The 54,013-nt window shown below is 65.0% G+C and carries 60 protein-coding genes, 1 tRNA gene and 1 riboswitch (2 of these 62 cut by a window edge); of the genes, 30 read left to right on the top strand and 31 right to left on the bottom strand.

The window, feature by feature from the left end:
- The 7 genes from sdhC to BMI91_RS03595 form a co-directional block, all read left to right on the top strand.
- On the top strand, positions 1–387 hold the 3' portion of the coding sequence (sdhC, locus tag BMI91_RS03620) for a succinate dehydrogenase, cytochrome b556 subunit (protein ID WP_075776227.1). Its footprint begins 3 nt before the window's first position; the window shows 387 of its 390 coding nt (coding positions 4–390); its start codon lies beyond the left edge, outside the window; it ends in the stop codon at positions 385–387.
- A gap of 11 nt (positions 388–398) precedes the next feature.
- Positions 399–791, top strand: coding sequence for a succinate dehydrogenase, hydrophobic membrane anchor protein (locus tag BMI91_RS03615; protein ID WP_075776184.1), 393 nt, complete (start codon positions 399–401; stop codon positions 789–791).
- Between the two features lie 13 nt (positions 792–804).
- Positions 805–2,610 (top strand): succinate dehydrogenase flavoprotein subunit, encoded by a 1,806-nt coding sequence (gene sdhA, locus BMI91_RS03610; protein WP_078603979.1) that lies wholly within the window; start codon positions 805–807, stop codon positions 2,608–2,610.
- Entirely contained in the window at positions 2,610–2,897 is a 288-nt protein-coding gene (locus tag BMI91_RS03605) for a hypothetical protein (RefSeq protein WP_078603978.1), read from the top strand. The genes sdhA and BMI91_RS03605 overlap by 1 nt, the downstream gene beginning before the upstream one ends.
- Positions 2,898–2,914: 17 nt before the next feature.
- Positions 2,915–3,691, top strand: coding sequence for a succinate dehydrogenase iron-sulfur subunit (locus BMI91_RS03600; RefSeq protein ID WP_078539771.1), 777 nt, complete (start codon positions 2,915–2,917; stop codon positions 3,689–3,691).
- A gap of 190 nt (positions 3,692–3,881) precedes the next feature.
- Complete coding sequence (locus tag BMI91_RS19995) at positions 3,882–4,058, top strand: hypothetical protein (protein ID WP_158522076.1); 177 nt, start codon at positions 3,882–3,884, stop codon at positions 4,056–4,058.
- A 117-nt stretch (positions 4,059–4,175) separates the two neighbouring features.
- Positions 4,176–5,033, top strand: coding sequence for an urea carboxylase-associated family protein (locus tag BMI91_RS03595; protein ID WP_078603977.1), 858 nt, complete (start codon positions 4,176–4,178; stop codon positions 5,031–5,033).
- Here BMI91_RS03595 and BMI91_RS03590 read toward each other — a convergent pair.
- Complete coding sequence (locus BMI91_RS03590) at positions 5,030–5,962, bottom strand: ABC transporter ATP-binding protein (protein WP_244176544.1); 933 nt, start codon at positions 5,960–5,962, stop codon at positions 5,030–5,032. The two genes, BMI91_RS03595 and BMI91_RS03590, sit on opposite strands and share 4 nt — an antisense overlap.
- Before the next feature lie 80 nt (positions 5,963–6,042).
- Here BMI91_RS03590 and BMI91_RS03585 point away from each other — a divergent pair, with 80 nt between their 5' ends.
- Together BMI91_RS03585 and BMI91_RS03580 are read left to right on the top strand one after the other, a co-directional pair.
- Positions 6,043–6,249, top strand: a complete 207-nt coding sequence (locus tag BMI91_RS03585) for a zinc-finger domain-containing protein (RefSeq protein WP_078519710.1) — start codon at positions 6,043–6,045, stop codon at positions 6,247–6,249.
- Positions 6,236–6,679 carry a globin domain-containing protein gene (locus BMI91_RS03580; RefSeq protein WP_078603975.1) on the top strand — a complete coding sequence of 148 codons (444 nt, stop codon included), beginning with the start codon at positions 6,236–6,238 and terminating at the stop codon, positions 6,677–6,679. Before BMI91_RS03585 ends, BMI91_RS03580 begins: the two co-directional genes overlap by 14 nt.
- A 22-nt stretch (positions 6,680–6,701) precedes the next feature.
- On the opposite strand, the gene BMI91_RS20125 is transcribed toward BMI91_RS03580, so the two are convergent.
- Entirely contained in the window at positions 6,702–6,860 is a 159-nt protein-coding gene (locus BMI91_RS20125; RefSeq protein ID WP_165757027.1) for a hypothetical protein, read from the bottom strand.
- Between the two features lie 217 nt (positions 6,861–7,077).
- On the opposite strand from BMI91_RS20125, the gene polA reads away from it, so the two are divergent.
- Positions 7,078–9,903 (top strand): DNA polymerase I, encoded by a 2,826-nt coding sequence (gene polA / locus BMI91_RS03575; protein WP_078603974.1) that lies wholly within the window; start codon positions 7,078–7,080, stop codon positions 9,901–9,903.
- On the opposite strand, the gene BMI91_RS03570 is transcribed toward polA, so the two are convergent.
- Entirely contained in the window at positions 9,897–10,133 is a 237-nt protein-coding gene (locus BMI91_RS03570) for a DUF2798 domain-containing protein (protein WP_078519707.1), read from the bottom strand. The two genes, polA and BMI91_RS03570, sit on opposite strands and share 7 nt — an antisense overlap.
- Positions 10,134–10,398: 265 nt before the next feature.
- Here BMI91_RS03570 and BMI91_RS03565 point away from each other — a divergent pair, with 265 nt between their 5' ends.
- Positions 10,399–11,370, top strand: a complete 972-nt coding sequence (locus tag BMI91_RS03565; RefSeq protein WP_078603973.1) for a cation diffusion facilitator family transporter — start codon at positions 10,399–10,401, stop codon at positions 11,368–11,370.
- A 1-nt stretch (position 11,371) separates the two neighbouring features.
- On the opposite strand, the gene BMI91_RS03560 is transcribed toward BMI91_RS03565, so the two are convergent.
- Positions 11,372–12,124, bottom strand: coding sequence for a hydroxypyruvate isomerase family protein (locus tag BMI91_RS03560; protein WP_078603972.1), 753 nt, complete (start codon positions 12,122–12,124; stop codon positions 11,372–11,374).
- 1 nt (position 12,125) lies between these two features.
- Entirely contained in the window at positions 12,126–12,719 is a 594-nt protein-coding gene (locus BMI91_RS03555; protein ID WP_078604458.1) for a DUF1285 domain-containing protein, read from the bottom strand.
- Positions 12,720–12,792: 73 nt separating this feature from the next.
- Between BMI91_RS03555 and BMI91_RS03550 the strand changes: the two genes are divergently transcribed.
- The 7 genes from BMI91_RS03550 (at position 12,793) to BMI91_RS03520 (ending at position 21,681) form a co-directional block, all read left to right on the top strand.
- Entirely contained in the window at positions 12,793–13,809 is a 1,017-nt protein-coding gene (locus tag BMI91_RS03550) for an AAA family ATPase (protein WP_078603971.1), read from the top strand.
- Complete coding sequence (locus tag BMI91_RS03545) at positions 13,806–14,726, top strand: DUF58 domain-containing protein (protein ID WP_244176543.1); 921 nt, start codon at positions 13,806–13,808, stop codon at positions 14,724–14,726. The genes BMI91_RS03550 and BMI91_RS03545 overlap by 4 nt, the downstream gene beginning before the upstream one ends.
- Complete coding sequence (locus BMI91_RS03540) at positions 14,726–17,467, top strand: DUF4159 domain-containing protein (protein WP_078603970.1); 2,742 nt, start codon at positions 14,726–14,728, stop codon at positions 17,465–17,467. The genes BMI91_RS03545 and BMI91_RS03540 overlap by 1 nt, the downstream gene beginning before the upstream one ends.
- Positions 17,464–19,605: a hypothetical protein gene (locus BMI91_RS03535; protein ID WP_078603969.1), complete on the top strand. Its 2,142-nt coding sequence runs from the start codon at positions 17,464–17,466 to the stop codon at positions 19,603–19,605. The genes BMI91_RS03540 and BMI91_RS03535 overlap by 4 nt, the downstream gene beginning before the upstream one ends.
- Before the next feature lie 73 nt (positions 19,606–19,678).
- Positions 19,679–20,602, top strand: a complete 924-nt coding sequence (locus BMI91_RS03530) for a carbohydrate kinase family protein (protein WP_078603968.1) — start codon at positions 19,679–19,681, stop codon at positions 20,600–20,602.
- Positions 20,599–21,048 (top strand): D-aminoacyl-tRNA deacylase, encoded by a 450-nt coding sequence (dtd, locus tag BMI91_RS03525; RefSeq protein ID WP_078603967.1) that lies wholly within the window; start codon positions 20,599–20,601, stop codon positions 21,046–21,048. Before BMI91_RS03530 ends, dtd begins: the two co-directional genes overlap by 4 nt.
- Before the next feature lie 51 nt (positions 21,049–21,099).
- Positions 21,100–21,681, top strand: coding sequence for a thymidine kinase (locus BMI91_RS03520; RefSeq protein WP_078603966.1), 582 nt, complete (start codon positions 21,100–21,102; stop codon positions 21,679–21,681).
- Between the two features lie 3 nt (positions 21,682–21,684).
- Here the strand turns inward: BMI91_RS03520 and BMI91_RS03515 are convergent, their stop codons facing one another.
- The 8 genes from BMI91_RS03515 to BMI91_RS03480 form a co-directional block, all read right to left on the bottom strand.
- Positions 21,685–22,803 carry a beta-ketoacyl-ACP synthase III gene (locus BMI91_RS03515; RefSeq protein WP_078603965.1) on the bottom strand — a complete coding sequence of 373 codons (1,119 nt, stop codon included), beginning with the start codon at positions 22,801–22,803 and terminating at the stop codon, positions 21,685–21,687.
- A gap of 42 nt (positions 22,804–22,845) precedes the next feature.
- Positions 22,846–23,793, bottom strand: coding sequence for a 2-hydroxyacid dehydrogenase (locus BMI91_RS03510; RefSeq protein ID WP_078603964.1), 948 nt, complete (start codon positions 23,791–23,793; stop codon positions 22,846–22,848).
- On the bottom strand, positions 23,793–24,128 hold the full coding sequence (locus BMI91_RS03505; protein WP_078546182.1) for a tRNA-binding protein: 336 nt from the start codon (positions 24,126–24,128) through the stop codon (positions 23,793–23,795). Before BMI91_RS03505 ends, BMI91_RS03510 begins: the two co-directional genes overlap by 1 nt.
- The gene (gene proC / locus BMI91_RS03500; protein ID WP_078546184.1) at positions 24,125–24,937 is read right to left on the bottom strand and encodes a pyrroline-5-carboxylate reductase; all 813 of its coding nucleotides are present in this window, start codon (positions 24,935–24,937) and stop codon (positions 24,125–24,127) included. Before proC ends, BMI91_RS03505 begins: the two co-directional genes overlap by 4 nt.
- Positions 24,938–24,964: 27 nt before the next feature.
- Positions 24,965–25,468 (bottom strand): type III secretion system chaperone family protein, encoded by a 504-nt coding sequence (locus tag BMI91_RS03495; RefSeq protein ID WP_078519694.1) that lies wholly within the window; start codon positions 25,466–25,468, stop codon positions 24,965–24,967.
- A 318-nt stretch (positions 25,469–25,786) separates the two neighbouring features.
- Positions 25,787–26,764, bottom strand: a complete 978-nt coding sequence (locus BMI91_RS03490) for an MrcB family domain-containing protein (protein ID WP_078603963.1) — start codon at positions 26,762–26,764, stop codon at positions 25,787–25,789.
- Between the two features lie 191 nt (positions 26,765–26,955).
- Positions 26,956–27,031 (bottom strand) — tRNA-Ala (locus BMI91_RS03485).
- Positions 27,032–27,117: 86 nt separating this feature from the next.
- Complete coding sequence (locus tag BMI91_RS03480; protein ID WP_078539752.1) at positions 27,118–27,570, bottom strand: thioredoxin domain-containing protein; 453 nt, start codon at positions 27,568–27,570, stop codon at positions 27,118–27,120.
- 68 nt (positions 27,571–27,638) lie between these two features.
- Between BMI91_RS03480 and BMI91_RS19990 the strand changes: the two genes are divergently transcribed.
- Complete coding sequence (locus tag BMI91_RS19990) at positions 27,639–27,815, top strand: hypothetical protein (protein ID WP_158522074.1); 177 nt, start codon at positions 27,639–27,641, stop codon at positions 27,813–27,815.
- Positions 27,816–27,820: 5 nt separating this feature from the next.
- Here BMI91_RS19990 and BMI91_RS03475 read toward each other — a convergent pair whose 3' ends face one another.
- From BMI91_RS03475 to BMI91_RS03450, 6 genes are all read right to left on the bottom strand, one after another.
- Positions 27,821–28,954, bottom strand: coding sequence for a TFIIB-type zinc ribbon-containing protein (locus BMI91_RS03475; RefSeq protein ID WP_244176542.1), 1,134 nt, complete (start codon positions 28,952–28,954; stop codon positions 27,821–27,823).
- Between the two features lie 4 nt (positions 28,955–28,958).
- A complete protein-coding gene (locus BMI91_RS03470) occupies positions 28,959–30,095 on the bottom strand; it encodes an SPFH domain-containing protein (protein WP_078603962.1) in 1,137 nt (378 codons plus the stop codon).
- Between the two features lie 22 nt (positions 30,096–30,117).
- Positions 30,118–31,077, bottom strand: a complete 960-nt coding sequence (locus BMI91_RS03465; protein ID WP_093476864.1) for a DUF2927 domain-containing protein — start codon at positions 31,075–31,077, stop codon at positions 30,118–30,120.
- A 5-nt stretch (positions 31,078–31,082) separates the two neighbouring features.
- A complete protein-coding gene (locus tag BMI91_RS03460) occupies positions 31,083–32,261 on the bottom strand; it encodes a toxic anion resistance protein (RefSeq protein ID WP_078519690.1) in 1,179 nt (392 codons plus the stop codon).
- A gap of 61 nt (positions 32,262–32,322) precedes the next feature.
- On the bottom strand, positions 32,323–33,234 hold the full coding sequence (locus tag BMI91_RS03455; protein WP_078603960.1) for a 5-bromo-4-chloroindolyl phosphate hydrolysis family protein: 912 nt from the start codon (positions 33,232–33,234) through the stop codon (positions 32,323–32,325).
- A 253-nt stretch (positions 33,235–33,487) separates the two neighbouring features.
- Positions 33,488–35,155 carry a pseudouridine synthase gene (locus tag BMI91_RS03450; RefSeq protein ID WP_078603959.1) on the bottom strand — a complete coding sequence of 556 codons (1,668 nt, stop codon included), beginning with the start codon at positions 35,153–35,155 and terminating at the stop codon, positions 33,488–33,490.
- A gap of 123 nt (positions 35,156–35,278) precedes the next feature.
- On the opposite strand from BMI91_RS03450, the gene BMI91_RS03445 reads away from it, so the two are divergent.
- The 5 genes from BMI91_RS03445 to BMI91_RS03425 all read left to right on the top strand — a co-directional run bounded on the left by BMI91_RS03445 (position 35,279) and on the right by BMI91_RS03425 (position 38,453).
- Positions 35,279–35,728, top strand: coding sequence for a nucleoside deaminase (locus BMI91_RS03445; protein WP_078603958.1), 450 nt, complete (start codon positions 35,279–35,281; stop codon positions 35,726–35,728).
- 104 nt (positions 35,729–35,832) lie between these two features.
- Positions 35,833–36,108 carry a peptidase gene (locus tag BMI91_RS03440; protein ID WP_078599481.1) on the top strand — a complete coding sequence of 92 codons (276 nt, stop codon included), beginning with the start codon at positions 35,833–35,835 and terminating at the stop codon, positions 36,106–36,108.
- Positions 36,109–36,173: 65 nt separating this feature from the next.
- Positions 36,174–36,632: a PaaI family thioesterase gene (locus BMI91_RS03435; RefSeq protein ID WP_078599480.1), complete on the top strand. Its 459-nt coding sequence runs from the start codon at positions 36,174–36,176 to the stop codon at positions 36,630–36,632.
- Positions 36,629–37,153: a PaaI family thioesterase gene (locus tag BMI91_RS03430; RefSeq protein WP_075776152.1), complete on the top strand. Its 525-nt coding sequence runs from the start codon at positions 36,629–36,631 to the stop codon at positions 37,151–37,153. Before BMI91_RS03435 ends, BMI91_RS03430 begins: the two co-directional genes overlap by 4 nt.
- Entirely contained in the window at positions 37,146–38,453 is a 1,308-nt protein-coding gene (locus tag BMI91_RS03425; protein ID WP_078603957.1) for an MATE family efflux transporter, read from the top strand. Before BMI91_RS03430 ends, BMI91_RS03425 begins: the two co-directional genes overlap by 8 nt.
- 90 nt (positions 38,454–38,543) lie before the next feature.
- Here BMI91_RS03425 and BMI91_RS03420 read toward each other — a convergent pair whose 3' ends face one another.
- The 10 genes from BMI91_RS03420 to BMI91_RS03375 form a co-directional block, all read right to left on the bottom strand.
- On the bottom strand, positions 38,544–39,875 hold the full coding sequence (locus tag BMI91_RS03420) for a glutamine synthetase family protein (RefSeq protein ID WP_078603956.1): 1,332 nt from the start codon (positions 39,873–39,875) through the stop codon (positions 38,544–38,546).
- Between the two features lie 3 nt (positions 39,876–39,878).
- Positions 39,879–40,706, bottom strand: coding sequence for an ABC transporter permease (locus BMI91_RS03415; protein ID WP_078603955.1), 828 nt, complete (start codon positions 40,704–40,706; stop codon positions 39,879–39,881).
- Positions 40,703–41,581 carry an ABC transporter permease gene (locus BMI91_RS03410; protein ID WP_078519681.1) on the bottom strand — a complete coding sequence of 293 codons (879 nt, stop codon included), beginning with the start codon at positions 41,579–41,581 and terminating at the stop codon, positions 40,703–40,705. Before BMI91_RS03410 ends, BMI91_RS03415 begins: the two co-directional genes overlap by 4 nt.
- 55 nt (positions 41,582–41,636) lie before the next feature.
- The gene (locus tag BMI91_RS03405; RefSeq protein WP_078569472.1) at positions 41,637–42,359 is read right to left on the bottom strand and encodes a transporter substrate-binding domain-containing protein; all 723 of its coding nucleotides are present in this window, start codon (positions 42,357–42,359) and stop codon (positions 41,637–41,639) included.
- 32 nt (positions 42,360–42,391) lie between these two features.
- Positions 42,392–43,186: an ABC transporter ATP-binding protein gene (locus BMI91_RS03400; RefSeq protein WP_078519679.1), complete on the bottom strand. Its 795-nt coding sequence runs from the start codon at positions 43,184–43,186 to the stop codon at positions 42,392–42,394.
- 163 nt (positions 43,187–43,349) lie between these two features.
- Positions 43,350–43,793 carry a tellurite resistance TerB family protein gene (locus tag BMI91_RS03395; protein ID WP_078599477.1) on the bottom strand — a complete coding sequence of 148 codons (444 nt, stop codon included), beginning with the start codon at positions 43,791–43,793 and terminating at the stop codon, positions 43,350–43,352.
- A 72-nt stretch (positions 43,794–43,865) separates the two neighbouring features.
- Entirely contained in the window at positions 43,866–44,897 is a 1,032-nt protein-coding gene (locus BMI91_RS03390) for an NADP-dependent oxidoreductase (RefSeq protein WP_078603954.1), read from the bottom strand.
- A 182-nt stretch (positions 44,898–45,079) separates the two neighbouring features.
- Complete coding sequence (locus tag BMI91_RS03385) at positions 45,080–45,391, bottom strand: phosphoribosyl-ATP diphosphatase (RefSeq protein ID WP_078546211.1); 312 nt, start codon at positions 45,389–45,391, stop codon at positions 45,080–45,082.
- Positions 45,388–46,149, bottom strand: a complete 762-nt coding sequence (hisF, locus tag BMI91_RS03380) for an imidazole glycerol phosphate synthase subunit HisF (RefSeq protein WP_078603953.1) — start codon at positions 46,147–46,149, stop codon at positions 45,388–45,390. Before hisF ends, BMI91_RS03385 begins: the two co-directional genes overlap by 4 nt.
- 62 nt (positions 46,150–46,211) lie before the next feature.
- Positions 46,212–47,159, bottom strand: a complete 948-nt coding sequence (locus BMI91_RS03375) for a 1-phosphofructokinase family hexose kinase (protein ID WP_078603952.1) — start codon at positions 47,157–47,159, stop codon at positions 46,212–46,214.
- A gap of 116 nt (positions 47,160–47,275) precedes the next feature.
- On the opposite strand from BMI91_RS03375, the gene BMI91_RS03370 reads away from it, so the two are divergent.
- Both BMI91_RS03370 and BMI91_RS03365 read left to right on the top strand, forming a co-directional pair.
- Positions 47,276–47,485, top strand: coding sequence for a hypothetical protein (locus tag BMI91_RS03370; RefSeq protein ID WP_078599473.1), 210 nt, complete (start codon positions 47,276–47,278; stop codon positions 47,483–47,485).
- 19 nt (positions 47,486–47,504) lie between these two features.
- Complete coding sequence (locus BMI91_RS03365; RefSeq protein WP_078603951.1) at positions 47,505–48,503, top strand: DUF6976 family protein; 999 nt, start codon at positions 47,505–47,507, stop codon at positions 48,501–48,503.
- Positions 48,504–48,636: 133 nt separating this feature from the next.
- Here BMI91_RS03365 and BMI91_RS03360 read toward each other — a convergent pair whose 3' ends face one another.
- Together BMI91_RS03360 and BMI91_RS03355 are read right to left on the bottom strand one after the other, a co-directional pair.
- Positions 48,637–49,569 carry an MBL fold metallo-hydrolase gene (locus BMI91_RS03360; protein WP_078603950.1) on the bottom strand — a complete coding sequence of 311 codons (933 nt, stop codon included), beginning with the start codon at positions 49,567–49,569 and terminating at the stop codon, positions 48,637–48,639.
- A 97-nt stretch (positions 49,570–49,666) separates the two neighbouring features.
- The gene (locus BMI91_RS03355) at positions 49,667–50,083 is read right to left on the bottom strand and encodes a metallopeptidase family protein (RefSeq protein ID WP_078604455.1); all 417 of its coding nucleotides are present in this window, start codon (positions 50,081–50,083) and stop codon (positions 49,667–49,669) included.
- Positions 50,084–50,180: 97 nt separating this feature from the next.
- Here BMI91_RS03355 and gltX point away from each other — a divergent pair, with 97 nt between their 5' ends.
- The 4 genes from gltX to gcvP all read left to right on the top strand — a co-directional run.
- Positions 50,181–51,509: a glutamate--tRNA ligase gene (gltX, locus tag BMI91_RS03350; RefSeq protein WP_078603949.1), complete on the top strand. Its 1,329-nt coding sequence runs from the start codon at positions 50,181–50,183 to the stop codon at positions 51,507–51,509.
- Between the two features lie 166 nt (positions 51,510–51,675).
- A riboswitch (glycine riboswitch) is annotated at positions 51,676–51,766 on the top strand.
- A gap of 156 nt (positions 51,767–51,922) precedes the next feature.
- Positions 51,923–53,026 (top strand): glycine cleavage system aminomethyltransferase GcvT, encoded by a 1,104-nt coding sequence (gene gcvT / locus BMI91_RS03345; protein WP_078604454.1) that lies wholly within the window; start codon positions 51,923–51,925, stop codon positions 53,024–53,026.
- Between the two features lie 22 nt (positions 53,027–53,048).
- Positions 53,049–53,408: a glycine cleavage system protein GcvH gene (gene gcvH, locus BMI91_RS03340; RefSeq protein WP_078546225.1), complete on the top strand. Its 360-nt coding sequence runs from the start codon at positions 53,049–53,051 to the stop codon at positions 53,406–53,408.
- A gap of 5 nt (positions 53,409–53,413) precedes the next feature.
- On the top strand, positions 53,414–54,013 hold the 5' end (the start) of the coding sequence (gene gcvP / locus BMI91_RS03335) for an aminomethyl-transferring glycine dehydrogenase (RefSeq protein ID WP_078603948.1). The gene runs 2,241 nt beyond the window's last position; the window shows 600 of its 2,841 coding nt (coding positions 1–600); it begins with the start codon at positions 53,414–53,416; its stop codon lies off the right edge, out of view.

The raw sequence follows: 54,013 nt of genomic DNA, 5'->3' as shown, positions 1-54,013 counted from the left end.
GCTGAAGCGAAACAGGTTGAGCGTCCGCTTTCCCCGCACCTTCAAATTTACCGCCCGCAGATGACGTCTTTCTCGTCGATCATGACGCGGATCACCGGCAACGGCATCATCGTCGGCGTGCTGCTGCTCGTCTGGTGGCTTCTCGCCGCCGCGACCAGCCCCGACTACTTCAACTTCGTGAACGCGATCGCGACCTCGTGGTTCGGCGATCTCGTCTTCACTCTGTCGCTGCTGGGCGTCTGGTATCACTACCTCGCCGGCATCCGGCACCTCATCTTCGATGCGGGTAAATACATGGACATCAAATCCGCCGAGATGCTCGGCTGGATCTGCACCATCGGTTCGGTCGTGCTGACCGTGCTGACCCTCATCATCATCCAATTCTGACGGAGGCCCTCATGCGTTACCTCACCGACCGCAAGCGCGCCGTGGGCAAGGGCGCCTCGGGCACCGGCCCCGAGCATCACTGGTGGATGTCGGCCTCGGCCGTGGCTCTCGCCTTCATGATCCCGACCTGGCTCTACATCGTCGGCACCACGCTCGGCGCCGATCAGCAGACCGTGATCACGACCTTCTCGAAGCCCTTCCCGGCCATCCTGACCGCGCTGGTCGTGATCGTCGGCATGCGCCACTTCGCGAAGGGCACCGAGATCTGGATCGAGGACTACATCCACGGCACCGCCGCAAAGGCGACCAAGATCGCGATGCATTCGCTGGCTTACGTGATCATGGCGACCGCACTCTATGCACTCGGCAAGATGGTCTTCATCGGCCTTCTGCTGGGCAACTGAACGGGACGAGATAATGGCTGCTTACGAATACGAAACGCATAATTACGACGTGGTCGTGGTCGGCGCCGGTGGCTCGGGTCTGCGCGCCACGCTCGGCATGGCCGAACAAGGCCTGCGCACCGCCTGCGTGACCAAGGTCTTCCCGACCCGCTCGCACACGGTCGCCGCACAGGGCGGTATCGCCGCCAGCTTGGGCAACATGGGCCCGGACAGCTGGCAGTGGCACATGTACGACACGATCAAGGGCTCGGACTGGCTCGGCGACAACGACGCGATGGAATACCTCGCGCGTCACGCCCCCAAGGCCGTCTACGAGCTCGAGCATTACGGCGTGCCGTTCTCGCGCACCGAAGAGGGCAAGATCTACCAGCGTCCCTTCGGCGGCCACACTACCGAATACGGTGAAGGCCCGCCCGTGCAGCGCACCTGTGCCGCCGCGGACCGCACCGGTCACGCGATCCTGCACACGCTCTACGGTCAGTCGCTGAAGAACAACGCAGAGTTCTACATCGAGTATTTCGCGATCGACCTGATCATGTCCGATGACGGGCAGTGTCAGGGCGTCGTCTGCTGGAAGCTCGACGACGGCACGATGCACGTCTTCAACGCGAAGATGGTTGTGCTGGCGACCGGCGGTTACGGTCGCGCCTACTTCTCGGCCACCTCGGCCCATACCTGCACCGGCGACGGTGGTGGCATGGTCGCGCGGGCCGGTCTCGCACTGCAGGACATGGAATTCGTGCAATTCCACCCGACCGGCATCTACGGCTCGGGCTGCCTGATCACCGAAGGCGCACGCGGCGAAGGTGGTTACCTGACCAACTCCGAAGGCGAGCGCTTCATGGAGCGTTATGCGCCGACCTATAAGGATCTGGCGTCGCGCGACGTGGTCTCGCGCTGCATGACCATGGAGATCCGCGAAGGCCGCGGCGTGGGCGAGCACAAGGACCACATCTTCCTCAACCTCAGCCACCTTCCGCCGGAAGCCCTGGCCGAGCGTCTGCCGGGGATCTCGGAATCGGCGAAGATCTTCGCCGGCGTCGACGTCACCAAAGAGCCGATCCCGGTTCTGCCGACCGTGCACTACAACATGGGTGGCATTCCGACGAACTACCACGGCGAGGTCATCAACCCGAAAGAGGGCGACCCCGATGCGATCGTGCCCGGCCTGATGGCCGTGGGCGAGGCGGGCTCGGCGTCTGTGCACGGTGCGAACCGTCTGGGCTCCAACTCGCTGATCGACCTCGTGGTCTTCGGCCGTGCCGCTGCGATCCGCGCTGGCAAGGTCGTCGACGCGGATGCGTCCAACCCGGTGATCCCGAAAGCCAAGATCGATGCGATCTTCGAGCGCTTCGACAAGGTGCGCTACGCCGATGGCGGCACGCCGACTGCCGAGCTGCGCGACGAGATGCAGCGCACGATGCAGGCGGATGCGGCGGTGTTCCGCACCGACAAGACGCTGGCCGAGGGTGTCGAGAAGATGAAGGCGGTCGCCGCCAAGCTCGACGATCTCAAGGTCACCGACCGCTCGCTGATCTGGAACTCGGACCTGATGGAAACGCTGGAACTCGAGAACCTGATGCCGAACGCGCTGGCGACCATCGTCGGGGCCGAGGCGCGCAAGGAAAGCCGCGGGGCGCACGCCCACGAGGACTATCCCGATCGCGACGACACCGAATGGCGCAAGCACTCGATCATGCATGTGGAAGGCGCGAATGTCGATCTGACCTTCCGCCCGGTCCACATGGACCCGCTGACCCCCGAGGATCAGGGCGGGATCGAGATCAAGAAGATCGCGCCGAAGAAGCGGGTCTACTGATGCGTCACGCACCGGCATATGGGCTTCTCGCGGCAGGGCTTAGCCTTGCCGCTTGCGGCCCTATTCCGGTCGAGCAGGCCGAGCGCCAGTGCTACGCCCAGTTTGCGCCCAAACCGCCCATCTCGGGCGAGGCGGGCATGGGGGTGACCAATGACGGCTTCCGCTCGAACATGAAGGTCGAGCTCAATGTCGGGGCCTATGTGCAGGGCGATCCCTCTGCGGCCTACGACTCCTGCGTTTTCAGAAAATCCGGCCGAATGCCCACGCGGCCGCTCTATTCGTACTGACGGAAAGGGGACCAACCATGGTTCAGTTCACGCTTCCGAAGAATTCCAAGATCCGCGTCGGCAAGACCTGGCCGAAGCCGGATGGCAAGAATATCCGCAAGTTCCAGATCTATCGCTGGGACCCGGATACCGGGGAGAACCCGCGTCTCGACACTTATTTCATCGACATGGATAAGTGCGGGCCGATGGTTCTCGACGCGCTCTTGAAGATCAAGAACGAGATCGACCCGACGCTGACCTTCCGCCGCTCCTGCCGCGAAGGCATCTGTGGCTCCTGCGCGATGAACATCGACGGGATCAACACGCTGGCCTGTATCTACGGCCTCGACGAGGTCAAGGGCGACGTGAAGATCTACCCGCTGCCGCACATGCCGGTGGTGAAAGACCTGATCCCCGACCTGACCATGTTCTACGCCCAGCACGCGTCGATCATGCCGTGGCTCGAGACCAAGACGAACCGTCCCGAGAAGGAATGGCGCCAGTCGATCGAGGACCGCAAGAAGCTCGACGGTCTGTATGAGTGCGTCATGTGCGCCTCGTGCTCGACCTCGTGCCCGAGCTACTGGTGGAACGGTGACAAATATCTCGGCCCGGCAGCGCTGCTGCACGCCTATCGTTGGATCATCGACAGCCGCGACGAAGCGACGGCAGAGCGTCTCGATCAGCTCGAAGACCCCTTCAAGCTCTATCGTTGCCACACGATCATGAACTGCACCAAGACCTGCCCGAAAGGTCTGAACCCGGCGAAAGCGATCGCCGAGATCAAGCGGATGCAGGTCAACCGGGTCGTCTGATCCGATGCATATTTTGGGGTGAGTCTATGGTTCACCCTCAACGATTTGTGGAAGGGGCGGCGCGAGCCGCCCTTTTTGCTGCGTTGCGGCAAATGCATATCGCGCATGCAGCATTTTGGGTTTGAATCCGCGGAAAAATCCCTAAATCGGGTGTCAGGGAGGAACTCGAAACGTGACTGGAGAGAGTTCCATGGTCGACATCGTCAAATTCCCCAAAGGGGCGCAACCGATCCAGGTGGCCGAAGAGCATCTGGCTTACTACACCCCTGAGAAGTCCACGCCCGTATTCATCCCGACCGCGAAGACCGAAAATACCGACGGTCTCGAAGCGGTCGAGCTGATGTACGAGTATTACACCGCGGCTTGAGCGGTGACCTCCCGAATAGTTCTGTCGTGACTGCCCCGGCTTCGGTCGGGGTTTTTCTTTGCGCCTTTCGCTCTTGGTCGGGGCAGGGCAGAGTGGCCGCGACAAGGAGGGAGCCCCATGCATCCGACGCCCGAGCACGCCGCACCTGAAGACGCCGAAGCCCGCCGCGATATCGCGCCGGTGATCTGTTACCCGACCGACGCGCTGCCCGCGCCGGATCTGTCCGCCTATCGCGCCGCGCGTGAGAGCTGGGAGAAGATCGCCGATCTGCGCGTGCCCCCGCGCGAGGCGCTGGCTTTCGACGTGCCCGCCGGCCATTTCTTCCGCATCACTTCGGTCGAGGGGCCGCAGGTGGGCGATCTGAACCTGTTCTCGGCGGATCTGTCAGAGCGGTTCTATTCGGGCAAGACGCGCGCGCTGCATGGCACGCATCTGAGCCGCGGCGACCGGATGTGGTCGGGCTTTCCGACGATGCGTCCGCTGGCGACGATCACCGAGGACACGCTCGACTGGTATGGCATCGACGCCTTCGGCGGCTCGGTCCATGACGTGATCGGGACACGCTGCGATCCCTACACGCATTGCCTGCTGTCCGATGGCGGGCAGTATCACCATTGCTGCCATTCGAATCTGACCCGCGCGCTGGCCGAGGCCCGCGATCTGCCGCTGCGCGAGACGGAGGCGCTGGTCCATGACGTGCTCAACGTCTTCATGTGCACCGGCTTCACGCGCGACACCGGGCAGTATTTCATGAAGGCGAGCCCGGTGCGCCCCGGCGATTACCTCGAATTCTTCGCGGAGTCCGATCTGCTGGGCGTGCTCTCGGCCTGTCCGGGCGGGGATTGCTCGTCCGAGCACAGCTCGGATACGGCGGCCTGCTACCCGCTGGGCGTCGAAATCTACCGCCCGAAATCAGCGCCCGAAGGCTGGGCGCCGCCTGCGCCCAACGCCTACGACCGCAGCCACGGGCTTTAACGGTTCGAGGTCAGCGAGACGAAGACTTCCTCCAGCCCCGGCTGTTCGCTCGCGATGTCGCGAATCTCGACATCGGCTGCGCGCAGCGCATCGAGGATATCCTCCGCCGAGGTGTCGGTGCGCGAATAGGAAAACGCCATCTGGCCGCCCGCGCGGGTCTCCATGGTGACGCCTTCGGGCAGGCGAATCTCTTGGCTAACCTCATTGCGCGGCTCGACCACCAGCGCCTTGCGGTCCATCCGCTTGAGAAGGTTCGGTGTGGTGTCGCGCACGATCAGCTCGCCATTGTTGATGATCGCGATCTCGTCGCACATCTCCTCGGCTTCCTCGAGGTAGTGGGTCGTGAGGATGATCGTCATGCCCTGCTCGTTGAGCTTGCGGACATTGCGCCAGAGCATCGCGCGCAGCTCGATATCGACGCCTGCCGTGGGTTCGTCCAGCACGAGGATCTGCGGCCGATGCACCAGCGCCTTGGCCAGCAATAGCCGCCGCTTCATCCCGCCCGAGAGGTTGCGCGCATAGGCCTCGGCCTTGTCCGACAGCCCCACCAGTTCGAGAATTTCATCGGTCCAGCGCTCGGATTTCGGCACGCCGTAAAGCCCCGCTTGCATCTCCAGCGCCGCGCGCGGCGTGAAGAACGGGTCCATGTTCAATTCCTGCGGCATCACCCCGATCGCGGCGCGCGACTGGCGCGGGTTCACGTCCTGATCGAATCCCCAGATCACGACGCGCCCGTCGGTTTTCTTCACCAGACCCGCAAGAATATTGATCAGCGTCGACTTGCCCGCCCCGTTCGGCCCCAGCAGCCCGAAGATCGAGCCTTCCGGGATCGATAGGTCGAGCCCCTTCAACGCTTCCTTCGGTGCCTGCTTCTTGCCGCCTGCATAGGTCTTGCGCAGCCCGGTAACTTCGATTGCCTGCTGTTCCAACTTGCCCCGCCTTTCGCGATTGCTAGAATGAAGCCCAAATTCAGGGCGCGGTTTTCGTGCCTTATATAGACGGAGCATCCATGACTGCCACCCATTCGCCTAATGCCCCCGAGGCACCCGAGACCGAGGTCGTCACCACCTGGAAGGTCGCCTGCGATGGCGGCGAGGGGGCGTTGGGTCATCCGCGCGTCTGGCTGTCGATTCCGCGTGACACCGGTTTCGTCGAATGCGGCTATTGCGACAAGAAATATGTGATCGATCGCGATCACGCGCATGACGATCACTGAACCACTTTTGCCAGCAGAGCGTGCGGCGCGGGTGAAAGCCAGCGCGGCGCGGCTCGACTTCGAAGACCCGTCGCTGTTTCGCGACGCCTTCGCGCGGCTTTTCGCGGTCCATCCCGAGCTTGATCAGGTGCTGCCCAACAGCGAAGGCGGGCAGCAGCTGAAATATGCCGCGATGATGGAGGTGATCCTCTCCACGCTCGATCCGCCCGAGGAGCAGGAGCTGGAACTGCCCGGCCTCGGCCAGATGCATGTGCTGTTCGGCGCCGAGCCGGACTATTACACGTGGCTGTCAGAGGCGGTGATCGCGGGCCTCGCGGCCAAGCTGGGCGATCACTGGACGCCCGAGCTGGCCGCCGACTGGGCCGAGTTGTTCAGCAAGGTCTCGGCTCAGATGATGACCGGGGCCGCGGCGCTGGAAGATCAATTCTAGGCACCGGTCTGCCTGCCGCGCCTCACTTATCCTTCTTCGCCGCCGCCTTCATCCGTTCGAGCAGTGCCGCCTTTGGGTCTTTCTTCCCGTAAGGCGTCTTGTCACTGCCATAGGCGTTGTGCTCGGCATGTTTGGGCGTGTTCTTCGGCGGCCTTGCGCCACCCATTTTGGAATAATCCATCGGTTCGATCCTTTGCGGTTGCCGCTTGAGATGGGGGATTTCAGGGGTTCTGACAAGAGGGCGCTTCGCTATGAGGGACGCGCCCGAGCCTCGGGTGCGCGCTTTGATCCCTTGGAAGGTCGGGCGCGGCCATCCGCTTCCAGCATCCCCGATCCTCTTCCCCTCCGCACCCCCCTGTGGCACAACCGGGGCCAACGCGCGAAGGAGGGCTCTCGCAATGGCATTCGGCAAAGGCTGTCACCTGCATCTTATCGACGGTTCGGCCTTCATTTTCCGCGCCTATCACGCGCTGCCGCCGCTCACGCGCAAGTCCGACGGGCTGCCGATCGGGGCGGTCGCGGGCTTTTGCAACATGCTGTGGAAATACATCGAAGACGCCAAGGGCTCGGACGCGCCGACCCATGCGGCGGTGATCTTCGACAAGGGCAGCCACACCTTCCGCAACGATCTCTACGATCAATACAAGGCCAATCGCGACGAGATGCCCGAGGAACTGCGCCCGCAGATCCCGCTGACCCGCGACGCGACCAAAGCCTTCAACATCGCCTGTGAGGAACTGGCCGGCTATGAGGCCGACGACATCATCGCGACGCTTGCCCGTCAGGGCCGCGAGGCGGGCGGCCGCGTGACGATCATCTCGTCGGATAAGGACCTGATGCAGCTCGTCGGCGGCGGCGTCGAGATGTTCGACGCGATGAAGAACCGCGCCATAGGCGTCGAGGAGGTCGAGGCCAAGTTCGGCGTCGGCCCCGAGCGCGTGATCGACGTGCAGGCGCTGGCGGGCGACTCAGTCGACAATATCCCCGGCGCGCCCGGGATCGGCGTGAAGACGGCGGCGCTGCTGATCAACGAATATGGCGATCTGGACACGCTGCTGGAGCGCGCCTCCGAGATCAAGCAACCCAAGCGCCGCGAGACGCTGATCGAGAAGGCCGACCAGATTCGCCTCTCGAAGCAGCTCGTGACGCTCGACGATCAGACGCCCATCGAGTTCACGCTCGACGATCTGGAAATCCGCGAGCCGGATGTCGACACGCTGATGGGCTTCCTCAACGAGATGGAATTCCGCACGCTGACCCGCCGCGTGGCGGAGAAATTCGGCGCCGAGCCGCCGGCCGCGCCGGAAGTCTCTGACGTGCCCGCCAGCCATGACAACGCTACGCCCGAGGTCGAGCAGCCGCCCTTCGATCCTGACAGCTATGTCTGCATCCGCGATGCCGAGACGCTGACGCAATGGCTCGATGAGGCCCGCGCGAAGGGCTGGGTTGCGGTCGATACCGAGACCACCTCGCTCAACGAGATGCAGGCCGAACTGGTCGGTGTGTCGCTTGCCATCGAGGCGGGGAAGGCTGCTTATCTGCCGCTCGGCCATAGCAAAGGCGAAGGCGATCTGTTCGGCGGAGCCGAGCGCGCCGAGGGTCAGATGAACCTCAAAGAGGCGCTTGCGCTGCTCAAACCCGTGCTCGAGGATCCTGCGATCCTCAAGATCGGGCAGAACATGAAGTATGACTTCAAGATCTTCGCCCGCCACGGCATCCGCGTCGCGCCCATCGACGACACGATGCTGATGTCCTACGCGATGTTCTCGGGGCTCCACGGCCACGGGATGGATGCGCTGTCGGATCGCTATCTCAACCACCAGCCGATCCCGATCAAGGAACTGATCGGCTCCGGCAAGAGCCAGATCACCTTCGACAAGGTCGAGATCGACAAGGCCACCCGCTACGCCGCCGAAGATGCCGATATCACGCTGCGCCTCTGGCAGCAGTTCAAGCCGCGCCTCCATTGCGAGCGCGTCACCACCGTCTACGAGACGCTGGAGCGCCCGATGGTCCCGGTGCTGGCCGATATGGAAATGGCCGGCGTGAAGGTCGACGCCTCGGTGCTGTCGCGCATGTCCAACGCTTTCGCGCAGAAGATGGCGCAGCTCGAAGACGAGATCGCCGAGATCGCGGGCCAGCCCTTCAATGTCGGCTCGCCGAAACAGCTGGGCGAGATCCTGTTCGACACGATGGGCGTTGAGGGCGGCAAGAAGGGCAAGACCGGGGCTTACGGCACCGGGGCGGACGTGCTCGAAGACGTGACCACGATGGAAGACACAAACCCGCAGGCTGCGAAGCTGGCGGCACGGGTGCTGGATTGGCGGCAAATTTCGAAGCTGAAATCGACCTATACGGATGCGCTGCAAACGCATGTGAACCCGGATACGGGCCGCGTTCACACCTCCTATTCGATCGCGGGCGCGAATACCGGGCGTCTGGCCTCGACCGATCCGAACTTGCAGAACATCCCCGTGCGCTCCGAGGAAGGCCGCCGCATCCGCGAGGCGTTTGTCGCGCGCGACGGCTGCAAGATCGTCTCGCTCGACTATTCCCAGATCGAACTGCGCATCCTCGCCCATGTCGCGGACCTTCCCGAGATGCGCGAAGCCTTCAAGGACGGCCTGGACATTCACGCGGCCACCGCGTCGGAGATGTTCGACGTGCCGCTGGATCAGATGACGCCCGAAATCCGCCGTCAGGCGAAGGCGATCAATTTCGGGGTGATCTACGGGATTTCCGGCTTCGGTCTCGCGCGCAACCTGCGCATCCCGCGCGCCGAGGCGCAGGGCTTTATCGACCGCTATTTCGAGCGCTTCCCCGGCATCCGCAAATACATGGACGACACCGTGGCCTTCGCGAAAGAGCACAAATTCGTCCAGACCCTGTTCGGGCGCAAGATCCACACGCCGGATATCGGCGCGAAGGGTCCGTCGGCGGGCTTCGCCAAGCGCGCGGCGATCAACGCGCCGATCCAGGGGGCGGCCGCCGATATCATCCGCCGCGCCATGGTGCGGATGCCCGAGGCGATCGACGGTCTCCCCGCGCGGATGCTGCTACAGGTGCATGACGAATTGATCTTCGAGGTCGAGGAGGCCGCGATCGACGATCTGATCAAGACCGCCCGTGCCACGATGGAAGGCGCGGCGGAGCCTGTGATGAAGCTCACCGTACCGCTGGTGGTCGATGCGGGGCAGGGCGATAGCTGGGCCGCCGCTCACTGAGCCGCGGGCTGACGCACCAACAGATTGGTCACGCGCCGTGCAAACGGCGCGACGATCAACACCGACGGGTAGGAGAGCATCCAGCTGGACACCCAGCTTGCCACCCACAGCGCCGTGAAGTCTTCCACCATCCCCGTCGCGCGGTAGGTCGCGATGCCCGAGACCAGAAACGACATGATCCCCGACAGGATCAGGCTAAAAATGAAATGCGCGTAGCGGGCGGGGATCATCGGGTCTCCTCCTTGGGCCGGAAAGTCAGTCGCTCGCATTTTGGTGATTGGACGTGAGGAGGCAACGCACAAACCTGTGTGTTCATCCGCGCAGAGACACCGTCCCGCATTGACCCTGCCGCCCGGCAATGTTGAGACTGCGCAAGCCTCCGGCGGGGATATTTGCGCCAAGCCGAATTGCACGCTTGGTCTTCGGCTTGGTCCAAATATCCCCCGCGGAGCGTCCCAACCGCGCCTCAGGCGCCGAGAACCGAGAAGAGCGCCCATGCCCCACGATCATCACCACCACCACAATCTAGACGATGCCAGTGACAACCGTGTGCTCTGGGCGGTGGTCGTCAATGTCGTGCTTACATTTGCGCAGGTCTTCGGCGGGGCGATCGCGGGCTCGATGGCGCTGATCGCGGACGGGGTGCACAACTTCTCCGACGCGGCGGCGCTGGTGCTGGCCTTCGGGGCGCGCAAACTGGCCAAGCGCGGGGCGGATGCGGCGATGAGCTTCGGCTGGTCGCGCGCCGAGGTCATCGCGGCCTTCGTCAATTACATCGCGCTGATCCTGATTTCGGTCTGGCTGGTCGTCGAGGCCGTGGGGCGGATGATCCATCCGCCGCAGGTCGATGGCTGGATCGTGGTCTGGCTGGCGACGCTGGCGCTGATCATCGATCTGGCGACGGCGGCGCTGACCTATGCGCTCTCCAAGCACAGCCTGAACATCCGCGCGGCCTTCCTGCACAACCTCGCCGATGCCGGGGCCTCGGTCGCGGTGATCGTCGGCGGTATCGTGATCCTGCTTTACGATTGGCGGCTGGTCGATCCGATCCTGACCATTGGCATCTCGGTGTTCATCCTGTGGCATGTCGCGACCGATCTGAAACCGGTGCTGCGCATCCTGATGCTGGGCGCGCCGCCCGAAAAGGATTGTACGGAGGTGCGGGGCGCGCTGGGCGAGGTCGAAGGCGTCGCGAGCGTGCACCACGTCCACCTGTGGCAGATCGACGAGAAGCGCGTCTCCGTCGAGGCGCATCTGGTGCTGGACGAGGGGCGGGATTACGCCACGGTCATCGCGCGGGCCAAGGATATGCTGGCGCATCAGTTCGGCATCCACCACGCGACGCTGGAGCCGGAAAGCGCGAGCCTGGGCTGTGCCGATCACGCGGACCATGACGACCACGAAGATCATGGGCACGCAGATCACGGGCACTCAGATCATGCCCACGCGGGCCACCCGGCGCATTGAGCTAGCGCGGAAGCCAGCCCAGCGTTTCGCGCGTCTCCGCCTGCGGGGTGTATTCCGCTGACGCGTAGCCGTCGTAGCCATCGGCATCGAGCGTCGCGAAGAAACCTTCCAGATCGATCTTGCCCGAACCGGGGCCGCCGCGCCCCGGGGCATCGGCAAATTGCACATGGGCCGCACGGTGACCATGCTTCGCCCAAGCTCCCGCCACATCGCCGGTCAACATCTGCGCGTGATAGGCGTCGAATTGCAGATGCAGGTTCGGGGCGGCGACCGCATCGAGGATATCCGCCGCCTGATCGAAATCGTTCAGGAAATAGCCCGGCATGTCGATCGGGTTGATCGGCTCGATCGTCAGGCGCCGTTTCGGTGCGTGCGCCGTCGCCCAGTTCAGGTTCTCGATATAGGTCTCGCGGGCCTCCGCGCCCTCGGCCTTGCCCGCCATGATATGGATGACGCGCGGCTTCAGGATGTCGGCGAAGCGCATCGCGCGGTCGAAATCGCGACGGAAGCGGTCTTCCAGCCCCGGCACGGCGGCGAAGCCCCGATCGCCGCCCGTATAGTTCGGCGGTGGCACGTTCATCAGCGCGAAGCTCAGGTCGTGACGGATCAACTCGTGGCGCATCTCCTGCGCGGAGGCGTCGTAGGGAGACAGCACCTCAACCGCATCGAAGCCGGCCTGTTTCGCCGCTTTGAACCGTTCCATGAAGGGCAGTTCGGTGAAGAGGAAGGTCAGGTTCGCGGCGAATTTCGGCACGTTACAGCTCCGCCGCGCGCAGGATCGGGAAGAAGCTGCCCGCGGACATCACGCCGGTCCAGTCTTCGCCCTCATGCTCGCGCGTCACGGCCAGATCGACGAGCCGGTAGAAGCTCTTGCGATCGATCAAAGCCTCCAGCCCGCGGCGCACATGCAGGTAAGGGCGGGGCTCGCCATCCTCGCTATGTTCCACCCGGATCGCGTGCTCCGCATCGGCCAGAACCACGTCGCCCACATTGGTCGTGAATCGAATCGACTGATCGTCGCCTTCGCCCTCTGTTGTGAAATCGACGGCGATGAAAGGAGCGTCCTCGACCCGGATACCGACCTTCTCGACCGGGGTGACGAGAAAGTATTTCCCGTCCTCCAGTTTCAGAATCGATGAAAACAGTCGCACCAGCGCCTCGCGCCCAATCGGCGTGCCAAGATAGAACCAGGTCCCGTCCCGGCGGATCTCCATATCGAGATCGCCACAGAAGGGCGGATCCCACAGATGCACGGGCGGCGGGCCCTTTTTGCTGGCTTTCTTGGCGGCATCGGCGAGCCCGTCTGCCGTCGGGGAAGGGGTCGAAACTGTCTGTTTGTGATCCGTCATGTAAATTTGGCCGTTGGTCGGAGCGAGGATATCTGCTTTGCTGGGAAAGATAGGCATCAACGGGGAGAATGTCATGGCCGAGCCCGAAAAGCTGATGGAAGATATCGAACGACTTGGCGGCAAGCTCGCACAGGCGCGCGCCTCGATCGACCGGCGATTCATCGGGCAGGACCAGGTGGTGGAGCTGGTTCTGGCCGCGATGCTCTCCGGGGGGCATGCGCTTCTGGTGGGTCTGCCGGGCCTCGGCAAGACACTTTTGGTCGAGACGCTGTCCACCGTGATGGGGCTCGGGTCGAACCGCATCCAGTTCACCCCCGACCTGATGCCCGCCGATATTCTGGGCTCCGAGGTTCTGGAAACCGCGCCCGATGGCAGCCGCGCGTTCCGCTTCCTCGAAGGCCCGGTCTTCTGCCAGCTGCTGATGGCCGACGAGATCAACCGCGCCTCGCCCCGGACCCAATCGGCGCTCTTGCAGGCGATGCAGGAGCGTGAGGTCACCATCGCGGGCGAGCATCGCCCGCTTGGCCCGCCCTTCCACGTTCTCGCCACGCAGAACCCGATCGAGCAGGAGGGCACCTATCCGCTGCCCGAAGCCCAGCTCGACCGTTTCCTCGTGCAGGTCGACGTCGATTATCCGGATCGCGAGACCGAGCGCTCGATCCTGCTGGCGACCACCGGCGTCGCGGCGGAGGGCGCGCATACCGTCTTCACCCCGGCCGAGCTGATCGAGGCGCAGGGGATCGTGCGGCAAATGCCCGTGGGCGAGAAGGTCGTCGATGCGATCCTCGATCTGGTGCGGCTGTGCCGTCCGCGCGAGGCCGAGGCGCCCGACTTCATCCGCGATGCGCTGGCCTGGGGCCCGGGGCCGCGCGCCGCGCAGGCGCTGATGCTGACCGTGCGGGCGCGTGCTCTGATCAACGGCCGCCTCGCGCCGACGCTGGAAGACGTGCAGGCGATGGCCCGCCCGGTGCTGATCCACCGCATGGCGCTGAGCTTCGCGGCCCGCGCTCGTGGCGAGACGCTGGGCGATCTGATCGACCGCGCCGTGGCAGAGGTCACCGGGCCGCGCGCCGCCGGTGCTGCCGCTTGAGCGTAACCTCCGATACCGCAGCGCCGGGGCAATCCCCCGCGCTGAGCCTGCGCCGCGAGGCGGAAGGGGCGGCCTCTGCGCTGCCCCCGCTGCTGGTCGCGGCGGAGCATCTGGCGGCGACCGTCCAGATGGGCGCGCATGGCCGCAGGCGCGCGGGATCGGGCGAGGAATTCTGGCAATACCGTCCCGCCCATGCGGGCGACGAGTTGCGCTTCGTCGATTGGCGGCGCTCGGCGCGCTCGGATAGCCAATATGTTCGCCAGCGGGAATGGCAGCTGGCGCAATCGGTCCATCTCTGGGTCGATGACGCGGCCTCGATGCGCTTCACGGGCGCCGAGAGCGGGCGAAAGGCGCGCGTCACCAAATCAGAGCGCGCCCGGGTGTTGGGCCTCGCGCTTGCGGTGCTGATGGTGCGCGGCGGCGAACGCGTCGGGCTGACCGGCCCGCTCGCGCCGCCACGTCCGGGCCGCGCGCAGCTGATGGAGCTTGCAGGCCTTCTGTCGCGCGAGGCGGGCGTGCAGGATTATGGCGCACCCGAAATCGCAGGCGTCACGCCGCAGTCGCGGGTTGTGCTGCTGTCGGATTTCTTCGGCGATCTCGGCCCGATCGAGGCGGCGCTGGGGCGTCTGGCCGATCGTGGTGTGTCGGGCGTGATGATGCAGGTGCTCGACCCCGACGAAGAGGCCTTCCCCTATGACGGACGCACGATCTTCCAGTCGATGGCGGGCGGGCTGATCCATGAGACCCGCAAGGCGGGTGATCTGCGGGCGCGCTATCTCGACCGGCTGGCCGCGCGGCGCGATCAGCTCGCCCGGCTCGCGCGCAGCGCGGGTTGGCAATTCTCGACCCATCACACGGGCGATCCGGCGCAGGCGGCGCTGCTGTGGCTTTACTCCGCGCTCGAGAGGGGTCGCTGATGTGGATGCTCGGCCCCATCGGCTTCACCGCGCCCTGGCTTCTGCTGGGGCTGGCTGCGTTGCCGATCATCTGGCTGATCCTTCGCGCGGTGCCGCCCGCGCCGATCCGCAGGCGCTTTCCGGGGGTCGCACTCCTGCTGGGCCTCAAGGACGAGGAGGTGCAGGCCGCGCGCACGCCGTGGTGGCTGCTGGCGCTGCGCCTTCTGGCGCTGGCCGCCGCGATCATCGGCTTTGCCGGGCCGGTCCTGAACCCGCAGCGGGCCGTGCCCGGCACCGGGCCGCTCCTGATCGTGGCCGACGGTAGCTGGGCCTCCGCGCGCGACTGGCCGCGCCGGGTGGAGCGGATGACATCGGCGCTGAAGGATGCGCAACAGGCGGGACGTCCTGCGGCAGTGATATCGCTGGCCGATCCGCCGCCCGCACAGGTGAGTTTCACGGATGCGGGCGCGCTGATCCAGTCGCTGCCCGGCATCCAGCCGCAGCCCTGGGCCCCGCAGAGCTTCGACGCCGCAAACCTGCCCGAGGGGAATTTCGAGACGCTCTGGCTGTCGGACGGCTTGGCCCGCGACAGCCGCGCCGGTGTTCTGAATGCGCTGGAGGCGCGCGGTCCGGTCAAGGTCTGGCAGCCGCAATTGCCGGTCTTGGCGCTGGGCGCTGCCCGGATCGAGGATGGCGCGCTCGTAGTGCCGGCGCTCGCCTCAACCATCCCACCCAGCCCGCGCGATGTTGCCGCCGTGGGGCGCGACCCGGCGGGGATCGAGCGAGAACTGGCCAGCCAACCGCTGCAATTCACCGACTCGCGCGAGACCGAGCTGCGCTTCGATCTGCCGCCCGAGCTGCGCAACCGCATCACCCGGATCGAGATCACGGGCATGCGCTCGGCAGGCGCAGTCAGCCTGACCGACGACGCGGTGAAGCGCCGCAAGGTCGCGATCCTGTCGGGTGCGCGCGACCGCGAAGGCTTGGAACTGCTCTCGCCGACCCATTACCTGCATCAGGCGCTCGCCCCCACGGCAGACCTGATCGAGGGCACGCTCGCCGATGTGCTGACCGCCGATCCGGACGTGATCATCCTCGCCGATATGGCCGATCTGCCGGAGCAATCGAAACTGCACGACTGGGTCGAAAAGGGCGGGCTGCTGATCCGTTTCGCAGGGCCCCGCATGGCCAATGCCGATCTCGATGCCGATACGCTTTTGCCGGTGCAGCTGCGCGCCGGCGGCCGCTCTCTGGGCGGCACGATGAGCTGGGGCGATCCGCGCGCGCTGGCGCCCTTCCCGGAGAACTCGCCCTTCGCCGGGCTGCAAGTGCCCGACGATGTGACAGTGAAGGCGCAGGTCATGGCCGAGCCCACGCCGGACCTCTCAGAACACACCATCGCCGCGCTGACCGATGGCACGCCGCTGGTGACCCGCGCCAAGATGGGGCAGGGGGCGGTCGTGCTGTTCCATGTCACCGCGAATGCCGAATGGTCGACCCTGCCGCTGTCGCTTCTGTTCCCGCAGATGCTGGAACGGCTTGCGGTCTCGGCCCGGCCTGCCGCTCCGGAAGAGGCTGATCTTGCGGGCCAGACCTGGGTGCCGCAGAAACTGCTCGACGGGTTCGGGCGGCTGCAGGACGCAGGGGCTGCCGCGGGCGTGCCGGGCGAGGAGCTTGCCAAGGCCGAGCCCGGGCCGAAGCTGCGCCCGGGCATCTACACCGCCGAGGACCGCTCGGTCGCGCTGAATGCTCTGCCACGCGGCGCGACGTTGTCCCCGGCAAGCTGGCCCGCCAATGTCCCCGTCGAAGGCGCTTTCGAGCAGCGCGAGATGCCGCTAAAAGGCTGGCTGCTAGGCGCGGCGCTGGCGGCGCTGCTGATCGACATTCTCGCGACGCTGGCGCTGTCGGGCAAGCTTTGGGGGCCGCGCGCGATGAAGGCAGCCGGCTTCGGGGCCGCCCTGATCCTCGCCAGCTTCGCGCCGCCGCAAGCCCATGCCGAGGATATGGATCCGGCCCGCGCGATCGAGGCTGCGTCCAATGTGGTTCTGGCCGCGATGCCCACCGGCGATGCCGAGGTGGACCGGGTGTCCATGGCGGGGCTGAAGGGACTGTCGCAGGTCCTCAATCGCCGCACCACGGTCGAGCCCTCCGCGCCGATGATGGTCGACCTCAAGAACGACGATCTGGCCGTCTTCACCTTCATCTACTGGCCGATCACTGCAGATCAGCCTGCGCCGAGCCCGATGGAATATGCCAAGCTGAACCGCTACCTGCGCGGCGGCGGCATGATCCTGTTCGACACGCGCGACGCCGATATCGCGGGCTTCGGCGAGGCGACGCCTGCGGGTAAGCGCTTGCAGGCGCTGGCCGCGCCCTTGGACATTCCGCCGCTCGCACCGATCCCCGACGATCACGTGCTGACCCGCACTTTCTACCTGCTGCAGGATTTCCCCGGCCGCTATGACGGCACGATCTGGGTCGAGGCCCCGCCCGCCGATGCCGAACGCGCCGAGGGGATGCCGTTTCGCAACCTCAATGACGGGGTGACGCCGGTGGTGATCGGCGGCAACGACTGGGCCTCGGCTTGGGCCGTCGACGATCGCGGGATGCCGATGTTCCCCGTGGGCCGTGGCCGCACCGGCGAGCGTCAGCGCGAGATTGCGGATCGCTTCGGGGTGAACCTGATCATGCATGTGCTGACCGGCAACTATAAATCCGATCAGGTCCATGTGCCTGCGCTTCTCGAAAGGCTGGGGCAATGAACGGGATGTCGATCATCTTCGCACCGCTTCTGCCGTGGCCTGTGATCGCGGGCGCAGGCGTGGTGGCGGTCGTGCTGCTGGCGCTTGCGCTGTGGCGCGGGCTGAAAGGCTGGGCGCTGCGGGCGCTGGCGGCGCTGGTGCTGCTGGCGGCGATCGCGCAGCCTTCGTTGCAGCGCGAACAGACCGCGCCGCTGTCCAATATCGTGCTGCTGATCGACGACCGCTCCTCGTCGCAGAAACTCTCGGATCGTGTCGCGCAGACCGATACCGCCCTGACTCGTCTGCAGGCGCAGCTCGACGCGATGCCCAATGTCGAGACGCGCCGGATCACCGTTCCGGACGGAGCCGACAATGCGGGCACCGAACTGGGCTCGACCCTGGCCGAGGCGCTGGCTGCCGAGCCGCGCGCTCGCGTCGCAGGCGCGCTAATGGTCACCGACGGGCAGGCGCATGACGCGCAGCTTGCCCCCGATCTGCCCGCGCCGCTGCAGGTGCTGCTGACCGGCAAGCGCAGCGACTGGGATCGGCGTATCCTGATCGAGACCGCGCCGTCCTTCGGGATCATCGGCGAGGAGACCGATATCCGCCTCAAGGTCGAGGATATGGGCAACGTGCCCGCAAGCGCGGGTGGCACTGCCGATCTGACCATCTCGATCGATGGCAAGGATCCGAAAAGCTACACGGTGCGCACCGACCGCGATCTGGAACTGCCGCTGACGCTGACCCATGGGGGGCAGAACGTGGTGCAGTTCACGCTCTCGCCGACCGATGGCGAGCTGACCGATCGCAACAACGTCGCCACCGTGCAGATCAACGGCGTGCGCGACCGGCTGCGGGTGCTCTTGGTCTCCGGCCAGCCCCATGCGGGCGAGCGGACATGGCGCAACCTTTTGAAATCGGACGCAGGCGTGGACCTCGTGCATTTCACAATCCTGCGCCCGCCCGAAAAGCAAGACGGTGTGCCGGTGACGGAACTGTCGCTCATCGCCTTCCCGACGCAGGAACTGTTCGTCGACAAGATCGACGAGTTCGACCTGATCATTTTCGACCGCTACGGCGCGCGGGGCATTCTGCCGTCCGCGTATTTCGACAATATCAAGGATTACGTCGAGCGCGGGGGCGCGATCCTCGTGGCCGCCGGTCCGGAATTCGCGACCGTCGAGAGCCTCTATCAGACCAGCCTTGGCGACATCATGCCCGCGCGCCCCACGGGTCGTGTGATGTCGGAAAGCTTCCTGCCGCGTCCGACCGATCTGGGCCTGCGCCATCCGGTGACAGCCGGGCTGGAAGGGGCGCCCGCGCCCGAGGGCGAGCAGGATACGACCGCCGAGAAAGACGGCCCGCATTGGGGCCACTGGCTGCGCCAGATCGAACTGACGAACCCCACCGGCGAGGTCGTGATGTCCGGCGCCGAGGGCAAGCCGCTTCTGGTGCTCTCGCGCGAAGGCGAGGGGCGCGTGGCGCTGCTGGCCTCGGATCAGGCATGGCTCTGGGATCGCGGCTATGACGGCGGCGGGCCGCAACTCGAATTGCTGCGCCGGATCGCGCATTGGGAGATGAAAGAGCCCGAGCTGGAAGAAGAGGCGCTCTATGCCGAGATCGATCCCGGCGCGCTCTCGATGCGGATCATCCGCCGTACGATGGAAGACACCGCGCCGCCGGTGACCGTGACGCTACCCGATGGCTCGACCCAAGAGGTGCCGTTGACCGAGACCGCGCCGGGCCGCTTCACCGCGCGCTGGACCGCGCCCGAGGCGGGGCTCTACCGCCTCAAGGACGGCGATCTCGAACGTGTCGTGGCGATGGGACCGGCAAGCCCGCGCGAGTTCGAGCAGACGATCGCCAGCGGCGATCCTCTCTCTGCCGTGGTCGAGGCGTCGAATGGCGGCGTGACAAGGCTCGAGGACGGGGTGCCCACCATCCGCGAAGTGCGCGCGGGCCGCCCGACATCGGGGCGCGGCTGGATCGGCATCACGCCGCGCGGCGCGACCGCCACCACCGACATCCGGGTGCAGCCGCTGCTGCCTGCCTGGGCCTGGCTAATCCTGGCGGCCCTGCTGACCGTGGGCGCGTGGCTCATCGAAGGGCGCAACCGGCGCGGCAGTGGCGGCGATAAGGGCGGGCCGACCGCAGCGTGATCCCTGCGGGGATTGCCCGGACACCGCTTCGCGTGTAGCAGGTGTTAGCGGTATCGGAATGAGGAGGCCCCCGATGATCCTGAGTTGTGGCGAAGCCCTGATCGACATGCTCCCGCGCGAAAGCGCGCAAGGCGAGGCGGCCTTTGCGCCCTATCCGGGCGGCGCGGTGTTCAACACTGCGATTGCGCTGGGGCGGCTCGGTGCGAGTTCGGGGTTCCTGTCGGGCCTGTCCGAAGACCTGTTCGGCAAGATGCTGATCCACTCGCTGTCCGATAGCGGGGTGGATGCGGGACTCTCCGTGCGCTCGGACCGGCCGACGACGCTCGCCTTCGTGACGCTGACCGATGGCCATGCGAGCTACGCTTTCTACGACGAGAATACGGCTGGCCGGATGCTGAAGATCGAGGACATGCCCGCGATCCCGGCAGAGGTGAAGGCCATGTTCTTCGGCGGCATCTCCCTGCCGGTCGAGCCCTGCGGCGCGGCCTATGAGGCGCTGATGCTGCGCGAGGCCGAGAGCCGCGTGACTATGATCGACCCGAATATCCGCCCCGGGTTCATCGGCGACGAGGCGGCCTATCGCGCGCGGCTGGAACGGATGTTCACTGTCGCCGATATCGTGAAGGTCTCGGACGAGGATCTGCGCTGGATCGAAGGGCCGGGCACCATCGCCGATCTGGCGCGCGGGCTGCTGGCGAAAGGGCCGAAGCTGGTCTTCGTCACCGAAGGCGCAACCGGCGCGCATGGCTTCTCGAAGCACTGCGAGGTCTTCGTGCCCGCGCGCAAGGTCGAGGTCATCGACACGGTCGGCGCAGGCGATACGTTCAACGCGGGCGTTCTGGCCGCGCTGGACCGCGCCGAGGCGCTCGACAAAGGCGCGCTCGCTCGCGCCGAGGAAGGGCTTATCTCGGACTGCCTGAAACTGGGCGTGGCCGCCGCTGCGGTGGTCGTCAGCCGGGCAGGGGCCAACCCGCCCTGGGCGGACGAACTGGCATGAGGGCGCTGATCCAGCGGGTCTCCGAGGCCTCGGTCACCGCCGACGGCACGCGCATCTCCGAGATCGGATCGGGCCTCCTGATCCTTTGCTGCGCGATGCAGGGCGATGACGAAAAGGTCGCCGAGAAGCTGGCCGAGCGCGTTTCGAAACTGCGCATCTTCAAGGATGAGGCGGGCAAGATGAACCGCGCGGTGGGTGACATTGGCGGCGCCTGTCTGGTGGTCAGCCAGTTCACGCTGGCCGCCGACACCTCGCGCGGCAACCGCCCCGGTTTCTCTGCAGCCGCCCCGCCCGAAGAGGGCGACCGGCTGTATCAGCATTTCGCCCGTCACCTCGAATCTCTGGGCCTGCCGGTTCAGACCGGCGCGTTCGGTGCGGATATGAAAGTGGCGCTTCTGAATGACGGACCGGTCACGATCTGGATGGACAGCGCCGACCGTCCCTGAGCGTCGCGTGGGCAGTCTTGCTCCCCTGAAAGCCGCGGGCTATTGCAGGCCATGGCCAAGCTCTACTTCCATTATTCCACGATGAACGCGGGCAAGAGCACGATCCTCTTGCAAGCCTCCCACAACTATATCGAACGCGGGATGGAGACCTTCCTCGTGACCGCGCGGCTCGACAATCGTGCGGGCGACGGGCGCATCGCGAGCCGGATCGGCATCGGTGCTGAGGCGGCCTGTTTCTCCGAAGAGACGGACATGTTCGCGCTTATCGAGAAGCGCTTGGCGGACGGCCCCTGCGCCTGCATCTTCGTGGACGAGGCGCAGTTCCTGACCGAGACGCAGGTCTGGCAGATCGCCCGCGCGGTGGATGATCTGCGCGTGCCGGTGATGTGCTACGGGCTGCGGGTGGATTTTCAGGGCAAGCTGTTCCCCGGCTCGGCGGCACTGCTGGCGCTGGCCGACGAGATGCGCGAAGTCCGCACGATCTGCCATTGCGGCAAGAAGGCCACCATGGTGGTGCGGATGGGCCCCCACGGCCAAGCGCTGCGCGATGGCGATCAGGTGCAGATCGGCGGCAATGAGACCTATGTCAGCCTGTGCCGCCGCCATTGGCGCGAAGCGATGGGCGAAGCGTAAGCCTTAGATCTTCTCGAGAACGACCGAGCCCACCGAATAGCCCGCCCCGAAGGAACAGATCAGCCCGATCTCGCCCGGTTTGAAATCGTCGGAATATTTCGAAAACGCGATGATCGACCCGGCAGACGACGTGTTGGCGTAATCCTGCAGGATGTTGGGCTGCTCGCCCGGCTCGGGATCGCGACCGAGCACCTTCTTGCCGACGAAATCGTTCATCGTCTTGTTGGCCTGATGCAGCCAGAGACGGTGCAGTTCCTCGGGTTTCACCTCCGCATCGGCGAGATGGCCGAGGATGTGCTGCGCCACCATCGGCATCACTTCCTTGAAGACCTTCCGCCCCTCCTGCATGAACTGCATGTCGCGGCGGTCGGCCACGCCATCGGGTCGGGTGCGGCGCAGGAAGCCATTGTTATTGCGGATGTTGTTGGAAAACTCCGTCGCGCAGCGGGTGGAGCGGATCAGGAAGCCATGCGGCGCATCCTCGCGCCGTTCGATCAGGGTCGCGGTGGCCACATCGCCGAAGATGAAATGGCAGTCGCGGTCGCGCCATTCGAGGTGGCCCGAGGTGATCTCGGGGTTCACGACCAGCGCGCGCCGCACGGAGCCCGTGCGGATCATGTCGGCGGCGGCCTGAATGCCGAAAGTGGCCGAGGAACAGGCGACGTTCATATCGAAAGCGAACCCGCCCGCGCCGAGAAGCTTCTGGATTTCGATCGCGACGGCCGGGTAGGCGCGCTCCATATTCGAGGCCGCGCAGATCACGAGGTCTATGTCCTCGCCTTTACGCCCGGCCTGCGCCAGCGCCTTGTTGCAGGCATCGAGCGCGATTTCCGCCATGATGCCCGGCTCTTCGTCCGAGCGCTGGCGCAGGCGCGGATACATGCGCGTGGGGTCCAGCACGCCTTCCTTGTCCATCACATAGCGCTGCTCGATCCCGGAGGCTTTAAGTATGAACTCGACCGAGCTATGCGGCTTGGCCTCGATCTCGCCCGCGGCGATGGCCTCGGCGTTCTCGGTATTGAACAGATCGGCATAGGCGTTGAATGCTTCGACCAGTTCGGCATTCGTGATGACGTGTTCCGGCGTATAGACCCCGGTCCCGGTAATGACGGCTTGATGCATCGGATCCTCCTTGGCAGAGCCTCCCGCCAAGGAGGTGAAAGGTCAAGACGACACGCGATTGGGCGGCGTGTTGCCGTCACGAAAGGCGATGAGATTGTCGACCGCCATGTGGCCCATGTCGTCACGCACCTCAAGAGCGGCGGTGCCCAGATGCGGAAGCAACGTGACGTTATCCAGCGCGCGCAGGGCTTCCGGCACATAAGGCTCGCGCTCATAGACGTCGAGGCCCGCGCCCGCGATCGCATTGCCCTGCATCGCCGCCACCAGCGCCGCCTCGTCGACGATATCGCCGCGCGCGATGTTGATCAGATGCGCATGCGGCTGCATCTTCGCGATCTCCGCCGCGCCGATCAGATGATGCGTGGCGGGGCTGGCGGGTACCGCGATCACGACGAAATCGGAACTGGCGAGCAGCTCGTCCTGGCTAAGATGCGTGGCCGGGAAGCCCGGATCGACGGGGGTGCGCTTGGTGTAAGCCACCTCCATACCGAAGCCGAAATGGCAGCGTTTCGCAATCGCCGTGCCGATGCGGCCCAGACCGATGATGCCGACTTTCTTGCCCGAGACATGCTGGCCAAGGAATTGCGTCGGCGTCCAGCCGGTCCACTCGCCGCGCCGCACGAAGCGCTCGCCCGCCGAGGCACGTCGTGCGCTCATCAGGATCAGCATCATGGCGATGTCGGCGGTGGCATCGGTCACGGCGCCCGGCGTGTTGGTCACCGTGATGCCTTTCGCCTCGGCGGCGCCCACGTCGATATGGTTATAACCCACCCCGAAGTTGGCAACGATCTTCGCGCGCGGGCTGCCCTCGAAGGCCGCCGCCGTCACTTTGTCGCCAAGCGTGACCAGAAGCGCGTCATACTCGGCCAGCGCCGCGCGCGTCTCATCTTCGGTCATCGGCGCGGCCCCGTTGCGGAAGGTCACGTCGAATTCTTTCGCCACGCGGGCCTCGACCTCGTCGGTCAGCTTGCGGGTCACGAGGAGCTTCATCAGAACATCCTCCCGCCGATCGGCACGTCCTTGTCGGGCGTCAGCAGCACGACCTCGCCAGCCGCGTCCGGCACGCCCAGCACGAGCGCCTCGGACATGAATGGCCCGATCTGGCGCGGCGGGAAGTTGACCACGCCGAAGACCAGCTTGCCGACCAGCTCCTCGGGAGCGTAATGCACCGTGATCTGGGCGGAACTTTTCTTCACGCCGATCTCCGGGCCGTAATCGACCCAGAGCTTGATCGCGGGCTTGCGCGCCTCGGGGAAGGGCTCGGCCTGCGTGATCCGCCCACAGCGAATGTCGACCTTCATGAAGTCGTCGAAGGAGATGGTCATTTCCCAAGCTCCCGGTTGCGCGCGATATTCGCGGCGACCGCTTTGCGCATCAGGGGTGGCATGCCGGTCTCGGGGTCCATCAGAACCTCCAGCGCCGCCGCCGTCGTCCCGCCGGGAGAGGTCACGTTCTCGCGCAGCTTTGAGGGCGTCTCGTCGCTATCCTCGGCCAGTTGCCCCGCGCCACCCACGGTCGCCTTGGCGAGCCGCAGCGCCAGATCGGGGTCGAGCCCCTCGGCCTCGCCCGCGGCCGCCATCACCTCGATCAGGTGGAAGACGTAAGCCGGGCCCGAGCCGGAGACGCCGATCACGGCGTTCATCTGTTCCTCATCGTCGAGCCGCACGACCTGCCCCACGCCGGTCATCAGCGCATCCGCGGTGTCCAGATCGTCGCCGGTCGCGTTCGGATTGCCGACGATCGCGGTCACGCCACGGCCGATCGCCGCAGGCGTGTTGGGCATCGCGCGCACCAGTCGCGCCTGCTTGCCCAGCATCTTCTCGTAGCCCTCGATGGTGATCCCGGCGGCTACGGTCACAAACAGCGTATCGCCCTCGGCCATGGCCGAGAGTTGCGGCAGCGCATCGGCCATCATCTGCGGCTTCACCGCGACCAGAACGACAGCCGGATTCTCGGGCAGATCGGCGTTGAGATTCACGCCGGACTCTTTCAGCCAATCGGATGGATTCGGATCGACCACCCAGACCGAGGCTGCGGGCAGGCCGCCCTTCAACAGCCCCTGAAGGATCGCGCCGCCCATGCGTCCGCAGCCCAGAATGACGAGGCCGCGGTCGGAAATCTTGTCAAAGCTCATACTTCCCCCTTTTGGTTCGGGGGGAGATTAGGCGCGCCCGTAGGCCTCCGCAATGGCCACCTGCATCGCGTCTTCGGGATCGCGCTCGCCCCAGGTCGCCAGCTGGAAGGCCGGGTAGAACCGCTCGGAGGACACGACAGCCGCGCCGATCAGCCGGTCGATCTGCTCCGGCCCGGGCAGCTGCCCGCCCGAGAGCACCAGCCCATGCCGCCAGACCATCAGCCGCTGATCGGGCCAGAAGGTGAAGGCGCCGGTCCAGACCCGGTCGTTGATGCGGTTGAGAAGCTCGTAAAGCGCGCCCTCGCGGGCCGGCGGCGGGTCCATCTCGAAGGTGCAGATCAGCCGCAGGGTTTCGTCCATCGGCGACCAGGCGAGGGTGATCGAGTAGGTCCGCCACTGACCCTCGACTGCCATTGCGATCTGGTCATCGGTGACCCGGTCGAATTCCCATTCATGGGCTTCGGCCAGCGTCTCGACGATGTCGATCGGGTGGAGTTCTTCGGCGTACAGATAGTCTTCGCTCAGTGCCATGCTCGTATCCCCCTGCCTTTTTAGATGCCCGGGGTGCAGCTCCCCTAGGGCTTGTCGGCTTTACAAGGAACGGCGGTAGCAGCCGCCTGTCCCTACAAGATATCGTGTAGGCAGGTTGCTATTGTGTAAAGCAATTTCTGGTGGATAAGCCGGGTGGCCCCCACGAAATCTGGGGATAGTTCATCCACAACGCGGGGCGAAATCGACGGCGATTTTTTGTAACATTCTGAAAGAAATGAACAAAAGTTAGTCGAGCCGTTGAGGTGCTGGAAAAGAGTATCGCCCCAAGCGGGCGGATGTCGGCAGAACAGAGCGCTGTCAATTCACCGGAAAGTCTAATCGCCGCGCAATCTTGAAACGCAGGCGCTTACGCAGCGCGTCTAGATCATGGGGTGTATCCAGTTTGTGAATCATTCGATGACAGGTCGGGCACAACACAAGGAAATCGTCAGGGATAGTGTAGCGACGCGTCTCTCCTTCTGCGAGCCCGTGAAGCGGTGCGGCATGGTGTACATCGAGCGGCGTCGCGTGAGCAGGGCCGACAAAACCATAGTCCCGTTTCGGTTCAATGCCGCAGCACTCACAGATTGGTGGTTTCGCCTTTAGGACTTCTTTTCGAACCTTTGGAGAACGTTCAATTCGTTTGGACAAGATATAACGACGAGTTTCTTCGATATCTTTACCGCTCACCTCTTCTTGCATCACCTCGCTCGGAGTTGTTCCTCCACGATTGACTAGGGTTTCGTACGCGAGGAGCATTTGGTGCAAGTCGCTTGAAAGCTGGCTCTCGTCGAGGTCATCCGCAGCATAGACTTTTCCAAAAGAATGCCCGGATTCATATCCAGAAGGGAGCCCCGCATCTGAACCCAAGTCAATAGGGGCTTCTGAAAAGTGTCTCGCAAACTCAGGGACCCGGTCGGCCATGTCTCGCGCTCTTCGTTTTAAAACTTCCTTGCCGCGCGCTCGACCAAATTCGTCGAAAATCGAAGTGGTTCCTTGGTTCAGCGAAAGCGCAACAGTTTGTCTATCCGGGTTGATCAGATAGACAACATAGAAGCCCTGCGTTGCGGTCTCAGTGATCAGCGGGTCAAAGAAAGCAATCCATGGAATTGCTGCCCAATTCCCCTGGCCCACACTGCTTCGAACTTTCAAATCGAAGGGCCAGAAGGTGAGAAGCTTTTTAGCCTCCACCGAAATGTCATGCCGAACAAAGTCTGCGAAAGCTGAACCCGTAAATGGCTTCGCTCTTTCAAACGAATACTCTGTCGCAAGTCGAAAAATTTTTTCAGAGAGCATAATGCGCCTTTTAGCTATGCTCTAAGCTTAACCCTGCCCTCTCCTTATTCAAGAGGCGCGATTGCGAGGGTTTCGGTGCCTGATAAGAATAATGGCTGCTTGCTTAGTAGAAGCGTAACTACGAGGCGCGCTTATGAGATTGTTTGGAAACGCAAAAAGCGCCCGAAGATCGGGCGCTTTTTGAAGCGGTTTGGTGGAGCCTAGGGGGATCGAACCCCTGACCTCGTCATTGCGAACGACGCGCTCTCCCAGCTGAGCTAAGGCCCCGAACCGTGGCGTGGTATTTCGCGCAAGGCGCGGGCGTTGTCAAGCGGCCCGCCCGCGCCGCGCGCGAAAAATTCTGCCGATCCGCGTTATGCGGGCACCGAGATTTTCGACTTCACGAAATTGACCAGATCGCCTGCCGGGCGGGCCCCTGCGGCGCGGGCGACCTCGCGGCCCTTGGCGAACAGGATGAAGGCGGGAATGCCCTGAATCCGGTAGCGCTGGGTCGCGGTGGGGTTCACCTGCGTGTTGATCTTCGCCAGCCGCACATGTGGGGTCAGCTTCTCGGCGGCCATGTTGAACTGCGGCGCCATCGCCTTGCACGGGCCGCACCACGGCGCCCAGAAATCGACCAGCAGCGGCAGATCGTCCTTCTCGGCCTTGGCGAGCGTCTTGAAGTCGACTTCGGTCACCTTGTGCGAGACGAGCCAGCCGCCGCAGGTGCCGCATTTCGGGTTCGCGCCCAGCTTCTCGGCGGGGACGCGGTTTGCCTGCCCGCAATCGAGGCAGGTTACACGGTAGCTTTGAGAGGATTGGGTCATGTCACCCCTCCTTTACATTGGGTTGCAAGATATATCGGGAACCCACTTCGGCTTTGCAAGGAGACGACATGACGCGCTGGAAAGAGCTGAGCCCCGAACGCCAGATGGACCTTCGCGCCGCCTATGACATCGAGATGGCGCGGCAAACCAATACCTGTTCGCTCGACGAGAAGATCGCGCGCTTCGCAGAATGGCTCGCCCCGCAGGGCATCGCCTTCGGGATGGACGATCTCGCGAAAGGCTGACCCGCTCAGCGGCTCTTCAGGTAGAAGAGCGTCCCCCCGACGATCACCGCAGCGAGCACCGCCAGCGCGATCTTCCATGCCGACCACGGACGATCCCCGCGCACGCGGCCCGTTTGGGCGTTCACGACGAAGCGGTAGGAGCGGCCACGGAACTTGTAGGCGGCGGTCCAGATCGGCAGCAGGATATGCTTGAAGGTCTCGGCCGAGAACTGCGGGTCCATCGCGCCGATCCGCTGCTCGTCGCCGCCGATATCGCGGCGAATGTCGGTCTGGATGACGCGGATCATCTCGGCCTGCGCGGCGTGATGGCCTTCCTGCAGTTGCACGGTGTAGCCCTCGGCGGTGAAGCCCGCGAGGTAATCGCGCCGATAGGGCTCCAGCGCCGTCAGGTCCCACGGGCGCAGCGCCTGCACGTAATCGGGCGGGAGTGAGCGCGCGGCGTAGATCACCACATCGTCGAAATCGCGCGCCACCTGACCCGAGACCGGCGTCCAGCGGATGCGCCGGACCTGTTCGGTGCGCGGGCCTTTGTCGGTCTGTACCGTCCGCGTGACGTAATAGGCGTCGCCGCGCTGGCCGGAATAGCGTGTGCGGGTCGCGGCGTCGAAGGTCCAGAAGGGCGCGTAGATGCCGGTCATCCGCCGGCCCTTGCGGGCATATTGCGACAGCCCGTTGGGCGCGAACCACAGCGAGCCGAGCCATTTCGAGAGCGCCGCGCGCGCCTGATCCTCAGTCAGCTGGAAGGGCAGCACCCCTTGCGGCTTGATCAGCCGCGTCGTGCCGGTATCGACCACCACGGGCGTCGCGCAGAATGGGCATTCGGTCGCGTGCTCGCCGTTTTGCAACTCGATCGAGGCGCCGCAATTGGGGCAGGAGACGGTGCGGTGCTCCTCCATCTCCTGCGCGGGCAATTCACGGGTCAGCGCATCGTCGAGCGGCAATTCCCGCAAGCGCGCCTCTCCGCGCCCGGTGGCGGAGGGAATGTCCTGCACATGGCCGCAATGGTCGCAGACGAGCCGCGTCTGGCCCGGCGCAAACCGAAGATCGGCGCCGCAGCTTTCGCAGTGATAGTGGCTCTCGCCGCGTGGGTCGGCAGGGGCGGCAGCAGCGCTCCGCCCCACTTTCGGGAAACCCAGCATTGGATCAGCTCGCAGGTGGCGCGGCAGGCGGGGGCGGCGGCGGCGCGATGGTGAAGAGCTGCGCCAGTTCGGTCACGTCCTCGGCGCGCATCCAGCCGTTCTGACCCGGCGTCCAGACGAGGCTGTCGCGGGTGAGCGAGCCTTCCGAGACCATACGCCCCAGATGCCCGCGCCCGAAGGGCCCCTGCGTCTGGCCGTTGACCGCGAGATGCCAGACCTTCTCCACCGGCGGCGGGGGAGGGGGCGGCGGTGCGGCGGCAGCGGGTTGCTGACCCATCTGCCCCCAAGGCCCCATCTGCTGGCCCATCGCCATGCCCATGCCGGCACCCATGCCCGCGCCCATCGCGGCGCCCATCCCGGCGGAGGCGCCCGAGCCCGGCTGGCCCATCGACTCGGCGGCATTGTATTGCATGTATTTGTTCAGATCGCCCACGATCCCCATCGAGGTGCGCTTGTCGAGAACCGCCTCCACCGCCTCGGGCAGCGAGACGTTCTCGATGTAGAACTCGGGCAGCTCCAGCCCGTAATTCGCGATGGTGGGCGCGATCGCCTTGGTGATCAGCTTGCCCATGTCGGCGGTGTTCGCGGCCATGTCCAGGATCGGGATGCCCGAGCTGGCAATGGCGCGCGAGAACTCCTGCACGATCACGTTGCGCAGCTGGTAGCTGATCTCGTCCGAGGTGAACTCGCCATCGGTGCCGACGATCTCGGTCAGGAACTTGCCCGGATCGGTGACGCGCATCGAATAGGTGCCGAAGGCGCGGATGCGCACCGGGCCGAATTCCGGGTCGCGCGCCATGACCGGGTTCTTCGTGCCCCATTTGAGGTCGTTGAACCGGGTGGTGTTGACGAAATAGATCTCGGACTGGAAGGGCGATTTGAACCCGTGATCCCAGTGCTGAAGCGTCGTCAGGATCGGAAGGTTGTTGGTCTCGAGCATATAGAGCCCGGGCCCGAAGATATCGGCCAGCTGCCCCTCATGGACGAAGATCGCGGCCTGCCCCTCGCGCACGGTCAGCTTCGCGCCGTATTTGATCGCGTGACCCTCGCGCTCGAACCGCCAGACCATCGTGTCGCGGGTGTCGTCGGTCCAGCCGATGACGTCGATGAATTCGCCGGAGAGGAAATCGAGAATGCCCATGGATGCGGTTCCTTCTTGGTTCTCAGCTTGCGCCGCCCAGCAATTCGGAGGCGATGGTGGTGACGATCGGGCGGGCCTCGCGTTCGGTCATGCCGGGCGTCAGGCGCGGGTCGTAAAGCATCTGCAGCAGCAACTCGTCATGCTTGGTCAGCAGCGAGAATTCCTCGTCATCGTTGAAGATCGAGGGCCGCGCGCGCGGATAGTCATTGGCGAGACCCAGCCCCTGGGCCAGTTCCTCATGGATGCAGCTGGTGCGCAGTTCCGGCGGGTGCTCGCCCCGGATCACCGCGACGGCGTCGGTATAGATCGGACTGTCTCCCTGCGAGAAGGCGAAGACCACGCAATAGGTCGAGAGCGGCAGATTGGTGATCGCCTCGACCGAGCTGTCATCGATCCCCGGCACCAATTGGCGCAGGCGCGGGCCGATCGCCCGGCGCTCGTCCTCATTGAGGAACAGGACATGGAAATTGCCGCCGCGGTTCACCACGCTGACCGGATGGCGCGAGGCGCGCGCAAGCTTGCCCGCATAGGCGCGCACTTCGGCGATATCCGAGGCGCGGTCGGCCTTGGGGATCGAGGCGCCGAAGTCGATATCCATCCGCACCGGCTTGTCCCAGCGCCGCAGGCGCGAGGGGGTCTGACGCGCGACGAACCCGCCGCCCTGCGCCGCGTATTCGTCGTAGAGCGCGATATGGATGAAGTCCTGCACCAGTTGCCGCTGGTTGAACGGCGCATCGCGCGGCGCGACGTCGGTGCGCAGCTGCCCGCGGCTTTCCATCTCGGCGGCGGTCTTGGCGAAATAGGCCGACATCTCCCGAGAGAGCGCGCTTTGCTTGGTGGCGTTCGAGCGATCGAGATCTGCAGGTGCGCTGGGCGGGCGCGCGGTCTTGTCCGGTGCGAGCGGCGAGCCGCCCAAGCCCGGCGCGCAGGCCGAAAGGGCCAGCGCCGCCAGCCCTGCAAGAACCGGAAAGGCCGCACGCATCCGTGTCATCCCGCAGCTCCGCCAGCCTGTGCGGAGGATTTCGCTGCCGACAGGGTGTCGCGCAGCTTGTCTTCCATCTCCACCAGATCATGCTCTGCCGCGGCGCGCTTGCGCTTGCCCTCATCCGCGATGCGCAGGGAGTCCTCGATCGTGGCGACCAGATCGGCATTTGCCGCCTTCACCGCCTCGATGTCGAACACGCCGCGCTCCATCTCGGTGCGGATCTCGGCATTGGCTTCGCGCAGGTTCTTGGCATTCGATTTCAGAAGCTCGTTGGTCAGATCATTGGCCTCGCGCACAGCGCCTGCCGCCTCGCGCGAGCGCTGGATCGTGACCGCCTGCGCCAGCTGGGTCTCCCACAGCGGCACGGTGTTCACGAGCGTCGAGTTGATCTTGGTCACAAGGCTTTTGTCGTTCTCCTGCACCAGCCGGATCGACGGCAGCGACTGCATCGTCACCTGACGGGTCAGTTTCAGATCATGGACCCGGCGCTCCAGATCGTCGCGGGCTGCGCGCAGATCGCGGATTTCCTGCGCCTTGAGCACTTTCTGATCCTCGGATGCGGCTTCCATCGCCGCCTCTTTCGCGGGGATTTCCTCCCGGTCGAGCTGCGCCAGCTTTTCCTCGCCCGCCGCAATGTAGAGAGCGAGCTCGTCATAGAAATGCAGCGTCTTGTCGTAGAGCATGTCGAGCGATTTGATGTCCTTGAGCAGCTTGTGCTCATGGCTCAGCAACTCGTCGGTGACGCGGTCGATCTGGCCCTGCACCTCTTCGAACCGGGCGATGAAGTTGCCAAACGGCGCGGCCCGGCCCAGCAGCTTTTCCCACCAGCTCCGCTTGCGGCGCACGTCGAGTTCCGAGACCGAGAAGCCGCGGATTGTGGTGACGATCTGGCGCAGGCTGTCTCCGGCGGGACCGACATCCTTGTTCTTGACGCCCGAAAGCATCTCCTGGCTGATCGATTGCAGATCGACCTGCGCGCGCGAGCCGAATTGCACGATCGAATTCGAGTCGCCCATGTCCAGCTCGGCCATGCGCTTGCGGATTTCCTCGGCGGTCTCGGGCGGGGCCTGATCGAGCGGCGTCACCGCCTCTGCCGGGCCCGGCTCGGGCAGCAGCGAACCGCTGACACCTTCCACTTCGGTCATCAGCTCGGTTGCCTTTTGGCGGGTCGTCTCGGTCATCTCAGGGCCTCCTTGCGCCTGTCGGGGCAGTTCCCGGTGTCACTCTTCAACTCACGCTTCGTCAATTCTCGCGGGTCGTCGGCACGACCCCTTCGCGCGCCAGCCGGTCGCGCAGCACGTCGATCTCGATCTCCAGCCCCTCGCGGCCATCTTCCAGCATCTTGCGGGTGCGGGCAGTGAAATTCGCCTCCAGATCATCGAGCAGCGCCGCGTAATCGTCGCGTGCGCTCTGATCGCGCGTGTTGCGCCACAGATCGGCGAACTTGATCGTCGCGTCGCGCGCGCCCTCCAGATAAACGGTCATGTAGCGCCGCGCCTGCGCCAGATCGCCGGGGTCTTCCTCGACCGCACGGAACAGATCGCGCGCGGTGGTGGCGAATTGCTCGACGCGGGTGATCAGAACGCGCTCGCCCGAGGGGGTGATCGCCTTGCGCATCTCCGCCAGATAAGCCTCGCCTTCCTTGACTACGCGGGCCACGCGCTCTTGCTGAAACTCGTCGACGCCCTCCATCCCCTTGTCTTTCAGCGGGTCGAGACCGAAGGCCACGAGCGAGACCACCGTGCCGATCGCCCCGATCCCGGCCGCGCCGATCACGCCCAGTTCGGGGGCCTGCGCACCCAGTGCGAGACCCAGACCATAGGCGACGGAGCCAAGAATTTTCCGCGGAAAGGCCGGGCGCTTGGCCGAACTGCGCGCCACATAGGCGAATTCGGCCCGCAGCCCCTCGCGGATCGTCCAGGCGGCGCCTGCGATCAGCGCGAAGGCGCCAAGCGCGCGGGCCAGTGCGAAGGGGCCTTCGCCGAAGGCGCCCAGCAGGAAGGGCAGGGCGGCGGCCACGATCCAGAACGGACGGCCTTCTTCGGGGTGGCGGGCATCGGGACGACGATGGGGCGGCACGCTGCGGGGATCGTGCAGGTCGGGCCCGCTGGCCGGGCCTTGGGGCGAGTATTTTCCGCCATAGCGTTGAGCCATCACACGCTCCCGGTGAGCGCGACCGACAGCGTCAGCGCGATCATCAGCCAGAAAGCGATTCTCTTTTGCGCCTCGCGCGACATCGCCAGCCCCTGCCATCGGACGCGAATTTCGACGTCCTCAGGGGAATTTATAAGCAGGCTGGCGGGTCTATGCCAGAGAGACGGTGTGAAATTCGCGTAAACTCGCCGAGGAAAAAGAAGAGGGGAAAACCATGGCGGTTTTCCCCTCTCTCAAAGCGCGTTTTCGCCGGTCAGTCTCGATTGCCACCGCGCGGCTTGCCACCGAAGGGCTTGCCACCGGGTTTCCCGCCCGGTTTGCCCGAATGCGACTTGAAGCCGCCCGAGCGTGCGGGCCGGTCGCCGCGCGCGTCGCCGTGAGACTTGAACCCGCCCGAGCGCGGCTTGCCGCCCGGTTTTCCGCCATGCGATTTGAAACCGCCCGAGCGGGGCTTGTCGCCGCCACGGTCGTCACGGCCACCTTCGTCGCGATCCCGGTTGAAGCGGGCCTTGTCGCCGAACTTCCCACTGGGCTTGCCGCCGAATTTCCCGCCCGAGGAGCGGTCGTCGCGGTCGCGGTCGCGGTTGAAGCCGGGCTTGTCGCCGCGCGGCCCACGATCGGGGCGGTCGCCGCGATCTTTCGAGAAGCGAGGCTTGTCGCCCCGGTCGCCGCGCTCGCCTTCATCACGATGCGACTTGAACCCACCGGTGCGCGGCTTGCGCGGCCCGTCGCGGAACGGACGATCCTCGCGGCCGCCCTCTTCGCGATCCTTGCGGAAACGCGGTTTGTCGTCACGACCACCCTCGTCGCGGTCGCGGTTGAAGCGCGGCTTGTCGCCACGCGGCCCGCGATCCGGACGGTCGCCCCGGTCCTTCGAGAAGCGCGGCCCCCGATCGCCACGATCGCCGCGGTCGCCCTCGTCACGATGCGATTTGAAGCCGCCCGTACGCGGCTTGCGCGGACGATCTTCACGACCACCTTCGTCACGATCCTTGCGGAAGCGCGGCTTGTCATCACGCCCGCCGTCGTCGCGATCCCGCTTGAAGCGCGGCTTGTCGCCCCGATCCTTGCGGTCGCCGCGCTCGGGACGATCTCCACGCTCTTTGCGCTCGGGCTTGGCCTCGCCGCTTACCGGCTTGTCGTCGAGCAAACCGCCAAGCTGATCGCGCAGCATCCTGCGCTTCACTTCCATGACGTCGCCAGCCTTCATGTCCATCAGGCGGAACGGGCCGTAGCTGATCCGGATCAGGCGGTTCACCTGGAAGCCGATCTCGGTCATCGCGCGGCGGATCTCGCGGTTGCGGCCTTCGCGGATACCCACGGTCAGCCACGCATTCGCGCCCTGCTGACGGTCGAGCGAGACCTCCATCGGCAGGAATTCTTCGCCCTCGATGGTGATGCCCTGACGCAGCGGCTCGAAAGACTGCTCGGTCGGGCGGCCATTCACGCGGACGCGGTATTTGCGCAGCCAGCCGGTCTCGGGCAGTTCCAGACGGCGCTTGAGGCCCCCGTCATTGGTCAAGAGCAGCAGCCCTTCGGAGTTGAGGTCGAGACGGCCGACGTTCAGCACGCGCGGCATGCCCTCGGGCATCTCGTCGAAGATCGTGCGGCGGCCCTGTTCGTCTTTCTCGGTCGTGACCAGACCCAGCGGCTTGTAATAGAGCCAGAGCCGCGTTTCCTGCGGTGCGTCGATCGGCTTGCCGTCGATGGTGATCTTGTCGGACGCAGCCACGTCGAGCGCGGGCGAGTCGATCTGCTTGCCGTTCACTGCAACCTTGCCGGCGAGGATCATCTTCTCGGCGTCGCGGCGCGAAGCCACGCCGGAGCGCGCGATCACCTTGGCGATGCGTTCTTTCGCGCCGGATTTCTCGGCGGATTTCGAAACGGAATTTTCAGGGGAGTTGTCGGGAGTGTCGGTCATGTCCGGTTCCTTCTAGGGGAGGGGGCGCGCGAGTCACTCGGGCGCGAAAGATCGCGACCTACACCTTTCTGCTGCGCGTGGGAAGCGTCTTGATAAGCGCGGATTTGCAAGCGATGAAGAGCCATGGAATTCCGGTCTTTCATGCAACAGGCGCTGGCAGAGGCGCGCGAGGCGGCCAAGCGCGGCGAGGTGCCCGTGGGTGCAGTCGTCGTCGCCCCTGACGGTAGGGTGGTGGCCGCCGCTGGCAACCGCACCCGCGAGCTGGGCGATCCGACCGCCCATGCGGAGATCCTCGCGATGCGCGAGGCCTGTGCGCAGATCGGCTCGGAGCGGCTGCCGGGCTATGACCTCTATGTCACGCTCGAGCCCTGTCCGATGTGCGCCTCGGCGATCTCTCAGGCCCGGATCGCGCGGCTTTATTACGGCGCAGCCGATCCGAAATCGGGCGGCGTCGCGCAGGGGCCGCGCGTCTTCTCGCATCCGCAAAGCCACCACGTGCCGGAAATCTATGACGGTATCGGGGCGGCGGAGGCGGAGGAGCTTTTGAAGGATTTCTTCGCCGCGCGCCGCTGAGCGACGCCCGTCTGGACGGATTGCCTTTCCTGTGGCATATCAATCGCATCGCAGGCCCCAAGGGCCGCGACCCCCGACATTGGTATCAGTCAGAAGGAGCGGGCATGCGTCCGGCACTGCGTCTGCGCGAAGGTGGCCTTGCGGCCTATCAGCAAGAGATGAAATGGGTCGCACTGGCCCTCGGCATCGCCTCGACCATCGCCATCGTGCAGAACTGGTACCCGCTCAATCTCTTTCTCAGCCTGCCGTTCTGCATGATCTGGGCCTATCACGCCTGGCTCCATACCGAACGCCAGCTGAAATATCTCAACATCATGTTCACCGGCTTCTACCTTTACGGGATCGCGCGCTATTTCCTTGTGTCGCAGGGTCAGGGCTGAGGCGCGGGTCTTGTAACCCCGTCGGCCAGCGGGGATAGTCGCGCGAGACATTCAGGGATGATTTCATGAGCGACCAGAACGACAAGATACTCGAACAGGCCCGCCAGTTCATCGAGGCGATCCCGCATTCCCGCGCGCTGGGGATGCAGATGGACGAGATCCGCCCCGGCTGCGCGACCCTGTCGATGCCCTATGACACGCGCTTCGTGGGCGATCCGCGCACCGGCGTGATCCATGGCGGCGCGGTCTCGGCGCTGATGGATACCTGCGCGGGCGCCGCCGTGATGAGCCATCCGCAGGCCGGGGCCTCCACCGCGACGCTTGATCTGCGCATCGATTACATGCGGCCCGCGACGCCCGGTCAGCGGATCACCGCGCGGGCCGAATGCTACCACGTCACCCGCTCGGTGGCCTTCGTACGCGCCACCACCCATGACGAGGATGCCGAGCGGCCCGTGGCGACCGCCACCGGCGCCTTCACCGTCTCGCGCCCCGAAAAACCCAAATCGGAGGGGCAAGCATGAGCCGTCCCAAGCCCGAACCCGTCCAGCAGGTCAAGCAGCGCCGCGACGGCGCGCTCAAGATGCTCGTCGAGGGCATTCCCTATGCGCAGTTCCTCGGCATCGGCTTCGACCGGCGCGGCGACGAACTGACCGGCGTTCTGTCCTATGACGACAAGCTGATCGGCAACCCGATGCTGCCCGCGATCCATGGCGGGGTGACGGCGGCCTTTCTCGAGGTCACCGCGATCATCGAACTCAGCTGGTCCTACCTGTGGGACGATATCGAGGCGGGGCGGATCGATTTCGACGCGCTCACGCCGGAGAGCCTGCCGCGGCTGCCCAAGACGATCGATTTCACCGTGGACTACCTGCGCTCCGGCCTGCCGCGCGACGCCTATGCGCGGGCGCGTGTCAACCGCTCGGGGCGGCGCTATGCCAGCGTCCATGTCGAGGCATGGCAGGACAACCGGACCCGGATTTTCGCCCAAGCGACGGGCCATTTCCTGATGCCCGCGCGGGACGATACCTCCGCCAATGGCTGAGATTACCCATGCGCGGGTCCTGAAGATCGCGCTGCCCATCGTCCTCTCGAACGCCACGATCCCGATCCTCGGCGCGGTCGACACAGCCGTCGTGGGCCAGATCGGCCTGCCTGCGCCGATCGGGGCGGTGGGAATCGGCGCGGTGATCCTGTCCTCGCTCTACTGGATCTTCGGCTTCCTTCGGATGGGCACGACCGGGCTGGTGAGCCAGGCGCATGGCACGGGCGATACCGGCGAGGTCTCCGCCGGGCTGATGCGGGCGCTGATCATTGCGGGCATCGCCGGGCTGAGCCTGATCGTGCTGCAGCTCCCGCTGTTCTGGGCCGCGTTTCAGCTTGCCCCCGCGAGCGACGAGGTCGAACGTCTCGCCCGCGATTACCTGCAAATCCGCATCTGGGGCGCGCCGCTCACCATCTCGCTCTACGCCTTCACCGGCTGGTTGATCGCGCTGGAGCGCACGCGCGGTGTCCTCTTGCTACAGGTGACGATGAACGCGCTGAACGTGGGGCTCGATCTTCTCTTCGTGCTGGGCCTTGGCTGGGGCGTGCAAGGCGTCGCCGGCGCCACGCTGATCTCCGAGATCAGCGGTGTGGTGCTGGCGCTGTGGCTCTGTCGCGCGGCCTTTGTAAACGGCTTGTGGCGCGCGCGCGCAATCTTCGACCGGGTGAAACTGGCGACGATGGCGCGGGTGAATACCGACATCATGCTGCGCTCGATCCTGCTTCAGGCGAGCTTCACCTCCTTCCTCTTCCTCGGCGCGGGGCAGGGCGATGTGACCCTCGCGGCCAATCAGGTGCTGCTGCAATTCCTGCAGATCACGGCCTTCGCGCTGGACGGGTTCGCCTTCTCCGCCGAGAGCCTCGTGGGACAGGCCGTAGGCGCGCATTCGGCGGCGCGGCTGCGCCGGGCGAGCATCGTGTCCTCGCAATGGGGGATCGGCGGCGCGCTTGCGCTGGGCGCGGTCTTTCTGCTCGCTGGGCCTGCGATCATCGACCTGATGACCACCGCCCCGAATGTCCGCATCGAGGCGCGCGACTATCTGATCTGGATCGCCGCCGCGCCGCTGATCGGCGGGCCGGCCTGGATGCTCGACGGCATCTTCATCGGCGCGACCCTGACGCGCGAGATGCGCAACGCTATGGTGATCTCGGTCGCGATCTACACGGCCGCGCTTTTCGTGCTTATCCCGCTTTTCGGCAATCACGGGCTCTGGGCGGGGCTGATGATCCTCAACGCCACGCGCGGCCTGACGATGGCGCGGCTCTATCCCCGTGCCGAGGCGAAAGCGGCAGCCGGGTAGGGGCGCGGCCCCTCTGCCTGCACCCGGCCTTTCCCTTCCCCTTGACGGAAATATCCCGGGGGAGCGCGTCAGCGCGGGGGCAGCGCCCCCTTAGACGGTATCCAGATAAAGCTCGGTCTGTTCCTGATCCGACAGCTCCGCCATGTAATGCAACTCCTGCCGCTTGGTCATGGCGAAATTGGTGATCAGGTCGCGGTCGAAGATGCGCGGCATGATCTCGCAATTCTGGAAGGCGTTGATCGCCGCTTCCCAGTCGGTCGGCATCTGCGGCAGGTCGAGCGCATAGGCGTTGCCCTTGATCGGCTCGGGCGCTTCCATCTTGTCCTCGATCCCGATCAGGGCCGCGCCCAAGATTGCCGCGATCATCAAGTAGGGGTTCACGTCGCCGCCCGCCACGCGATGCTCGATCCGGCGCGCCTGCGGCCCCGAGGCCGGGATGCGCAGCGCCGCGGTGCGGTTCTCATAGGCCCAGGCGATGCCGGTCGGCGCATGGGCGTCGGGCACGAGCCGATCATAGCTGTTCTCATGCGGCGCGAAGATCAGGCCCGAGCCCTCCATCGCGGCCAGACACCCGGCAACCGCGTGGCGCATCTGGTCCGAGCCCTGCGGCGTGCCGTCGTTGAAGATGTTGTTGCCCTCGGCGTCGAGCACCGAGAAATGCATATGCATCCCGTTGCCGGGCCATTCGTCGTAAGGCTTGGCCATGAACGACGCGGCGAAGCCGTGCGCGCGCGCGAGCCCTTTCACCAGCATCTTGAACAGCCAGCTGTCATCGGCGGCTTTCAGCGGGTCGGGCTGGTGCGAAAGGTTGATCTCGAACTGCCCCGGACCCGCTTCGGAGATCGCGGTATCGGCGGGAATATCCATCGCCTCGCAGGCGTCGTAGAGCTGGCTGAAGAAGATGTCGAACGCGTCGAGCGCGCGCAAGCTCAGCACCTCACCGCCGGTGCGGCGTTTGCCCGAGCGGGGCGAGGGCGGCACGCGCAGGGTCTTGCCGCTGTCGTCGATCAGGAAGAATTCCAGCTCGGTTGCGACCACCGGGGTCAGCCCCAGCGCCTTGTAGCGTTCCACCACGCGCGCCAGCGCCTGCCGGGGATCGCCCGCATAGGGCTTGCCGTCCATGTGGAACATCCAGATCGGCAGCAGCGCGGTCGGCGCCGAGAGCCACGGCATCGGCAGGAAGCCCCGCTCGGTCGGCATCAGAAGCCCGTCGGCATCGCCGGACTCGAAGACAAGCGGGCTGTCTTCGACATCCTCGCCCCAGATGTCGAGATTCATGACCGAATAGGGGAAACGCGTCCCTTCGGTGAAGACCTTATCGGCGAAGCGGGCTGGCAGGCGCTTGCCGCGCGCCACCCCGTTGAGATCGGCCGCCGCCACGCGGATCGTGCGAACGTCGGGATGGTCGTGCAGCCAGTTCATGTGTCACCTGATAATCTGCGGCCTGAACCGGAAGCGCTCGCGGCTTTCCTGCGGCAGATGGCGGTTCAGGCGGCGGTTGATCACCCCGAAGACCGCGATGACGCAGAGCGTGAGCAGAATGAAGTAGAACGCCGCGATCGGGTAGGGGATGAAGGGATTGAAGGTCTTGTCCGCGAAATATTTCGCGTAGTAGAGCGCGTCGCCCTCCTGCCGGAACGCCGGGAAGCCCGAGAAGAACACGAGCGTGGTGGCGTGGAACAGGAAGATCGCCTCGTTGGTGTAGGACGGCCAGCCGAGCCGGAGCATCGTTGGCCATGTCACGCGGCGGAACTTGGTCCAGCCGGTCATGCCGTAGGCGTCCGCGGCTTCCATGTCGCCTTTCGGCACGGAGCGCAGCGCGCCGTAGAAGATCTCGGCGGCATAGGCGGAGGTGTTGAAGAACAGCACAATCAGTGCGCCTGCCCAGGCCCGCGTGATCCAGTCCGTCGCGACCGTGATCCCGAGGATCGGGAAGCCCGCACGGGGCAGCATCGCGAAGGCCTCGTAGGCGAGGAAGAACTGGATGAAGAGCGGCGAGCCGCGGAACAGGAAGATGAACCATTCCGCCGGTTTGCGGAAGATCGCGCGATCGGAGTTCTTCGCCACCGCGAGCGTCGTGGCGAGGAAGAACCCTGCCAGAAGCGCGAGAATGCCGAAATAGAGGTTCCAGATCATCCCCGAGCCGATCAGGGTGAATTGCTGGCACATCGTGAAATCGGAGCGCGGCAGCAGCCGCTCGCCGATCCCGATCGACCGCAGCCCGTAATCCGCGATGGTCTGAATGCAGCTCATGCGTCCGCCTTTCTCAGCGCTTCCCCGGCCGCCGTGGCCTGCCCGAAGGCGAGGCGGCGGTTGATGCGGGCCAGCACGATCTCGGATAGCTTGGTCATCACCAGATAGAAGACCAGCAGCACGAGGAAGTAATACAGACGCCAGTCGGGATGCGGATAGGCGTAGATGCTCGACTTGGTCGCGCCCAGTTCGCGCGCCCAATAGACGATATCCTCGATGCCCAGAAGGAACAGCAGCGGCGTTGCCTTGATGAGGATCATCCAGAGGTTCGACAGACCGGGGATCGCATAGGCCCACATCTGCGGGATCAGCACCCGGCGGTTCACCTGCGCGCGGGTCATGCCGTAGGCCTCGGCGGTCTCCAGCTGCGCGCGCGGCACCGCCTGCATCGCGCCGAACAGCACGTTGGCGGCGAAGGCGCCGTAGACGATGGAGAAGGCCACCACGGCCAGCGCGAAGCCATAGGCCTCGTGATAGAATTGCGGGGCCGTGCCGAGCGGGATTTTCGCGGAGGCACAGACGTGGAATTCGTTACCCGTCCAGGCTGGGCCGGGATCGGGGCAGACTGCGCGTGACTTCAGGTACTCAAGCCCCTGGTCCATCGCGATCGGCACGAAAAGGAAGAAGATGATGTCGGGCACACCGCGCACCATCGCGATGTAGCCCCGTCCGAGAAAGCGCAGCGGGGCGGCGCTCGACCGGGCGGCCAGCGCCCCGCCGAAGCCGAAGATCAGCGCCACCGGCGCGGTCACGGCCAGCAGGATCAGCACGATGCCGAACGAGCCATAGAACATGATCTGCTTACCTGTGGTCAGGTAGCAGAGCAGCCAGCCAAGCCCGTGAAGGGCAGAGGGATCGGAACAGCTTTCGAACATCGGACTTTCGGTCGGGACCGGAGCGGCTCATGCCGCCCCGGCCTCGTTTTCTGGATCAGTTCTTGAAGGTCAGGGCGTCGTCGCCGAAATACTTCTTGAGCAGTTCGTTGAGCGTGCCATCGGCTTTCAGCTTGGAAATGCCGTCGTTGAACTTGTCCTTCAGCTCGGTGTCGGACTTGCGCAGGCCGATGCCGATGCCTTTGCCGAGCTGCACGTCGTCGCCCACGAATTCCATGTTGTCCTGGCCCGCGAAGGGCTTGAGCGCGTCCTTGTCGGCGAAGACCGCGTCGGCCTCACCGTTCTTCACGGCGGCGATCGTGTCGTCGAGGGTCGCGTATTCGGCCAGCGTCGCGCCGGTTTCAGCGACATGCGCCGCCTGAATGGTGCCGGTCTGTGCCGCGATCACGCCGCCCTTGAGATCCGCGCCCGGGTCCATCGCCATGTAGGACGAGGCCGCCGGCGGGTAATAGGCCTGGGTGAAGTCGATGGTCTTCTCACGCTCAGCGGTGATCGACATGCCAGCCATGATCGTGTCGTAGTTGCCCGAGAGCAGGTTCGGGATGATCGAATCCCAGTCATTGGTGACCCAGGTGCAGTCGAGGCTCTCCATCTCGCACAGCTTGTCGCCGAGTTCGCGCTCGAAGCCCGCGACTTCACCGTTATCGTCGATGAAGTTGTAGGGAGGGTAGGCGCCCTCGGTGCCCATGCGGACGGTCTGTGCCGCAGCGACGCCAGCCGAAAGGCCGAGGATGGCAGCGGTCAGGATCAGTTTTTTCATTTTGGTTCCCCGTTGTTAATTCTTGGGTTGGTTCACGCCGGCGCGGTGGCCGACAGGAATTGTTGCAGGCGCGTCGATTTCGGCGCGCCGAACAGAGCCTCTGGCGGGCCCTCTTCCTCGATCTTGCCCTGATGCAGGAAGACGACGTGGTCGGAGACGTCACGCGCCAGTCGCATGTCATGGGTGACGAGGATCATGGTGCGGTGTTCGGCGGCGAGGTCCTTGATGACCTTCACCACCTCTTGCTGCAATTCCGGGTCGAGCGCCGAGGTGGGCTCGTCGAAGAGAAGCGCCTTGGGCTCCATGCACAGCGCCCGCGCGATCGCCGCGCGCTGCTGCTGGCCGCCCGAGAGCTGCGCGGGCCAGGCGTCGCATTTGTCGCCGATGCCGACCTTGTCGAGCAACTGGCGCGCCAGCGGTTCGACCTCTGCCTTGTCGCGGCCCAGCACCGTCACCGGCGCTTCCATCACGTTCTGCAGGATCGTCATGTGCGCCCAGAGATTGAACTGCTGGAACACCATCGACAGGTTGGTGCGGAACCGGGTGACCTGCGCGCGGTCGGCAGGGCGACGATTGAGCCCCTCGCCACGCCAATGCACAGACTCGCCTTCGAAGATCACATCGCCCTTCTGGCTGTCTTCAAGCAGGTTGCAGCACCGCAAGAGGGTCGATTTGCCCGAGCCGGAGGAGCCGATCAACGACACCACATGGCCGCGCGGCGCGGTGATCGAGACGCCCTTGAGCACCTCGAGCGAGCCGTAGCTCTTGTAAAGGTCACGGATTTCGATGACGGGCGCGTCTTTGGGCGCAGGCTCGTTTCGGGTCACGCAGGCAGCTTCTCTTTGTCCATCCGCGCAATCTGGCGCGATTTGACCGGTGAATGCAACTGCGTCTGCCCGGTTGACGATGGGGAAGGGGCCGAAATCACGAGCATCTGAGGAAAAAACAGGCGCGGAGCGGTCACGCCCCGCGCTGCCTTGCCCGTCGAATTCAGGTGCGGCGCGCTTCGACGCGTTGCCGCGCCACCGCCGAATCGACATCGTTGACGCCCAGAAGCTTCGCCGCGAGGCGTATCAACGCATCCTCATGGGCATCGCGCACGCCATCGGCCAGCGCCACGTCCCACAGCGCCTCGATCACGCCGGTGCGGTCCTCATAGGCGACCTTGTCCTTCAGCGCGCGTGTGAAGCGGACCGTGTCGGGCGCGCCCGCCTCGACCTCTTCGGCGCGCTTGCGCATCTCGGTCGCTTCGAAGCCCGAGAGCCCGTTGCGCTGAGCGAGAACCCGGTCGATCCGGGTTTTCTCCTCTTCGGTATAGTTTTCATCCGACCGCGCGAGCCGCACCAGAAGTGCGCCAAGCGCCAATTCGCGATCGGCCCCCTCCATCGGATCGGGGGCGGGATCGTTGAGCATATCGAAGAGGCGTCCAAACATAGGCATAGAGATAAGCGATGCGCGGCGCAGGGCAAGTCACGGATGCGAAAGCCCTGCGCGCCTGTCTCGCTTTTAGCCGACTTTCACGACCATCTTGCCGAAATTGCGGCCCTCCAGCAGGTCGTAGAGCCCCTGCGGCGCGGCTTCGAGGCCTTCCACCACCTGCTCCTTGTACTGAACCTTGCCCTCTTTCAGCCAGCCGGTCATCGCTTCGGAGAATTCCTGATAGAGCTCGATCGGGAAGCTGTCGAAGATGATGAAGCCCTGCACCTTCACCTTCATGCGCAGGATCGTCGAGAGGATCTGCGGGCCGTGATCGGGCCCCTCGGGCAGGCCTTGCAGGTTATACCACGCGACCATGCCGCAGACCGGCATCCGCGCGAAGGGGTTGAGCAGTGGCAGTACGCCGTAGAGCACCTTGCCGCCGACATTCTCGAAATAGACGTCGATCCCGTCGGGGCAGGCTGCGGCCAGTTGCTCGTCGAAATCCTCGGCGCGGTGGTCGATGCAGGCGTCAAACCCCAGCGTGTCGGTGACATGGGCGCATTTCTCGGCCCCGCCCGCGACGCCGACGACGCGGCAGCCCTTGATCTTGGCGATCTGGCCGACCGTCGCGCCGACCGGCCCGGAGGCGGCCGCAACCACCACCGTCTCGCCCGGTTTCGGCTCGCCGATCTTCAGCAGGCCCGCATAGGCCGTGTAGCCCGGCATCCCCAGAATACCCAAGGCCCAACTCGGGTTCTCCGGCTCCGGCCCGAGATTGAGCACTTGCGTGCCATCCGAGACGAAGAAGTCCTGCCAGCCCGAGGGCGAGAGCACATAATCGCCCTTCGAGAAGCCCGCGACATCGCTCTCCATGACCTCGGCCACGACCTGACCGGTCATCACGCCGCCGATCTCGACCGGGGTTGCGTAGGATTTCGCATCCGACATCCGCCCGCGCATATAGGGGTCGAGCGACAACCAGACGGTGCGCAGCAGCATCTCGCCTTTGCCGGGTTGCGGCACGGCCTCTGTCTCGAGCTTCAGCGTATTTTCGTCCGGCGCGCCTTTCGGGCGTTCGGCGAGGATGATCTTGCGGTTGGTGTCGGTCGTCTGTGCCATGAAAGCCTCCTGTTTGAGAGGCCAGCTAGCACGCGGTTCGCGCGGGGAAAGGGGGCCAGCCCCCTCGGGCGCAGCCCTCACCCCCGGGATATTTCGGCATGAGCGAAGACAGGCACGGACCGCGCCTTCGCTCTTGAGAAATATCCCGGGGTGAATGCCGCAAGGCAGAGGGGCAGCGCCCCTTAACTGCGGGCCGCTTTCTCGGCGATGCCGGAGGTTCCTTCGCGGCGCTCCAGTTCGGCGAGCACATCGTCCAGCTTCACGTCGCGCGCCGCCAGCATCACCAAGAGGTGATAGAGCACATCCGCCGCCTCATAAGTCAGATTTTCGCGGTCGTTCTTGGCCGCGGCGATGATCGCTTCCACCGCTTCCTCGCCGAATTTCTCGGCGCATTTCTCCGGGCCCTTGGCCAGCAGCTTCGCGGTCCACGACGTGTCGGGATCGGCGCCTTTACGGCTCTCGATGGTCGCGGCGAGTTGGTCCAGAATGCTCATTGCAGCCTCATCGGAATGCCCGCGGCGGCCATGTATTCCTTGGCCTCGCGGATCGTGTATTCGCCGAAGTGGAAGATCGAGGCGGCGAGAACGGCCGAAGCCCCGCCCTTGGTCACGCCTTCCACCAGATGATCGAGATTGCCGACGCCGCCGGAGGCAATCACCGGCACGTCGACCGCGTCCGAGATCGCCTTCGTCAGCTCCAGATTGAAGCCCGCGCGGGTGCCGTCGCGATCCATTGAGGTCAGCAGGATTTCCCCCGCGCCCTTCGCAGTCACGGTGCGCGCGAATTCCACCGCGTCGATCCCGGTGGGCTTGCGCCCGCCATGGGTGAAGATCTCCCAGCGGCCCGGCTCCACGGTCTTGGCGTCGATCGCGCAGACGATGCACTGGCTGCCGAAACGGTCGGCGGCCTCGGTAATGACGTTCGGATCGGCCACGGCGGCGGAGTTGAACGAGACCTTGTCGGCCCCGGCCAGCAGCAGCGCGCGCACGTCCTCATGCGTGCGCACACCGCCGCCCACGGTGAGCGGCATGAAACACTGCTCGGCGGTGCGGGTCACCAGATCGAACATCGTGCCACGGTTCTCATGCGTCGCGTGGATGTCGAGGAAACACAGCTCGTCGGCGCCCGCCGCGTCATAGGCCTTGGCGGCTTCGACCGGGTCGCCCGCGTCGATCAGGTTCACGAAATTGACGCCTTTCACGACGCGGCCGTCGGCGACGTCGAGACAGGGAATGATGCGGGTCTTCAGCATGGGCGGCGCTCCTTTGGCGCTTTCATAACGCGCAGGTGCCGCGAGGCAAAGGGGCAGAGTGCTCAGACCGGCTCGACCGGGCAATGCGGCAGGAGGCGGCGCACCATCGCGGCCGAGCAGAGATCGGTCGCAGGCGTGGTCACGGCCGCCGCCGCGCCCGCGGCGCCTTGCTGCAACGCCTCGCGGAAGGACTTGCCGCGGGAAAGCGCCAGCGTGAAGGCCCCCACGAAGCTGTCGCCCGCGCCCACTTTCGACACCACGTCGACCTTCGGCGCCACAGCGAACCAACGCGCATCCTTGGTGGCCAGCACATTGCCGTCCGCGCCGCGTGCCACGATCACCGCATGGGCCAGCCCGCGCCGCACGAGGTCTTGGGCGAAATCGGCGCTATCCCGGCGTTCGGGAAGTTTGCGACCCGCCAGCCCCTCGGCCTCCAGCTCGTCCATCCGCAGCACATCGGCGGGTTTCGCCTCGCTTTCCATCAGTTGGTGCAGCGCTTCGCCGGAGGTGTCGAGGAAAAGCCGCGCCTTGGTCCGCGCCATCTTCGTCGCCAGACGCGCCGGGAAATCCTCGGGCACGCCGGGCGGTTGCGAGCCCGACAGCACCACGATCCCACCTTCGGGCGCGGCCCGCGCGATCCGGCTGAGCGCTTTCGCGACATCGCGTGCGCCCCAGTCCGGCCCCGGCATCACGAAGCGATATTGTGCGCCCGTGCTTTGATCCGTGGCGGTCAGGCTCATCCGCGTCTCGCCCGGCGCGGGGAAGGGGAAGACGGCGATCCCGGCCTCGGCCAGAAGCCGCATCACCCGGTCGCCAGTGGTCCCGCCAAGGGCCACGAAAGCCGTGGAATTGCCCCCCAGAGCGGCGATCGCGCGGCTGACATTAAGGCCGCCGCCGCCCGGATCCGTGAGCGGCCGCGTGCAGCGCAGCTTGCGCTCGGGAGCGACCTCGGGGGTCTCGATCGACAGATCGACCGTCGGGTTGAGCGTGATCGTGAGGATCGAGGTCATCGCGTCTCCTTTTGGCCCAGAGCCCGACTTTGCGGCGCGAAGCTCGCGCCTGTCAACGCAGTGTTAAGGGATGGTGCGCTATGACCTCTCCCGTGCTGTTTCAAAGGAGTGTGAGGATGGTCCCGGGTGCCGATGATCCGCGATGGAAGCGGGTTTTAACGAGTCAGAGCGATTTGAGTGCGGCGTCGCTGGCAACGAAGATCTTGATTGCGCGCTTGCGTCGCGAGGTGGCCGCGCGCCCGGCCTCGCTTGGCGAGAAGATCGCGGAGCTGCGTGAGTTCGTGACGAAAAATGCTTTTGCCGCCGGCGATGTCGCGGCGTTCTAGGCTCGAGAGGGGATCCGGGATGAAAAATGAAATGCTAAGCGTGGCCGAGGCCGCCGCGCGGATCGAGGCGGGTGACGTCATGGTCGTGGCGGGGGACGAGGCGCTTCTGGCGCAGCTCCCGCGCGGGACATGGATCGGCGGCACCACCGTCTATTTCGTCACCGAAGAGGGCGGGGCGGTGGTGCGCGACAAGCTGTTCTGCACCCGGTTCGAGCGGGCGACGGGCGCGGTGCCACGTTGGCTCGAGGTGGGCGATCTGCCGAAGATTTCCGAAGGCTATGCCGAGAATGGCTTCACTATGATCATGATCCCCGCCTTCTCGGTGGCGCATTCCGACTTCGCGGTGGAGGGGCAGGGCTATCCCGGTCTCTTCGATCAGCCGCTGGCGGGCTGGATCACCGGCGTACATCTCGACGAGCTGGGCAAACGCGCGCCGAAGGTGTTCGACGGCGCGACGGGCTTGGCGCATGACGAAGGGGCGGTGCTGCTGCATGTCGCGCTGCCCGATGGTGTCGCGGCCGATCTCGACATCCTCAATATCTTCGCCCAAGGCGAGGCCGAGGCGCTGACCTTCACCTTCCCGAAGGCGGGGTTCGAAGCCGAGGTGGCGACGGTCGAGGGGCAGGAGGTCAATCTCGCCCGCTACATTACCGAGCACGAGATCGACACGCGCCTGCCGCTGGTCGCAAATTACGCAGGCACGCTCGTTAATGTCTCGATCCAGGAGGTCGATGCCGAGGCCGGCAAGGTGAAATTCTACGCCCCTGTCGTCGAAGGGGTCGAGTACCGTCTGGCGCAGGCGCTGGGCTCTTACGCGCAGGCCTTCGCCGACGGCGCGGGGGGCAAAGGTGCCAACGAATATTCGTGCAACTGTATTCTGAACTATCTCTACGGCGAGCTGGAAGGGCAGCGGACCGGCGGCTTCACCGGCCCCGTCACTTTCGGCGAGATCGCCTATATCCTGCTCAACCAGACCCTTGTGCGCATGGAGTTGCATGAGGGCGATGCCGCCGCCTGACGGGTGGGGCGCAGCCAGTCGCGGCCCTGACAGGCGCGCCCCTCTCAGAGCGAGCTGATATAAGAAAAGCGCGCGCCGATCGGGCGCGCGCCTGAAATATCTCGGCGCAGGCTTGGCCCGCACGCATCACGGATCAAACGTTGAGTTGATAGGTGATCGGATGGAAGTGGAAGCCGGTGTCGAGCGCCTCGAGATGGCCGACGCCGGGGAAGGGCATGTGATAGCCGATGAAGGCCAGCTTGTCGGCGGCGACACGGCCCAGAAGCTCCTTGCGGGTCTTCGCGGCCATCTCCTTGTCCATGTCGTATTTCACTTCCCAATCGGGACGCTGAAGCGACCAGACATAGTGGTTCGACGTATCGGCGGCGAGCATCAGCCCCTTGCCGCCCGACTCCACCATGAAGGCCATATGGCCCGGCGTGTGGCCGAACGCCTCGACCGCCGAGATGCCGGAGACGACCGAATCGCCGCCCTTGAGATAGCTCATCTTCTCGGCCAACGGACGGACCTTGGCTTCGAACGTGTCGTTGCCCGCATTCGACCAATGGTCGAATTCTTTCTGGCCGGTGATATAGGCGGCATTGGCGAAGGTCTCGCCGCCATCGCCCATCAGCCCGCCGATATGGTCGCCATGCATATGGGTGATCACGACATGGGTGATGTCCTCGGGCGAATGCCCCGCTGCGGCAAGCGCCGAAGTAATCCCTTCGGGCGACAGGCCGGTGTCGAAGAGGATCTTTTCCGAACCGGTCTCGATCAGCGTGGGCGTGAAGAAATTCAACGACTTGTCGGCGGGGATATAGGCGGCTTCCGAGACGGCCGCGAAGTCCTCGGGGCTGGCATTCATGCCGAAGATCGTCTGCGGGTTTTCCAGCTCGCGCGATCCGGCGAGCAGCGTGGTGATCGTCAGGTCGTTCATCTGCATTCGGCGATAACGCGGGATCGCGGGCGGGGCTTCGTTCGAGCTTTGCGCGGCGGCGCCGGTCCCGGTCAGAAGCGCGGGGGCGGCGGGCAGGAAAGCGGCGGTTTTCAGTGCTGCACGGCGGGTCATGAAGGTCCTGGTCATCGGGTCTCTCCCTCTCGATGGTTGGTCTTCGCAGGTCGAAGTCTAGCGCATCGCGCCGCTTCCACAGAGTCGTGAACGTTGCGTGAGCCGCTTCGGTTCACTCCCACCAGCGATCGATTGAGGAAATATCCCCATCCGACCACCCCAGATGATGCGCCAATTCATGCACGAAAATATGGGTGACGAGGGTTCCGAGGGGCTCGTTGCCACGCGAAATCCACTCGTCGAGGATCGGGCGGCGGAAGAGCCAGATCACATCCGTGTGGCCGCCGGGGTCCATCACAGATTTCTCGGTCAGCGGGATCCCGTCATAAAGCCCGGTCAGCTCGAAAGGGTTCTCGATGCCCAGCTCGGCGAGCATCGCCTCGGTGGCGAAGTCTTCCACCCGGATCGCGACACCTTGCGCGGCGCGGGCGAATTCCGGCGGAAGCGCCGCGCGTGCGGCCTCGGCCAGAGCCTCGATTTCCTCGATGCCCGGCGCCGTGACCTCCGTCCAGTCGTAACCTTCGCTCATCGTCCCCTCCAAGCCGCTCTGCACGCGCCGCATGGCCCCTCATATGGACAAACGGGCCGCCTTGTGAAAGAGCAGGCGCCAACAGGAGTTTGCCCAGATGACCACCGTTACCCGTTTCGCCCCGTCGCCCACCGGCTATATCCATGTCGGCAACCTGCGCACCGCGCTGATGAACTACCTGATCGCCCGCAAGACCGGCGGTCAATTCATCCTGCGCCTCGACGATACCGATCAGGAGCGCTCGAAGCAGGAATATATCGACGCGCTGAAGCAGGACCTTGAATGGCTCGGCATCGAATGGGACCGCGAAGAGCGCCAGTCGCTGCGTCTGGACCGCTATGCCGAGGTGGCCGAGCAGCTGAAGGCTGACGGTAAGCTTTATGAATGTTTCGAGAGCCCCACCGAGCTGGACCTCAAGCGCAAGAAGCAGCTGAACATGGGCAAGCCGCCGGTCTATGACCGCGCGTCCATGCATCTGTCGGATGCCGAAAAAGACGCGATGCGCGCGGAAGGTAAGGAAGGTTACTGGCGCTTTAAGCTGGAACTCGAACGGATCGAGTGGAAAGACGGCATCCTCGGCGATCTGTCGATCGACGCGGCCTCCGTGTCCGATCCGGTGCTGATCAAGGCCTCGGGCCAGGTGCTTTATACCTTCGCCTCACCGGTCGACGACGCGGATATGGGCATCACCCATATTGTGCGCGGCGGCGATCACGTCACCAACACCGCGACGCAGATCCAGATCATCGAGGCGATCGGCGGCAAAGTGCCCAGCTTCGCGCACCATTCACTGCTGACCGGCCCGCAGGGCGAGGAACTGTCGAAGCGCCTTGGCGCGCTTTCGATCCGCGATCTGCGTGCCGAAGGCATCGCCCCCGAGGCGCTGCTGTCGATGATGGCGCGTCTTGGTTCGAGCCAGCCGATCGAGCTGAAGATGTCGATCGATGAACTGGCCGACGGGTTCGAGCTGAACCACTTCGGCTCGGCGCCCACGAAATTCGACCCGGCGGACCTGATCCCGCTGACCCGCGCGCGCAACCAACATCTGCCGTACTCGGCCGTGGCGGATCGCATTGCCGAACTCGGCATCCCCGAGGATCAGCGCGAGCGGTTCTGGAAGGTCGCCTCGCAGAATATCGACAAGCTTGACGATCTGAAGGGCTGGGCCGAGCTGTGTCTGAACGGCGCGGAGCCTTCGATCGACGAGGAAGATCGCGACTTCATCGCGCAGGCCATGACGATGCTGCCCGCGCCGCCCTATTCCGACACCACGTGGAAGGACTGGACCGCGGAGGTGAAGGAAGCGACCGGGCGCAAGGGCAAGGGGCTGTTCATGCCGCTGCGCAAAGCCGTCACCGGCATGGCGCACGGGCCCGATATGGGCGAGCTGATGCCGCTTCTGCACAAGGTTCCGGCGCGCGGCTGATGGCTCCGCCGCAGGCCTGCACAACCAATTCCAAAGGCGCGAGGGGTGAAACCCTCGCGCTTTTTGTTTGTGCAATTCGCGACCTCGTGAGGTCGTTTTCGGCGGTAAAGCGGCGGTTTTGGCGATTGGGGCTTGTCAGTCGCGCGGGGCCTCAGGTAATCGGGAGAAGTCGGATACGGGAGAATCCGGGGGAAACCTCGGTGCCGAAGGAGCAACCGCCCCGGTAAACTCTCAGGCAAAAGGACCGTGCCCGACGAAGGACTCTGGAGAGTGATGCTGTGCGCAAGCGCGGCATCCGCCGAAGGGATAACGATCTCAGGCGTCTGCATGGCAGGCACGGACAGAGGGGGCATCGGGCGAGCCGGAAGGCTCATGAATCGATGCCGGATCATCCGGCTGAAGGGGAGGCCGCGATGAGCGAGTTGAAACGCACACCGCTATACGATCTGCATGTGGAGCTGGGCGCCAAGATGGTGCCTTTCGCGGGCTACGAGATGCCCGTGCAATACCCGCTGGGCGTGATGAAGGAACACCTGCACACCCGCGCCAAGGCGGGGCTGTTCGATGTCAGCCACATGGGGCAGGTGATCGTGCCGGGCGAAGGCGCGGCCGAGGCGTTCGAGGCGCTGGTGCCAGTCAGCCTGATGGGCCTGAAAGAGGGCCGCCAGCGCTATGCGATGTTCACAGATGAGAATGGCGGCATTCTCGATGACCTGATGGTGGCGAACCGTGGCGATCATCTCTTCGTCGTGGTGAACGCGGCCTGCAAGGAAGACGACATCGCCCATATGCGGGCGCATCTGGAATCGGTCGAGGAACTCACCGACCGCGCGCTCTTGGCGCTGCAAGGGCCCGCCGCGGAGGGCGTGCTTGAGGCTCTGGTGCCCGGCACGGCCAAGATGCGCTTCATGGATGTGGGCGTCTATCACTGGAACGGGGCGGAGCTTTGGATTTCGCGCTCGGGCTATACCGGCGAGGATGGCTACGAGATTTCCGTGCCCGCAGACCGCGCGGTGGAATTTGCCCGCAAGCTGCTTGCCGATGGGGCGGTGGAGCCGATCGGTCTGGGCGCGCGCGACAGCCTGCGGCTCGAAGCGGGGCTTTGCCTCTACGGCCACGATATCGACACCACCACGACCCCGGTCGAGGGCAACATCGCCTGGGCAATCCAGAAGGTGCGCCGCAAGGGTGGGGAGCGCGAAGGCGGCTTCCCCGGCGCGGATCGCATCCTGAGCGAATTGGAAAACGGACCGAGCCGCCTGCGCCTCGGCCTGCGCCCCGAGGGCCGCGCACCGATGCGCGAAGGCGTCGAGATTTTCGCCGAGGCCGAGGGGGGCGATCCGATCGGACGCGTGACCTCGGGCGGTTTCGGTCCCTCGATCGAGGCACCGATGGCGATGGCTTATTTGCCGGCCGAAACGCTCGAAGGCACCACCGTCTATGGCGAGGTGCGCGGCAAGCGTCTGCCCGCCAAGGTCGTTTCGATGCCCTTCCGCCCTGCCACCTACAAACGCTGAACAACCAATCGGGAGACGTTACATGAAATTCACCGAAGACCACGAATGGCTCAAAACTGAAGGCGACGTTGTGATCGTCGGCATCACCGAGCACGCTTCCGAGCAATTGGGCGATGTCGTCTTCGTCGAGCTGCCCGATGTCGGCGACACGGTCGAGAAGGGCGACGAGATCTGCGTGATCGAGTCGGTCAAGGCTGCCTCCGACATCCTCGCGCCGCTGGGTGGCGAGATCGTCGAGATCAACGAGGATCTGGCCGACAATCCGGGCCTCGTGAACGAAGACCCGCTGGGCAAGGCGTGGTTCTTCAAGATGAAACTCACCGACGCCTCCGCGCTCGACGGCTTCATGGACGAGGCCGCTTACAAAGACTTCATCGGGTAATATCCATGACCTTCACCCCCACGACTTACGACAGTTACGATTTCGCCAATCGCCGCCATATCGGGCCCTCACCGGCCGAGATGGAGGAGATGCTCAAAGCCGTGGGGGCGCCGGACCTCGACGCGCTGATCGCCGAGACGGTGCCGAAAAGCATCCGTCAGGCCGAGCCGCTGGGCTGGGCGCCGCTGACCGAGTATGGCCTCCTGCAGAAGATGGAAGGCGTCGCGAAGAAGAACCGCGTGATGACCAGCCTGATCGGGCAGGGCTATTACGGCACTGTCACGCCGCCCGCGATCCAGCGCAATATCCTCGAGAACCCGGCCTGGTACACGGCCTATACGCCGTATCAGCCCGAGATCGCGCAGGGCCGCCTCGAGGCGCTTCTGAACTTCCAGACGATGGTGTCGGACCTGACCGGGCTGCCGGTCGCCAATGCGTCGCTTCTGGACGAGGCGACGGCGGCGGCGGAAGCCATGGCGATGGCGCAGCGCGTGTCGAAATCGAAGGCCAGTGCCTTCTTCGTCGACGAGAACTGCCACCCGCAGACCATCGGCGTGATCCAGACCCGCGCCGAGCCGCTCGGGATCGAGGTGATCGTGGGCGCG

Source organism: Thioclava sediminum, from assembly GCF_002020355.1.
In the GTDB taxonomy this organism is placed as follows: Bacteria; Pseudomonadota; Alphaproteobacteria; order Rhodobacterales; family Rhodobacteraceae; genus Thioclava; species Thioclava sediminum.
Note: the sequence above shows the minus strand (reverse complement) of the source record. Positions and strands in the feature narration are given on the sequence as shown.

Coding starts and splice junctions, on each gene's coding strand:
- BMI91_RS03390 (WP_078603954.1), bottom strand. CDS start 44,897: ATGGCACAGACGACCGACACCAACCGCAAGATCATCCTCGCCGAACGC.
- proC (WP_078546184.1), bottom strand. CDS start 24,937: ATGAGCTTTGACAAGATTTCCGACCGCGGCCTCGTCATTCTGGGCTGC.
- BMI91_RS03360 (WP_078603950.1), bottom strand. CDS start 49,569: ATGACCAGGACCTTCATGACCCGCCGTGCAGCACTGAAAACCGCCGCT.
- BMI91_RS03605 (WP_078603978.1), top strand. CDS start 2,610: ATGCGTCACGCACCGGCATATGGGCTTCTCGCGGCAGGGCTTAGCCTT.
- BMI91_RS19990 (WP_158522074.1), top strand. CDS start 27,639: ATGACGCGCTGGAAAGAGCTGAGCCCCGAACGCCAGATGGACCTTCGC.
- BMI91_RS03465 (WP_093476864.1), bottom strand. CDS start 31,077: ATGCGTGCGGCCTTTCCGGTTCTTGCAGGGCTGGCGGCGCTGGCCCTT.
- BMI91_RS03580 (WP_078603975.1), top strand. CDS start 6,236: ATGACGATCACTGAACCACTTTTGCCAGCAGAGCGTGCGGCGCGGGTG.
- hisF (WP_078603953.1), bottom strand. CDS start 46,149: ATGCTGAAGACCCGCATCATTCCCTGTCTCGACGTCGCCGACGGCCGC.
- BMI91_RS03385 (WP_078546211.1), bottom strand. CDS start 45,391: ATGAGCATTCTGGACCAACTCGCCGCGACCATCGAGAGCCGTAAAGGC.
- BMI91_RS03555 (WP_078604458.1), bottom strand. CDS start 12,719: ATGACGGATCACAAACAGACAGTTTCGACCCCTTCCCCGACGGCAGAC.
- BMI91_RS03405 (WP_078569472.1), bottom strand. CDS start 42,359: ATGAAAAAACTGATCCTGACCGCTGCCATCCTCGGCCTTTCGGCTGGC.
- polA (WP_078603974.1), top strand. CDS start 7,078: ATGGCATTCGGCAAAGGCTGTCACCTGCATCTTATCGACGGTTCGGCC.
- BMI91_RS03410 (WP_078519681.1), bottom strand. CDS start 41,581: ATGTTCGAAAGCTGTTCCGATCCCTCTGCCCTTCACGGGCTTGGCTGG.
- BMI91_RS03375 (WP_078603952.1), bottom strand. CDS start 47,159: ATGACCTCGATCCTCACGATCACGCTCAACCCGACGGTCGATCTGTCG.
- BMI91_RS20125 (WP_165757027.1), bottom strand. CDS start 6,860: ATGGATTATTCCAAAATGGGTGGCGCAAGGCCGCCGAAGAACACGCCC.
- BMI91_RS03490 (WP_078603963.1), bottom strand. CDS start 26,764: ATGCTCTCTGAAAAAATTTTTCGACTTGCGACAGAGTATTCGTTTGAA.
- BMI91_RS03565 (WP_078603973.1), top strand. CDS start 10,399: ATGCCCCACGATCATCACCACCACCACAATCTAGACGATGCCAGTGAC.
- BMI91_RS03480 (WP_078539752.1), bottom strand. CDS start 27,570: ATGACCCAATCCTCTCAAAGCTACCGTGTAACCTGCCTCGATTGCGGG.
- BMI91_RS03600 (WP_078539771.1), top strand. CDS start 2,915: ATGGTTCAGTTCACGCTTCCGAAGAATTCCAAGATCCGCGTCGGCAAG.
- BMI91_RS03475 (WP_244176542.1), bottom strand. CDS start 28,954: ATGCTGGGTTTCCCGAAAGTGGGGCGGAGCGCTGCTGCCGCCCCTGCC.
- BMI91_RS03370 (WP_078599473.1), top strand. CDS start 47,276: ATGGTCCCGGGTGCCGATGATCCGCGATGGAAGCGGGTTTTAACGAGT.
- BMI91_RS03450 (WP_078603959.1), bottom strand. CDS start 35,155: ATGACCGACACTCCCGACAACTCCCCTGAAAATTCCGTTTCGAAATCC.
- BMI91_RS03550 (WP_078603971.1), top strand. CDS start 12,793: ATGGCCGAGCCCGAAAAGCTGATGGAAGATATCGAACGACTTGGCGGC.
- sdhA (WP_078603979.1), top strand. CDS start 805: ATGGCTGCTTACGAATACGAAACGCATAATTACGACGTGGTCGTGGTC.
- BMI91_RS19995 (WP_158522076.1), top strand. CDS start 3,882: ATGGTCGACATCGTCAAATTCCCCAAAGGGGCGCAACCGATCCAGGTG.
- BMI91_RS03440 (WP_078599481.1), top strand. CDS start 35,833: ATGCGTCCGGCACTGCGTCTGCGCGAAGGTGGCCTTGCGGCCTATCAG.
- gcvT (WP_078604454.1), top strand. CDS start 51,923: ATGAGCGAGTTGAAACGCACACCGCTATACGATCTGCATGTGGAGCTG.
- gcvH (WP_078546225.1), top strand. CDS start 53,049: ATGAAATTCACCGAAGACCACGAATGGCTCAAAACTGAAGGCGACGTT.
- BMI91_RS03520 (WP_078603966.1), top strand. CDS start 21,100: ATGGCCAAGCTCTACTTCCATTATTCCACGATGAACGCGGGCAAGAGC.
- BMI91_RS03415 (WP_078603955.1), bottom strand. CDS start 40,706: ATGAGCTGCATTCAGACCATCGCGGATTACGGGCTGCGGTCGATCGGG.
- BMI91_RS03455 (WP_078603960.1), bottom strand. CDS start 33,234: ATGGCTCAACGCTATGGCGGAAAATACTCGCCCCAAGGCCCGGCCAGC.
- BMI91_RS03395 (WP_078599477.1), bottom strand. CDS start 43,793: ATGTTTGGACGCCTCTTCGATATGCTCAACGATCCCGCCCCCGATCCG.
- BMI91_RS03495 (WP_078519694.1), bottom strand. CDS start 25,468: ATGGCACTGAGCGAAGACTATCTGTACGCCGAAGAACTCCACCCGATC.
- BMI91_RS03420 (WP_078603956.1), bottom strand. CDS start 39,875: ATGAACTGGCTGCACGACCATCCCGACGTTCGCACGATCCGCGTGGCG.
- BMI91_RS03540 (WP_078603970.1), top strand. CDS start 14,726: ATGTGGATGCTCGGCCCCATCGGCTTCACCGCGCCCTGGCTTCTGCTG.
- BMI91_RS03510 (WP_078603964.1), bottom strand. CDS start 23,793: ATGAAGCTCCTCGTGACCCGCAAGCTGACCGACGAGGTCGAGGCCCGC.
- BMI91_RS03535 (WP_078603969.1), top strand. CDS start 17,464: ATGAACGGGATGTCGATCATCTTCGCACCGCTTCTGCCGTGGCCTGTG.
- BMI91_RS03460 (WP_078519690.1), bottom strand. CDS start 32,261: ATGACCGAGACGACCCGCCAAAAGGCAACCGAGCTGATGACCGAAGTG.
- BMI91_RS03355 (WP_078604455.1), bottom strand. CDS start 50,083: ATGAGCGAAGGTTACGACTGGACGGAGGTCACGGCGCCGGGCATCGAG.
- BMI91_RS03505 (WP_078546182.1), bottom strand. CDS start 24,128: ATGACCATCTCCTTCGACGACTTCATGAAGGTCGACATTCGCTGTGGG.
- gltX (WP_078603949.1), top strand. CDS start 50,181: ATGACCACCGTTACCCGTTTCGCCCCGTCGCCCACCGGCTATATCCAT.
- BMI91_RS03365 (WP_078603951.1), top strand. CDS start 47,505: ATGAAAAATGAAATGCTAAGCGTGGCCGAGGCCGCCGCGCGGATCGAG.
- BMI91_RS03435 (WP_078599480.1), top strand. CDS start 36,174: ATGAGCGACCAGAACGACAAGATACTCGAACAGGCCCGCCAGTTCATC.
- BMI91_RS03585 (WP_078519710.1), top strand. CDS start 6,043: ATGACTGCCACCCATTCGCCTAATGCCCCCGAGGCACCCGAGACCGAG.
- BMI91_RS03425 (WP_078603957.1), top strand. CDS start 37,146: ATGGCTGAGATTACCCATGCGCGGGTCCTGAAGATCGCGCTGCCCATC.
- BMI91_RS03445 (WP_078603958.1), top strand. CDS start 35,279: ATGGAATTCCGGTCTTTCATGCAACAGGCGCTGGCAGAGGCGCGCGAG.
- BMI91_RS03615 (WP_075776184.1), top strand. CDS start 399: ATGCGTTACCTCACCGACCGCAAGCGCGCCGTGGGCAAGGGCGCCTCG.
- BMI91_RS03515 (WP_078603965.1), bottom strand. CDS start 22,803: ATGCATCAAGCCGTCATTACCGGGACCGGGGTCTATACGCCGGAACAC.
- BMI91_RS03595 (WP_078603977.1), top strand. CDS start 4,176: ATGCATCCGACGCCCGAGCACGCCGCACCTGAAGACGCCGAAGCCCGC.
- BMI91_RS03530 (WP_078603968.1), top strand. CDS start 19,679: ATGATCCTGAGTTGTGGCGAAGCCCTGATCGACATGCTCCCGCGCGAA.
- BMI91_RS03470 (WP_078603962.1), bottom strand. CDS start 30,095: ATGGGCATTCTCGATTTCCTCTCCGGCGAATTCATCGACGTCATCGGC.
- dtd (WP_078603967.1), top strand. CDS start 20,599: ATGAGGGCGCTGATCCAGCGGGTCTCCGAGGCCTCGGTCACCGCCGAC.
- BMI91_RS03430 (WP_075776152.1), top strand. CDS start 36,629: ATGAGCCGTCCCAAGCCCGAACCCGTCCAGCAGGTCAAGCAGCGCCGC.
- BMI91_RS03570 (WP_078519707.1), bottom strand. CDS start 10,133: ATGATCCCCGCCCGCTACGCGCATTTCATTTTTAGCCTGATCCTGTCG.